This window comes from Streptomyces sp. NPDC047000 (genome assembly GCF_040644295.1).
Taxonomy (GTDB): Bacteria; Actinomycetota; Actinomycetes; order Streptomycetales; family Streptomycetaceae; genus Streptomyces.
Genome location: NZ_JBEYWE010000040.1, coordinates 1 through 57,671 on the forward strand (window position 1 = coordinate 1; position 57,671 = coordinate 57,671).

At 74.0% G+C, this 57,671-nt stretch carries 9 protein-coding genes and 2 pseudogenes (1 of these 11 running past the window's edge); 6 read left to right on the plus strand and 5 right to left on the minus strand.

Annotated features, from left to right (window positions below; genetic code table 11):
* Nucleotides 1-78: 78 nt before the first annotated feature.
* The 3 genes and pseudogenes from ABZ862_RS35590 to ABZ862_RS35600 all read right to left on the minus strand — a co-directional run bounded on the left by ABZ862_RS35590 (nt 79) and on the right by ABZ862_RS35600 (nt 4,407).
* Nucleotides 79-1,123 (minus strand): annotated as a pseudogene (locus ABZ862_RS35590) (Tn3 family transposase).
* A gap of 274 nt (nt 1,124-1,397) precedes the next feature.
* The gene (locus ABZ862_RS35595) at nt 1,398-3,293 is read right to left on the minus strand and encodes a multicopper oxidase domain-containing protein (protein ID WP_360967791.1); all 1,896 of its coding nucleotides are present in this window, start codon (nt 3,291-3,293) and stop codon (nt 1,398-1,400) included.
* Between the two features lie 508 nt (nt 3,294-3,801).
* Nucleotides 3,802-4,407, minus strand: coding sequence for a hypothetical protein (locus tag ABZ862_RS35600; protein WP_360967794.1), 606 nt, complete (start codon nt 4,405-4,407; stop codon nt 3,802-3,804).
* Nucleotides 4,408-5,036: 629 nt separating this feature from the next.
* Between ABZ862_RS35600 and ABZ862_RS35605 the strand changes: the two genes are divergently transcribed.
* The 6 genes from ABZ862_RS35605 to ABZ862_RS35630 all read left to right on the plus strand — a co-directional run bounded on the left by ABZ862_RS35605 (nt 5,037) and on the right by ABZ862_RS35630 (nt 56,230).
* Nucleotides 5,037-5,984 carry a recombinase family protein gene (locus ABZ862_RS35605; protein WP_360967829.1) on the plus strand — a complete coding sequence of 316 codons (948 nt, stop codon included), beginning with the start codon at nt 5,037-5,039 and terminating at the stop codon, nt 5,982-5,984.
* A gap of 560 nt (nt 5,985-6,544) precedes the next feature.
* The gene (locus tag ABZ862_RS35610) at nt 6,545-30,823 is read left to right on the plus strand and encodes a type I polyketide synthase (RefSeq protein WP_360967797.1); all 24,279 of its coding nucleotides are present in this window, start codon (nt 6,545-6,547) and stop codon (nt 30,821-30,823) included.
* Nucleotides 30,816-41,093 (plus strand): type I polyketide synthase, encoded by a 10,278-nt coding sequence (locus ABZ862_RS35615; RefSeq protein WP_360967800.1) that lies wholly within the window; start codon nt 30,816-30,818, stop codon nt 41,091-41,093. Before ABZ862_RS35610 ends, ABZ862_RS35615 begins: the two co-directional genes overlap by 8 nt.
* 57 nt (nt 41,094-41,150) lie before the next feature.
* Entirely contained in the window at nt 41,151-51,962 is a 10,812-nt protein-coding gene (locus ABZ862_RS35620) for a type I polyketide synthase (RefSeq protein ID WP_360967803.1), read from the plus strand.
* A gap of 639 nt (nt 51,963-52,601) precedes the next feature.
* A complete protein-coding gene (locus ABZ862_RS35625) occupies nt 52,602-55,925 on the plus strand; it encodes a DNRLRE domain-containing protein (protein ID WP_360967805.1) in 3,324 nt (1,107 codons plus the stop codon).
* A 14-nt stretch (nt 55,926-55,939) separates the two neighbouring features.
* Nucleotides 55,940-56,230 carry a hypothetical protein gene (locus tag ABZ862_RS35630; RefSeq protein WP_360967808.1) on the plus strand — a complete coding sequence of 97 codons (291 nt, stop codon included), beginning with the start codon at nt 55,940-55,942 and terminating at the stop codon, nt 56,228-56,230.
* Nucleotides 56,231-56,455: 225 nt separating this feature from the next.
* On the opposite strand, the pseudogene ABZ862_RS35635 reads toward ABZ862_RS35630, so the two are convergent.
* Both ABZ862_RS35635 and ABZ862_RS35640 read right to left on the minus strand, forming a co-directional pair.
* Nucleotides 56,456-56,803: pseudogene (locus ABZ862_RS35635) on the minus strand (helix-turn-helix transcriptional regulator); the annotation flags it as partial.
* Nucleotides 56,733-57,671, minus strand: the 3' portion of a protein-coding gene (locus ABZ862_RS35640; RefSeq protein ID WP_360967811.1) for a DMT family transporter. 24 nt of this gene lie beyond the right edge of the window; only the last 939 of its 963 coding nucleotides appear in the window; its start codon lies beyond the right edge, outside the window; its stop codon occupies nt 56,733-56,735. The gene ABZ862_RS35640 and the pseudogene ABZ862_RS35635, both read right to left, overlap by 71 nt.

Here is a 57,671-nt window from a genome sequence, read left to right on the forward strand (position 1 = left end):
CCTACGCCACACCGCCCGCGACCCACACAGACCCCTGACCGCCCTCGGCCTCACCGGATGAACCCGGACAGACCTCAATCATGCAAGGGACCCTGAGTGCACCAAGTTGATCTTCTTGGCCTTCCCTGTATGTCTCCTGAGTTCGCCCTTTTGTTCGTGGAAGATCCGGCGGGTGAGCTGGTGGCGGGACTCCTGCCGGTTGAGCTGTGTGTTGACCCGGCGCCGTAGGAGTTCGTCGGTGAAGTAGGAGGACAGGTAGGCGCTGCGGTCCATGCGGCCGAGCTCCATGACGGCCTTGCCGGTGGGGGTGGGTTTGCCGCCGGGAGCGAGCACACACAGGGCCTCGGAGGCTTTGACGGTGCCCGAGTGCAGGGACCCGGCCAGCCGCAGCATGTCGTCCCAGTACGCGGTGACCTGCTTGAGGTTGATCTTGTCGCGGGTCAGGTCGTTGAGGCGCCCGTGGTCGGCATCGGGGTCCGCGCGGTACAGGATCACGCTGCCTGCGTCGGCCAGGCGCGGGGAGAACTGGTAGCCCATGAGCTTGAACAGGCCGAACACGATTTCGGAGGAGCCGTGTGTGTCCGAGGTGATTTCGACGGGCCGCAGGGCGGTCTCCTGTTCCAGCAGGCCGTCCAGGATGTAGAAGGAGTCGCGCTGGGTGCCGGGGACCAGGATGCCGTGCAGGCCGCTGAACTGGTCCGAGAGGAAGTTGTAGAACGTCACCCCGCGCCGGCGGGTGCCGAAGTACTTCGGGTTGGGCCCGGAGTTCAGGGTGCGGATCGGGGTGACGAAGCGCAGGCCGTCGGCGGAGGCGAGTTCACCGCCGCCCCACGCCTGCACCAGCGGCAGGCGCATGTGGTAGTCGACCAGGCGGGCGTCGGCCAGGCTGAGGGTCTGCGCGCAGGTAGTTCTGCTCGACCCAGAACAGCCGGTCGTGGGAGAGCGCGTCGACACCGTCGTGGACGATGGGCTCCACGCCGACGTTGGTGGCCTCCGCGGTGAGCACGGCGGCGACGGACAGCTCCAGGTCGACCAGGCGGGCGTTGGCCTCGGAGCCGTCGTCGGGCTTCTGTGCGAGTTCCTTGACGACCTGGGCGGCAGCGTGGAAGGGGCCGACGTCCATCGCGTCGAGCGTCGCGCGGATGTCGCCGTCCGGATCGGCGGCGGCGCCGGCCGCCGCGAGCCATGCCGTGCGTAGCAGGATCGCGGCGGCGTCGAGGTCCTTCTGGTATGGAGGCGTCCTGTCCGTGCGGCTTCTACCGCAGCATGGCGTCCACGTCGCCGATGTAGAGACGATGGCGCACTCGCAAGGATCCGGGGAGGGACGGGCCACGGCGTCAGTGCCGGTCCGGGCCCCTTATGGGCGCGGACCGGCACACGCGGGTCGATCGATCCCGTCAGTGGCCGTGGCCGCCGTCATGGTCGCCACCGCTGTGGTCGCCGTGGCCGACGATCGTCCACGGGCGCATCAGATCGTCGTCCTCGTGTTCGAGAATGTGGCAGTGGTGGATGTACGTCGCCGGGAGCTTGGTACCGCTGCCCGGAATCGACGCGATCGTGGCCGTCGGCGGGGTGAATTCCTGAATGATGATTCTGGTCACCGTCTCCGGATAGGATTTGAACGTGTCCTTGCTGGACCGCACTTCGTCAGGGTCCGGCGGTACCGGTGGGCCGGTGAAATATTTCTCCAGCACCGGCAGGTCCTTCGTTTTGCGGCCACCGTCGATCCACTTTTCGTAAGCGGCCTGGTAGGCGGCCGCGTCGATCGGCTGCCTGTCCAGCACCTGGAAGTTGACAAGGTGGACGTGCATCGGGTGGGCGTCGTGGTTGGGATTGATGTACTCCCAGATCTCGGTCGAGCCCTCCTCGATGAAGTCCTGGGACGGCGCCTCGAACGGCACCGCGTTGAACGTCATGGTTCTGAACAGCTTGTGCTGGTACACGACCCACTGCCGCCGACGGGTGTGCGGTTTCGGCTTGACCGGTGCGACTGTCGGCAGCCTGAGTTCCTTGGGCGGCCTCGACCTGTCCCCGCCTCCGGACAGTGGTTCGGTGACCTGGAACTCCATGATTTCCCGGATCTCCGGCCCCTCGCCCGGCATGCCGGGGTAGTGGACTGGCGCGTGGTAGTTCACCAGTCTGACCTTCGTGCCCATGCGCACCTGGCTGAAGTCGATGACCAGGTCGTACCGCTCGGCCGGCGAGATCAGGAAGTTCAGCATCTGCAACGGGGTGCGGAAGCCGCTGTCCGTGCCGATCAGCCAGAACGGCAGTTGGGCCTCAGGCACTGCGTCCCTGGGCTGGGTCTCGAACCGCAGCCGCCAGAAACGCTCGTTCGAAGCGTTGAGAAGGCGCAGCCGGTAACGTCGCGGCTCGACGGCCAGGAAGGGGTACGCCTTCCCGTTGACGACCGGGGTGTCCTCGCCTTCCCTCAGGGTCATGGAGTAGGCCAGTGAGCCGTCCGGGTTGAAGGTCCGGTCCTGCAGGATGAGCGGGACCTCGAATTCGCCCCGCGGCAGCCCGAGCCGCTCGTCGGCGGGGTCACCGACGCGCCAGAGACCGGCCAGGCCCGCGTAGACGTTGAGGCTGGTCATCCCCATGCCGTGATCGTGGTACCAGAGCATGCACGAACGGTCGTGGTTGGTGTAGGCGTAGATCGCTTCGTTGCGTTTGACCCGGCCCGGCTCCAGGGTGGTGTAGGACTCGGCGTGGATGCCGTCCGGGCTGAAGGACTGCAGCGGCATGCCGTCGGACTGCGGCGCTGTGAAACCGCCGTGCTGGTGTACGACGTTCCACACGTTGACATTCGGGGGAAACGGCACCATGGACTTGTAGGGAGGCGGAGGGGTCGGTGTCAGCTCGTCGCACCCGCTGCGAATGGCGTCGATCACGAACTGGAACAGGTGGGTGGTCGGCAGTTCGTTGCGGTATTTGACGACCGTCGGGTGGTCGGTGGTCACGCTGATGGTCGGCCCGAGATAGCCCATGCCGGTCGGCTTGTGCGGATCGTGCGGGTTGTTGGCCCAGTAACCCCACACGGTGGCCGGCCCGAGATCCCGGTGGAAGCGCCACGAGCCCTGCCGCATCGTGATCTCGTAGTAGTCGGCGCCCGGATAGGCGGAAGGATCCGGGACGGCCGTCAACGGCATGGGAAGCGGGTCGACATACTTCTTCAGCGGAGGAGTTTGCGGGATCGGGCCGCCCGGACACGTTGCCTCGTGAGCCGCCGCATACGCCCGCGCTCCGACCACACCCTGTGGAAGCACGGTCGCACCCCCCAGGGCGCCGGCCATGAGGAATTTCCTTCGCTCGAAAGCCATCTTCTCCAGCCCTCCATCGCCTCAGGTGACGTTCCAGACAGAGATACAGGGCTGGTTAGGAGCGTGCTGCGGTGCGCCGGTCCGGTCTGCCGAAGAGCACCCGTTCAGCCCTTCCAGCGCTGCCCCTCCAGCGCGAGGACGGCGGCAGACACACCGGATCGACGGACCGTCGGCTGTCCGCCCACCGGGTCGCTGAACCGCGACCAACTGTGACGGCTGCCTGGCCTGGGGCGCGTTCACCGGCAGACTCCGTCCGGCGTGCCGGAAGTTCCACGGTGGCGTCCGCTCCGGCCGGACACCCCTCTGCGACCTCACGGCAGCCCCAGGATGTCCCACGGCGCGGGGGCGTGACACAGCCGCACCTGCTGTGCCGGCTTGATGCCGATCTTCCGGGTGAGGGGTGTACCGGAGTGACTGCCTGTGGCCGCGGAGGATGCGCCCGTGTACCGCCTCCGGTGTTCGCGTGTGCCGTGAGAACGATCTACGCACTCCGGCTGCCCGCGGCCGTACGGCGCCTCAGCCGAGCGCAGCCGAAGGTCCACGCGCCCAGACCCGCCAGCAGGGCCGCCGCGACTCCGTAGACCGGCAGCCACAGGGTGGTCGTGGACGCCAGGCAGTCGGCAATGGCGTCATGGCGGTGGACGACCTGCGCATAGGCCATGGCGGTACGGTCGCGGCCGGCGAGGTTCGCCAACGAGGCCTCCGTGCGGAGGCTTTCGAAGGTGCCCAGCTGATCGCACTGGTTGCGGGTCCCCGGCATCGGAAAGAGCCACGCCCAGCGCTGCATCATCGGAGCCAGCGCGACCGCGACAAACAGGCCCACCACCAGCGAATACGCCGTCAGGTCCTGCACATACGAAAAGCGGAGGTCCGGCATGAACGCCGGCGGTCGGTAGGAGGAGAGGACCACCATGAGAAGCGTCACACCGATGTAGGTGGCGAACCACTGCCAGGACCCCTGCGCGAGGGCAAAGGTGAGTACGGCGGCAAGAGCGATGCCAACGACTCCCAGCTGAATGGGCTCTCGACGGCTGCCTGCCCCGACAGAGGTTGCTTCCAGGGTTCTTTGAGGGCTGGGGTTGTCCATACGCTCTCCCGCCTGCTTCCCGAGACCACCAGTGTTCACGCAGATCGCGCCATCAGCCCGGCACCATGCCGAGCGGCGGCGACCGATCCACCCTTGATCTCACGTACGCCCCGGTGATCTGCACGTACGCCCTGGGCGCCCCCGACTCGCCCGCCGCTAACCGCCAACAGCCGGCGGAATATCTGAATTGATATGTCTTGGCGGCTGCAACAGGTGATCCGTACCGAGGACATCCAGGCTGGAGACTGCGGGAGATGGCCAAACCGACGCGGCGTGACCTGCTCAAGGGGACCGCGGCGCTTGGCGCCGTCACCCTCGCCGACGGAGCGCTGGTGACACCGGCCAAGGCACGTCCACTCGTCCGCACGAGGCCGGAGCAGGCCGTTTCGGCCGCGCATCGGGACGACGTGCTCGACGTCGCGGTCATCGGTGCCGGGGTATCCGGTGCGTACACCGCCTGGCGACTACTCGGCCCGGAGGCCAAACGCAGCCGCGCGCTGAAAGGGCTTCAGCGGCGACACGGCGGTCCTCTCACGGTAGGTCTGTTCGAGGGGAGCGAGCGCGTCGGCGGCCGCCTCTTCTCGGTGACGCCGCCCGGTATGCCACACCTGCACGCCGAGCTGGGCGGGATGCGCTACCTGACCCGACCAGCCGGTCGTGGCCCAACTCGTGGACCATCTCGGGCTGCCGACGACCGGCTTCCCGGTCGACGAGCCGCAGAACCTCGTCTACCTGCGCGGACACCGCTTCACCCAGGCCCAGTGGAACGACCCCACGGTCGTGCCCTACGACCTGCCGGCCGCGATCCGGGGCAAGACGCCGGACGATGCTCTCGTGTCGGTCATCGAACGCTTCGTCCCCGGCGCCGCCACCATGGACCACCAGGCGTGGGACAAGATCAAACCGACGGCGTCGGCCGACTCCTCGCTGCCCCGGCCGAGGAACGCCAGCGCCGAACCCGTCGGGCATGCCCGCCTGGGATACGCCCGTGCAGCCACCGCCCGGCATTCCCTCGACTCGCTCGCCGAAGCTGGGTTACCCGGATCTTCTCCGAGAAGATCTCCACCCGCGCCACCCAGCGCCCCGAACTCGACAAGGCCGTTGCCCTCGCCGGCGAGCTGTGCGCCTCCGGGATGCGCGTCACGCTCGTCGTCCACGAGCACAAGCGGCTCGGCCGCGGCATCGAACTGGCGACCCTGGCCGAGGAACTGAAAGCGAGCGACGTCGGCCTGGAGTTTTTCACCGGTGAGCTTCAGGGCTCGCACGACCCGTCCGGAGTGGTGTTCACGGTGCTGGCCGCCCTGTCCGGTATGGAACGCGAGTACATCCGCGACCGCACTCTGGAAGGCCACGAGTCCGCCCGCAAGCGCGGCAAGACCATCGGCGGCGCGGGCGTCACCGACGACGACATGCTGTCCATGGCCCTCCACCTGCGCGAGCAGGAGATGAGCTTGCGCGACATCGCCAAGCGCCTCGTCATCACCACGGGCAAGAAAAAGGGACAGCACCCCTTGCCCGCGACCGTCATGCGGATGCTGCGCGAACACGACGAACAGACAACCGCAGCAGCGACGTAGAGGCGCGGGGTACGGACACCTCGTCAAAACTTCTGACAGCACCTCCGGTTCTCTGTCCCGTTCCTACTCGGACCCCGGAACCTCTCGGTGAAACGGTAGAAGCCGTCATCCGCCGTCCATCGTCTGCCGGGACGCGGGGGATTCACGGCTCGGCGAATCCGATTCAGGCCGCTGCGGGCCCGTCGTGATCGCAGTGCTCCGTCGCCCGGCCTCGGCTGACGGTCTGAGATCGGCGGGGGACGGCGCCGCCGAGGCGCCGCGACACCGGCTGTGAAGAGGGCGGTCCCATGAGGGGCCGCCCTGTCGCGGGCACCGGTATGCCCTTGCGCGGTGGGTGGAGCCGGGGACGGCGGAGTGCGGGGCGGAGGGCCGGGAGAGACGGCGGCCGTCGCTGTCGCGTCATGGCCCCGCCGCCCCGCGGCAGTTGCCGCGAGCAGCGGATTCAAGGGTTTCCCCAGACAACCCGGCCAGGCCCTCAGAAACGGCCCGTCGCCGGGACATGCTGTGCACGCCGCGTCAGGTGCGGCCGTTCCGTCACCACAACAGCATGGGGGCAGTCCATGTCGAATGAAGCGAGGCTTCGGGACTACCTCAAACGGCTCACCGTCGAGCTGGATGACGCCCGCCGCAAGATCACGCGGCTGGAGTCGAGGGACACCGAACCCATCGCCGTCGTCGGCATGAGCTGCCGCCTGCCCGGCGGTGTCCGCTCACCCGAGGACTTCTGGGACCTGCTGGTCTCCGGGACCGACGCCATCGGCGCGTGGCCCGGTGACCGCGGCTGGGATCTCGTGGCCGAGTCCGCCGAGGAGGCCGGGCGGCGGCGCGGCGGGTTCGTCGCCGACGCCGACCGGTTCGACGCCGCGCTGTTCGGGATCTCGCCCCGTGAGGCCCTCGCCATGGATCCGCAGCAGCGGCTGCTGCTGGAGGCCGTCTGGGAGGCCGTCGAGCGGGCCGGTATCGACCCCGGTGACCTGCGCGGCAGCCGCTCCGGCGTGTTCGTCGGGTGCAGCGACCAGGGGTACACCAGCGGGCTGCGCGAGGTGCCCGACGACGTGCGCGGGCACCTGCTGACCGGTACCTCCATGTCCGTCGTGTCCGGGCGCGTCGCCTACAGCCTCGGGCTCGAAGGCCCCGCGGTGACCGTCGACACGGCCTGCTCGTCGTCGCTCGTCGCGCTGCACCTGGCCGCGCAGTCGCTCCGCTCCGGTGAGTGCTCCCTCGCCCTCGTCGGCGGCGTCACCGTCATGTCCAGCCCCGGCGCCTTCATCGAGTTCGGGCAGCAGGGCGGCCTCGCCTCCGACGGGCGGTGCAAGGCCTTCTCCGACGACGCCGACGGCACCGGCTGGGCCGAGGGCGCCGGTGTCATCGTCGTCGAACGGCTCTCCGACGCACGGCGCAACGGGCATCACGTACTGGCCGTGGTGCGGGGCTCCGCCGTCAACCAGGACGGCGCCTCCAACGGGCTCACCGCCCCCAACGGCCCCTCCCAGCAGCGGGTCATCCTCGCCGCCCTCGCCAACGCCGGTGTTCCCGCCACCGAGATCGACGCCGTCGAGGCGCACGGCACCGGCACCGCCCTCGGCGACCCCATCGAGGCCCAGGCGCTGCTCGCCACCTACGGCCAAGGACGCGACGCCGAGCGGCCGTTGTGGCTCGGCTCCGCCAAGTCCAACATCGGGCACACCCAGGCCGCCGCCGGTGTCGTCGGTGTCATCAAGACCGTCCTCGCCCTGCGGCACGGTGTGCTGCCGCCCACCCTGCACGCCGAGCGGCCCTCCTCCCACGTCGACTGGGACGCGGGCGACGTCCGCCTCCTCACCGAGTCCGTCGCCTGGCCCGAGACCGACCGTCCGCGCCGCGCCGCCGTCTCCGCCTTCGGCGTCTCCGGCACCAACGCCCACGCCGTCATCGAGCAGGCTCCGGTGACCGAGCCCGCGGACATGCCGGTCCGTGCCGACGCGCCGCCGATCCCCTGGGTGCTGTCCGGCAACGACGAGTCCACCCTGCGCGAGCAGGCCGCCCGCCTCGCCGCCCACCTCGCCGACCACACCGACGCCGATGCCTACGACGTGGCGTGGTCCCTCGGCAGCGGGCGCGCGGCGCTCCCGTACCGGGCCGCCGTGGTCGGCGGCGGGCGCACCGAGCTGCTGAGCGGGCTCGCCGCGCTCGCGGAGGGGCGGGCCTCCGACCGCGTCGTCACCGGGACCGCCAAGGGAGAAGGCAAGGTCGCCTTCCTGTTCTCGGGGCAGGGGGCTCAGCGGCCCGGCATGGGAAGGGAGCTGTACGACACCCATCCCGTGTTCGCCGAAGCCTTCGACGCCGTGTGCGCCCACCTCGGCAGTGAGCTGCGCGAGGTCGTGTTCGGCGCGGACGCCGAGGAGTTGAACCGGACGGGGTGGACGCAGCCCGCGCTGTTCGCGGTCGAGGTCGCGCTGTTCCGGCTCGTGGAGTCGTGGGGTGTGCGGCCGGACTTCCTCGTCGGGCACTCGGTGGGTGAGCTGGCCGCCGCGCACGTCGCCGGGGTGCTGTCCCTGGAGGACGCCTGCCGACTGGTCGCCGCCCGCGGGCGGCTCATGCAGCAACTGCCGGACGGCGGAGCCATGTTCGCCGTCGAGGCCACCGAGGACGAGGTCACCCCGCTGCTGACGGCGGACGTCTCGGTCGCCGCCGTCAACGGGCCCCGCTCCGTGGTCGTCTCCGGTACCGAGGCGGCGGCCTCCGCCGTGGCGGCACAGCTCGCCGAGCTCGGGCGCCGCACCTCCCGGCTGCGGGTGTCCCACGCCTTCCACTCCCCGCTCATGGAACCGATGCTCGACGCGTTCCGCGCCGTCGCGGAGAGCGTCCAGTACGGCGAGCTGGGCATCCCCGTCGTGTCCAACGTGACCGGACAGGTCGCCGAGGAAGGGGAGTTGGCGTCCCCCGAGTACTGGGTGCGGCACGTCCGAGAGGCCGTCCGCTTCGCCGACGGGGTGCGCGCGCTCGCCGAGCAGGGCGTGACCCGGTTCGTCGAGATCGGACCCGACGGCACCCTCACCGCCCTCGCCGCGTCCTGCCTCACCGAGCGGGACGACGCCCTCTTCGTCCCGGCCCTGCGCAAGGACCGCCCCGAGGCCGAGAACCTCACCGCCGCCCTCGGCCGGCTGTACGTGCACGGCCGCGGCCCCGACTGGCAGGCCCTTCTGCCCGGCGCCCGCCGCGTCGACCTCCCGACCTACGCCTTCCGCCGCGACCGCTACTGGATCGAGCGCTCCTACGGCCCCGAGACCGCCGCCGGCACCACCCCCGCCGAGCGCGGCGGCCACCGCCACCGGGTGACCTGGACCCCCGTGACCGGCCTGCCCGGCGAGATACGGCTGACCGGGCGCTGGCTGCTGGTCACCCCCGCCGCCCTCGGCGACGACGGCTGGCACGGCGCCCTCACCCAGGCGCTCACCGCCCGCGCCACCGACGTCGTCACCGTGCCCTGCCCCGCCGACGCCGACCGCGCCACGCTCACCGCGCTGCTGGCGGAGGCGGCCGGGGACGCCCCCGTCGGGGGAGTGGTCTCGGCCCTCGCCCTCACCCCCGCAGAACGCGCCGGAACCCCGGCCGGCGTCCTCGCCACCGCCCTCCTCGTCCAGGCCCTCGGCGACGCCGCCGTCACCGCGCCCCTGTGGATTCTCACCCGGAACGCCGTCACCACCGGACGCGACGACCTGCCGCCCGACCTCGGCCAGGCCGGTGTCTGGGGCCTCGGCCGGGTGGCCGCCCTGGAACACCCCGACCGCTGGGGCGGCCTCCTCGACCTCCCCGCCGCCCTCGACCGCCGTACCGCGGCCCGGCTGGCCGCGCTGCTCTCCGGCACCGTCTCCGGTGAGGACCAGATCGCCCTGCGGCCGGGCGGCGCGGTCCTGGCCCGCCGCCTGACCCTGCCCCCCGTCACCGGCACACCCGCCGAGCCCTGGACGCCCACCGGAACGGTCCTGGTCACCGGCGGTACGGGAGCCCTCGGCGCCCGCGTCGCCCGCTGGGCCGCCGAACGGGGCGCCGAGCGCCTCGTCCTCACCAGCCGCCGGGGCCCGGAAGCGCCCGGAGCGGCCGAACTGGAGGCCGAGATCGCGGCCCTCGGCGCCCATGTGGTGCTCGCCGCCTGCGACATGACGGACCGTGAGGCCGTCCGGCGGCTGCTCGCCGCCTACCCCGTGGACGCCGTGGTGCACACCGCCGGTGTCCTCGAGGACGGCGTCCTCGACACCCTCACCGCCGAACAGTTCGACACCGTCGTACGGTCCAAGGTCGACGCCGCCCGCCACCTGGACGAGCTGACCCGCGACCGCGACCTCACGGCCTTCGTGCTCTTCTCCTCCTTCGCCGGCACCGTCGGCTCCGCGGGCCAGGCCGACTACGCCGCCGCCAACGCCATGCTCGACGCCCTCGCCGAGCGCCGCCGCGCCGAGGGACTGCCGGGCACCTCCCTCGCCTGGGGGCCGTGGGCGGGCGGTGGCATGGCCGCCGACTCCGCCTCCGAGAACCGCCAGCGCCGCGGCGGGATCAACCTCCTCGACCCGGCCACCGGCCTCGACCTGCTCGCCGCCGGCGTGGCCGCGCCCGACGCCGTCGCGTTCGTCGCCGACATCGACTGGCGCCGGTTCGGCCCCGCCTTCACCGCCGTACGTCCGAGCCCGCTGCTCGCCGAGCTGTACACCGCTCCGGCCGGGGCGACCGCTGCGGTGGGTGCGGCGGGCACGCTGGGGGACCGCCTCGCCGGTCTCACCGCCGAGGCCCGGCGCGCCGAACTGCTCGACACCGTGCGGGCGCGGGCGGCGGCGGTGCTGGGGTATGCGGGTGCGGAGTCGGTGCCCGCGGATCGGGCGTTCCGTGAGTTGGGTGTGGATTCGCTGATCGCGGTGGAGTTGCGGAACGTGCTGGGGGCCGAGTGCGGGGTGCGGTTGCCGGCGACGGTGGTGTTCGACCACCCGACACCCGCGGCGCTCGCGGCCTTCCTGGACACCGAGCTGGGTGGCGCGGTCGCGGAGACGGCCGCGGCGCCTGCGGTGCGTGCCCTCGACTCCGATCCGGTGGTGATCGTGGGGATGGCGTGCCGCTTCCCGGGTGGGGTGGAGTCCCCGGAGGGGCTGTGGGGGCTGCTGTCCGAGGGCCGCGACGGGATCGTCGGCTTCCCGACCGACCGCGGGTGGGACCTCGACCTGCTCAGCACGCCGGACGGCCCCTACACCAGTCACACCCGGGTGGGTGGGTTCCTGTCGGGTGTGGGGTCGTTCGATGCGGGGTTCTTCGGGGTGTCGCCGCGGGAGGCTTTGGCGATGGATCCGCAGCAGCGGTTGTTGCTGGAGGCGTCGTGGGAGGCGGTGGAGCGGGCGGGGGTGGATCCGCGGGTGTTGCGGGGGTCGCGGACGGGGGTGTTCGCGGGGACGAACGGTCAGGACTATCCGGCGTTGCTGTCGCTCGCGGAGGGTGACTTCGGGGGGTATGTGGGGACGGGGAACGCGGCGAGTGTGTTCTCGGGGCGGGTGTCGTACGTGCTGGGCCTGGAGGGTCCGGCGGTGACGGTGGACACGGCCTGCTCGTCGTCGCTCGTCGCGCTGCATCTGGCGGTGCAGTCGCTGCGTTCGGGGGAGTGTGATCTGGCGCTGGCGGGTGGTGTGACGGTGATGTCGACGCCGGGTGCGTTCGTGGAGTTCAGCAGGCAGGGGGGTCTTGCGGGGGACGGGCGGTGCAAGGCGTTCGCGGAGGGTGCGGACGGGACGGGGTGGGGTGAGGGTGTCGGGGTGCTGCTGGTGGAGCGGCTCTCGGATGCGCGGGCGAACGGTCACCCGGTGCTGGCGGTGGTGGCGGGGTCGGCGGTCAATCAGGACGGTGCGTCGAACGGTCTGACGGCGCCGAACGGTCCGTCGCAGCAGCGGGTGATCCGGGCTGCGTTGGCCAATGCGGGGCTCGCCCCGGGTGATGTGGATGTGGTGGAGGCGCACGGTACGGGGACGGCGTTGGGCGATCCGATCGAGGCGCAGGCGCTGCTGGCGACGTACGGGCAGGGGCGTGATGCGGACCGTCCGTTGTGGCTGGGGTCGGTGAAGTCGAACATCGGGCACACGCAGGCCGCCGCCGGTGTGGCGGGTGTGATCAAGATGGTGGAGGCGCTGCGCCACGGGGTCCTGCCCGCGACCCTGCATGTGGACGAGCCGTCGTCGCACGTGGACTGGGACGCGGGTGAGGTCCGGCTGCTGACGGGGGCGGTGGAGTGGCCCGACACCGGCGGGCGTCCGCGCCGCGCGGGGGTGTCCTCGTTCGGCCTGAGCGGGACGAACGCCCATGTCGTGCTGGAACAGGTGCCCGAGGAGACCTCGCCGGCGGAGTCTGCTGGGGTGCTGCCGGTGATCCCGTGGGTGGTGTCGGGCCAGGGGCCGGACGCCCTCCGTGCTCAGGCCGCACGCCTGCTCACCCACCTCCAGGACCACCCCCACCTCGACCCGGTGGCCGTCGGCCTGTCTCTGGCCACGAGCCGCACCGCCTTCGAGAACCGCACCGTGGTGCGCGGCACCGACCATGCGGAGCTGCTCGCCGGCCTGGCCGCCGTGGCCCGGGGCGAGACCCCGGCCGTCACTGCCGGCGAGGGCAGGCTGGCGTTCCTCTTCTCCGGTCAGGGTTCGCAGCGGCTGGGTATGGGGCGGGAGTTGTACGAGGCGTATCCGGTGTTCGCGGACGCCTTCGACGAGGTCTGCGCCCACCTCGACGCCGATCTGAAGGCGGTCGTCTTCGGCACGGACGCCGAGGAGTTGAACCGGACCGGGTGGACGCAGCCCGCGTTGTTCGCGATCGAGGTCGCGCTGTTCCGCCTCCTCGACTCATGGGGTGTGCGACCGGACTTCCTCGTCGGGCACAGCGTCGGCGAGCTGGCGGCGGCCCATGTCGCCGGGGTCCTCACCCTGCGGGATGCGTGCCGTCTCGTCTCGGCCCGTGGCCGTCTGATGCAGGAACTGCCGTCCGGTGGCGCGATGTTCGCTCTGGAGGCGACGGAGGAGGAGGTGGCGCCTCTCCTGACGGACGAGGTGTCGATCGCGGCGGTCAACGGCCCGCGTGCGGTGGTGGTGTCCGGCGTCGAGGCCGCGGCGGAGGCTGTCGCGGCGGAGATCGCCGTCCTCGGCCGCCGCACCACCCGCCTCCGCGTTTCCCACGCCTTCCACTCGCCGCTCATGGAGCCGATGCTCGCGGAGTTCCGGACGGTCGCCGAGAGCATCACCTACGACGAACCGCGCCTCCCGGTGATCTCGAACGTCACCGGACAGGTCGCCACCGCAGGCGAGTTGGCCTCACCGGACTACTGGGTCCGCCACGTCCGCGAGGCCGTCCGCTTCGCCGACGGAGTCAAGACGCTGGAGGAGCGCGGGGTCCGCCGCTTCCTGGAGCTCGGCCCCGACGGCACCCTCACCGCCCTCGCCGCCTCCACCGTCACCGACGCCGAGAACACCCTCCTCGCCCCCACCCTCCGCAAGGACCGCCCCGAACCCGAGGCCCTGCTCACCGCCCTCGCCAGGGCCTACACGCACGGCGTGGCCGTCGACTGGTCCGCTCTCTTCGCCGGCGCCGGCGCCGCCACCCGAATCGTCCAGCTGCCCACCTACGCCTTCCAACGCGAGCGCTACTGGCCCGAGATCGCACAGACCACCGCAACCACCGCCACCGCAACCACCGCCGCCAACCCCCTGGAAGCCGGTTTCTGGGAGGCCGTGGAGAGCGGTGACGCCCGTGACCTCGCCGAGGTCCTCGGCGTGGACGAGCGGGAACTCGACTCCGTCGTCCCGGCGTTGTCCGCCTGGCGGCGTGGCGCGGCCGAACGCACCCGCGTCGACGGCTGGCGTTACCGGGTCACCTGGGAGCCGGTCACCGTCCCGGCCGTCACCGGCGCTGACACCGACACCGCCCGCCGCCTGCTGCTCCAGCCCGATGGCAGCGACGAACTGCTCCCCGGTGTCGAGGAGTTCCTGCCGGGCATCGAGCGTGTCGCCTACGACCCGCAGGCCGACCGGGCCGCCCTGAACAGCGCCCTGTCCGCCGCGATCGGTGACGGCCCCGTCGCCGCCGTGCTCGCGCGTCCCGCCGACACGGCCACGGCCCTCACCCTCGTCCAGGCCCACGCCGACACCGGCCTCGCGGCCCCCCTCTGGCTGCTCACCCAGGGTGCTGTGGCCGCCGGAACGGCCACGGAAACCGTCGTGGACCCTGCCCAGGCGGCCGTCTGGGGCTTCGGACGCGTCGCCGCCCTGGAGCACCCCGATCGCTTCGGCGGCCTCCTCGACCTCCCCGCCCGCCCCGACCGCCGCGCCCTGACCACCCTCGCCGCGCTCGTCACCGACGGTTCGGAGGATCAGGTGGCGGTCCGTGGTGCCGATGCCTACGCCCGCCGTCTCGTCCACGCCACCCCGCCCGCCCCGACCGCCGCCACCGCGACCGGTGAGTGGCGGGCGCCGGCCCGGGTTCTGATCACCGGGGGTACCGGCGGCCTGGGCGGGCATCTGGCGCGCTGGCTGGTGGCCCGGGGTGCCACGCACCTGACCCTGACCAGCCGCCGTGGCCCGGCCGCCCCCGGCGCCGCCGACCTGGCCGCCGAGCTGGAGGCGCTGGGTGCCGAGGTCACGGTGGTGGCCTGTGACATGGCCGACCGTGACGCCGTGGCCGCCCTCCTCACCGTCCATCCCGCCGATGCGGTCTTCCACGCGGCGGGTGTCCTGGACGACGACCTGATCGGCAGCCTCACCCCGGCCCGTACCGCCGCCGTCCTGGCGGCGAAGGCGACGGCCGCCGACCACCTCGACGCCCTCACCCGGGACAGCGACCTGACCGCGTTCGTGGTCTTCTCCTCCATCGCCGGTGTCTGGGGCAGCGGGGGCCAGTCCGCCTACGCCGCCGCCAACGCCCACCTCGACGCCCTCGCCGAACGCCGCCGCGCCCGGGGCCGGGCCGCCACCGCCGTCGCCTGGGGACCCTGGGGCGAGAGCGGGATGGCCGCCGACGCGGACGCGCAGGCGTTGCTGCGCCGCCGTGGGCTGCGCCCGCTGGAGTCCCGGGCGGCGCTGACCGCCCTGGGCCGGGCCCTCGAACTGGACGACGCCGCAGTGGTCGTGGCCGATGTGGAGTGGGAGCGGTTCGCACCGGCCTTCACCACCGGGCGGCCCAGCCCCCTGCTGTCGGGCCTCCCGGAGGCCGCCGAGGCACTGAGCGGTGCCGGTATCGCCGAGGCCGGTGCCACGCGGGTCGCCTCCGCCCTGCACGACCGGCTCGCCGGGCTGCCGGCCGACGAACGCGACGCCGAACTCGTCGCCCTGGTCCGGCAGCACGCCGCCGCCGTCCTCGGGCACGCCGGTGCATCGGACGTCGCCGCCGGACGCACCTTCCGCGAGCTGGGCTTCGACTCCCTCACCGCCGTGGAACTGCGTGACGCGCTCACCGGCGCCACCGGCGTCCCGCTGCCCTCCACGCTCGTCTTCGACCACCCCACCCCGCAGGCCGTCGCCACCCGCCTGCGCGAGGAACTCTTCGGCACCGCGGAAGCCGTGCACGACACGGTCGGCACCGCCACCGTCACCGGCACCGACCCCGTCGTCATCGTCGGCATGGGCTGCCGGCTTCCCGGCGGGGTCGCCGGGCCCGAGGACCTGTGGCGGGTCGTCGCCGAGGGGCTCGACACCGTGTCCGGGTTCCCCGAGGACCGCGGCTGGGACCTCGACACCCTGCTCGCCGCCAGCGACACCCGCTCCGGCGGGTTCCTGCCGGAGGCGTCCGGCTTCGACGCGGCCTTCTTCGGGATCAGCCCCCGTGAGGCCCTCGCCATCGACCCGCAGCAGCGGCTGGTCCTGGAGACCTCCTGGGAGGCCCTGGAGCAGGGTGGCATCGACCCGACCGGCCTGAAGGGCACCCGTACCGGCGTCTTCGTCGGCGCCGGTGCCTCCGGCTACGGCTCCGGTCTGACCGAGGTGCCGGAAGGGCTCGGCGGGCATCTGCTGACGGGTGGCGCCGGAAGCGTCGTCTCCGGGCGGGTCTCGTACGCCCTCGGTCTGGAGGGCCCGGCGGTCACCGTCGACACCGCGTGCTCCTCCTCCCTCGTCGCCCTGCACCTCGCCGTGCAGTCGCTGCGCTCCGGGGAGTGCGATCTGGCGCTCGCCGGCGGTGTGACGGTCATGGCGAACCCCGGTGCGTTCGTCGAGTTCAGTCTCCAGGGCGGCCTCGCGCCCGACGGCCGCTGCAAGGCGTTCGGCGACGGTGCCGACGGGACCGGCTGGTCGGAGGGCGTCGGCGTGCTCGTCGTGGAGCGGCTGTCCGACGCGCGTCGGCACGGGCACCGGGTGCTCGCCGTCGTCCGCGGAACGGCCGTCAACCAGGACGGTGCCTCCAACGGGCTCACCGCGCCCAACGGACCCTCCCAGCAGCGGGTGATCCGGCAGGCCCTCGCCGCCGCCGGGCTCACCCCGGGCGACGTCGACGCCGTAGAGGCGCACGGCACCGGGACCGTCCTCGGCGACCCCATCGAGGCGCAGGCCGTCCTCGCGACCTACGGGCAGGACCGGCCCGACGGACGGCCGCTGTGGCTCGGCTCGGTCAAGTCGAACATCGGGCACACCCAGGCCGCCGCCGGTGCCGCCGGGATCATCAAGATGGTCCTCGCCCTCGAGGCCGGCGTCCTGCCCCGCACCCTGCACGCCGACACGCCCACCTCGCGCGTCGACTGGGACGCGGGCGGCGTACGGCTGCTCACCGAGCAGCGGGAGTGGCCGGACAGCGGCCGTCCGCGCCGCGCCGGTGTCTCCGCCTTCGGCGTCAGCGGCACCAACGCCCACGTCGTCATCGAGCAGGCACCGGCCACTGAAGCGCCCGCGCCCGCGACCGCACCCGTGCCCGTGACCGCGCCCGTCACGCCGTGGGTCCTCTCCGCCCGCAGCGCCGCCGCCCTGCGGGGCCAGGCCGCCCGCCTCCTCGCCCACGCCGAGGCGCACCCGGACCTCGCCCCCGCCGATGTCGCCCGTGCCCTCGTCACCACCCGCCCGGCGACCTTCGAGCACCGGGCCGTCGTGACCGGCACCGACCGGGCGGACCTCCTCCGCGCCCTGGCCGCCACCGCCGCCGGGGAGACCGGCGCCGGGAGCGTCACCGGCGACGCCCTCACCGAGGGCACCACCGCGTTCCTCTTCGCCGGTCAGGGCACCCAGCGCGCGGGCATGGGACGTGAGCTGTACGAGGCCTTCCCGGTCTACGCCGACGCCCTCGACGCCGTGTGCGCCCACTTCGACGGCCAGTTGGACCACCCGCTCCGCGCACTCCTCCTGAGCGAGAGCGAGGACGAGGACGGGAACGGTCTCCTCGACCGCACCGAGTACGCCCAGCCCGCCCTCTTCGCCCTCGAAGTCGCCCTGTACCGGCTCGTCGAGTCCTGGGGCCTGCGGCCCGACCACCTCCTCGGGCACTCCGTCGGTGAACTGGCCGCGGCACACGTGGCGGGCGTGTTCTCCCTCCCCGACGCCTGCCGTCTGGTCGCCGCCCGCGGCCGTCTGATGCAGCAACTCCCGCCCGGCGGGGCCATGGTGGCGCTCCAGGCCACCGAGGACGAGGTCCTGCCCCTGCTCGCCGGACGCGACGAGGAGATCGGCCTGGCCGCCCTCAACGGCCCCCGTTCCGTGGTGGTCGCGGGCGACGAGGACGCCGTGCTCTCCGTCGCCGCGTACTTCGCCGCCCAGGGCCGCAGGACGACCCGGCTGCGTGTCAGCCACGCCTTCCACTCGCCCCGTATGGAGCCGATGCTGGACGCCTTCCGGGCCGTCGCCGAGAGCGTCGTCTACGGCGAGCCGCGCATCCCTGTCGTCTCCGACATCACCGGCGAGCCCGCCACGGCCGCCGAACTCACCTCGCCCGCCTACTGGGTCCGCCATGTCCGGCAGGCGGTCCGTTTCGCCGACGGAGTCAGGACGCTGGAGGCCGCCGGCGTCACCCGCTACCTCGAACTCGGCCCGGACACCACCCTCACCGCCCTCACCCGGGGCTGCTGGGAGTCGTACGGCCACCTCGCCGTGTCCGCGCTGCCCGACCACCGCGACGAGCGTGACGGCCGGACCGAGCCCGCCGCCCTGGTCGCCGCCGTCGGCGCCCTGTTCACGCGCGGCGCCCCGGTCGACTGGCCGGCGCTCCTGGACTCGACCGGCCCCGGCGGAGACCGGGTCCCGCTCCCCACCTACGCGTTCCAGCACCGCTCCTACTGGCTCGAGACGCCCGCCACGGGCGCCCGCTCCGGCGACCCGGCCTCCGCCGGGCTCGTCGACGCCGGCCACCCCCTCCTCGCGGCGGTCGTCCCGCCCGCCGAGGGCGGCGAACTCGTCCTCACCGGACGGTTGTCGGCGCACGCCCAGCCCTGGCTCGACGGTCACCGCATCGCCGGCTCGGCCGTCGTACCGAGCACCGCGTTCCTCGAACTCGCCCTGCGTGCCGGGGAGTACGCGGGCTGCGCGTACGTCCGTGAACTCGTCCTGGAAGCCCCGCTGGTGCTGCCCGAGCGCGGCGGCGTCCACCTCCAGCTCAGGGTCGCGGAACCCGACGCGCTCGGCTCGCGCACCTTCGGGGTGTACGGCCGCGACGGCGACGCCGGCACCGGCGCCGCCTGGACCCGGCACGCCGGAGGCATCCTCAGCACCCGCGAACCCGCCTCCGCGGCAGCGGAGCCGGACTTCGGCACCTGGCCGCCACCGGGCGCCGAACCCCTCGGCACCGACGGCCTCTACGACCGTCTCGCCGCCGCAGGTCTCGACTACGGGCCCGTCTTCCGCGGCCTGCGCGCCGCCTGGCAGGCCCAGGAGCCGGACGGCACCGCCGCCGTCTACGCCGAGGTCGCCCTGCCCGAGGACGCCGCCGCCGACGCCGGACGTTTCGACCTGCACCCGGCGCTCCTCGACGCCGCCCTGCACCCGCTCGGCCTCGGTGCCCTCGACGGCTTCGGCGACGGACGCGTCCTGTTCTCCGTCACCGACGCCTCCCTCCACGCGACCGGCGCCACCACCCTCCGCGTCCGCCTCGCCCGCAGCGGCCCCGACACCCTCACCCTCCGGGCCGCCGACGCCGTCGGCGAGCCGGTTCTCACCGTCGGCGCCCTGCTGATGCGCCCGGTCGGCCCGGCACAGACGGCACCCCCGTCACCCGCCGAGCCCGCCACCGCCCCGGAGCCCGCCCGGGCCCCCGCCCGCCGTACCGCCGCCCGCACCCAGCCCCCCGGCAGCCTCCTCGAACGCCTCGCCCCCCGCCCCGCCGCCGACCGCACCCGCACCCTGCTCGCCACGGTGCGCGCCGAGGTCGCCGCCGTCCTCGGCCACGACGGCCCCGCCGACGTCGAACCGGCCCGCTCCTTCTCCGACCTGGGCTTCACCTCCCTCACCTCCGTCGAACTGCGCGACCGCCTCGGCACCGCCCTCGGTGTGGCCCTCCCGGCCACCCTGGTCTTCGACCACCCCACCCCGAACGCTCTCGCCCAGCACCTCGACGCCGACCTCTTCGGTACCGGCCCCTCCGGCACCGCGGCCGATCCCGCCGGCGCCCTCCCGCGCCCGGTGTCCACCGACGACGACCCGATCGTCATCGTCGGCATGGCCTGCCGCTACCCCGGCGGGGTCCGCACCCCCGAGGACCTGTGGGACCTCGTCGTCGCCGGAGCCGACGGCGTCTCCCCGCTGCCCACCGACCGCGACTGGCACCCCGAGACGCTGTACCACCCCGACCCCGACCACCCCGGCACCGTCTACACCCGCGAGGGCGGTTTCCTGCACGACGCCAGCCGCTTCGACCCGGCGTTCTTCACCATCTCGCCCCGCGAGGCCCTCGCCATGGACCCCCAGCAGCGGCTCCTCCTGGAGACGTCCTGGGAGGCCCTGGAGCGGGCCGGAGTCGACCCGGCCGCCGCCCGCGGCAGCCGTACCGGCGTCTTCGCGGGCGTCACCTACCAGGACTACGTCACGATCCTGGCCGCCGCCGAGGACAACGTCGAAGGCTACGTCGGCACCGGCAACTCGCCCAGCGTCCTGTCCGGCCGCATCTCCTACGCCCTCGGCCTCGAGGGACCGGCGGTCTCCGTGGACACCGCCTGCTCCTCCTCCCTCGTCGCCCTGCACCTCGCCGCCCAGGCACTGCGCCAGGGCGAGTGCTCGCTCGCCCTGGCGGGCGGTGTCACCGTGATGTCGACGCCGGGTTCGCTCATCGAGTTCAGCCGGCAGCGCGCTCTCGCCCCCGACGGCCGCTGCAAGCCGTTCTCCGCGGACGCCGACGGTGCCAGCTGGGCCGAGGGCGTCGGCATGCTCGTCCTCGAACGGCTCTCCGACGCCCGCCGCAACGGCCACCCCGTGCTGTCCGTGCTGCGCGCCAGCGCCCTCAACCAGGACGGCGCCTCCAACGGCCTCACCGCCCCCAGCGGACCCTCCCAGCAGCGGGTCATCCGGCAGGCCCTCGCCGCCGCCGGACTCACCCCGGCCGAGGTGGACGCCGTGGAGGCGCACGGCACCGGCACCACGCTCGGCGACCCCATCGAGGCGCAGGCCCTCATCGCCGTCTACGGCCAGGACCGGCCCGCGGACCGGCCGCTGTGGCTCGGCTCCCTGAAGTCCAACATCGGCCACAGCCAGGCCGCCGCGGGCGTCGGCGGCATCATCAAGATGGTCATGGCGATCCGCGAGGGCGTCCTGCCGCGCACCCTCCACGCCGACACGCCCACCCCGCACGTCGACTGGAGCGCGGGCGACGTCAGGCTGCTGACCGAGCAGCGGGAGTGGCCCGAGACCGGCCGCCCGCGCCGCGCCGGTGTCTCCTCGTTCGGCATGAGCGGCACCAACGCCCACGTCATCGTCGAGCAGGCACCCGAGACCACCGCCGCCGCCGCGGAGACCCCGGCGGACGGACCGGTCTTCGCCACCGGACTCCCCGTGGCGCCGACCCTCCTGTCCGGCCGTACCGAGGCCGCCCTGCGCGACCAGGCCGCCCGGCTGCGCGCCCACCTCCTCACCCACCCGGACACCGCGCTCACCGCCGTCGCCCACGCCCAGGCCACCACCCGCCCCGCGTTCGAGTACCGTGCCGCCGTCCTCGCCGACGGCCGGGAGACCCTGGACGAGGCGCTCGCCGCGCTGGCCGCCGACGGCCGGGACACCGTCCTCCCCGCAGTGATCACCGCGGTCACCGCCGCCACCCCCGCCGAACCCGTCCTGGTCTTCCCCGGCCAGGGCGCCCAGTGGACCGGCATGGCCCGCGAACTCCTCGCCCAGTCACCGGTGTTCGCCGCACTCGTCGCCGACTGCGAACACGCCCTCGCACCCTGGGTGGACTGGTCGCTGATCGCCGTCCTGCGCGGCGACGAGGACGCCGCCGACCTCGGCCGGGTCGACGTCGTCCAGCCCGCACTGTGGGCGGTCATGATCGCCCTCGCCGGACTGTGGCGCTCCCTCGGCGTCGTCCCGGCGGCCGTCGTCGGGCACTCCCAGGGCGAGATCGCCGCCGCCTGCGTCGCCGGGGCACTGTCCCTCGACGACGGCGCCCGCGTCGTCGCCCTGCGCAGCCGCGCCATCACCCGGATCGCCGGGACCGGCGGCATGATGTCCGTGCCGCTCACCGCCGACGAGACCCGCGCCCGGATGGCCCCGTGGGACGACCGGCTCGCGATCGCCGCCGTCAACGGGCCCGCCTCCGTGGTCGTCTCGGGCGACGCCGACGCCCTCGACGAACTGTTCACCGTCCTCACCGGGGACGGCGTCCGCGCCCGCAAGGTCGCCGTCGACTACGGCTCCCACTCCCCGCAGGTCGAGCCCCTCCGCGCCACCGTCCTCGACGCCCTCGCCGGCATCGCACCGCGCGCCGCCGAGATCCCGTTCCGCTCCTCCCTCACCGGCGACTGGCAGGACACCACCGGCCTCGACCCCGAGTACTGGTACACCAACCTCCGTGAGACCGTCCGCTTCGAGGAGGCCGTACGCGGGCTCGTCGCCGAGGGACACCGCACGTTCATCGAGGTCGGCCCGCACCCCGTGCTCGCCGTCGGCCTGCGCGAGACCCTCGACGCCACCCGCGGCGACGGCGTCGTCCTCGGCTCGCTGCGCCGCGACAAGGGCGGCCTCGACCAGTTCCTCACCTCCGTCGCCGAGGCCCACGTCCAGGGCGTCGCCGTCGACTGGGCGGCCGTCTTCGCCGGGACCGGCTCCCGGCCCGCCGACGTGCCGACCTACCCGTTCCAGGAGCAGCGGTACTGGCCGAACGTACGGCAGCCGGGGGACACCGGGGCCGACACCGCCGCCGACCCCGCCGAGGCCCGCTTCTGGGAGACCGTCGAGCAGGGCGACCCGGGCGCCCTCGCCGACGCCCTCGACCTGAGCGCCGACGCCCCGCTGAGCGCCGTACTCCCGGCACTGGCCGACTGGCGGCGCGCGAGCCGGGCCCGCTCCGTCACCGAGTCCTGGCGCTACGGCGTCGGCTGGACCGCGCTCACCGGCAGCGCCGCGGGCACCCTGTCCGGCACCTGGCTCCTCGTCGCGCCCGCCGGCGACGCGTACGACGCCGCCGTGACCGCCGTACGGCAGGCCCTGACCGGCGGCGGCGCCCGCGACGTACGGCTGGTCACCGTCCCCGACGGGACCGCCGACCGCGCCACGCTCGCCGGACTGCTGACGGCGGACACCGGCGAGGTGACCGGGATCCTCTCCCTCCTCGCCCTCGACGAGCGCCCCCACCCCGGCCACCCCGCCCTCCCGCAGGGCCTCGCCGGCACCCTCGCCCTTGTCCAGGCCCTCGGCGACGTGGCACTCGACGCCCCGCTGTGGTGCGCCACGCGCGGCGCGGTCGCCGTCACCGCATCGGAGACCGTCACCGCGCCCGAGCAGGCGCTGACCTGGGGATTCGGCCGGGTCGCCGCCCTCGAACACGCCGAACGCTGGGGCGGCCTCATCGACCTCCCCGCCGACCTCGACACCTGGGGCGACACCCGAACAGGCACCCGCACCGGCATCCGTACCGCCACCCGCCTGGCCGCCGTGCTCGGCGACCCGGACGGCGAGGACCAGATCGCGCTGCGCCCCTCCGGCGCCTACGCCCGCCGCCTCGTCCACGCCCCCGCACCCCTGACCGCAGGCACCACCGGCACGGCCGGATGGCGGCCGCGCGGCACCGTCCTCGTCACCGGCGGCACCGGCGCCCTCGGCGCCCATGTCGCCCGCTGGCTGGTCGGCCGCGGCGCCACCCACCTCGTACTCGCCGGACGCCGCGGCGCCGACGCACCCGGCGCCACCGACCTGCGCGACGAACTCACCGCACTCGGCGCCCACGTCACCCTCGCCGCCTGCGACGTCGCCGACCGGGACGCGCTCGCGGACCTTCTCGCCGCGATACCCGACGACCACCCCGGCCACCCCCTGGACGCCGTGTTCCACGCCGCGGGCTCCCTCGACGACGGGGTGATCGACTCCCTCACCGCCGACCGCATGGCCCCCGTCCTGCACGGCAAGGCCACCGCCGCCCGCCACCTCCACGACCTCACCCGCGGCCTCGACCTGTCGGCGTTCGTCCTGTTCTCCTCCACGGCGGGCGTCCTCGGCGGCGCCGGCCTCGGCAACTACGCCCCCGGCAACGCCTACCTGGACGCCCTCGCCCACCACCGGCGCGCCCAGGGCCTGCCCGCCACCGCCGTCTCCTGGGGCCTGTGGGCCGACGGCGGCATGGTCGGCGACGCCGCCGGGGACCGTATGCGCCGCTACGGCGTCCACCCCATGGACACCGCGTCCGCCTGTGAGGCCCTCGGCCGCGCCCTCGACGCCGACGACACCGCCGTCACCGTCACCGACCTGCGCTGGGACACCTACGCCCTGGCCTTCACCGGGCCCCGCCCAAGCCGCCTCCTCGACGAACTCCCCGAAGCCCGCCGCGCCTTGGACGCCGTCCGCGCCCAGCGGACCGACACGGCGGGCACCGACACCGACGCGTCCGCCCTGCCCGCCCGGCTCGCGCAGCTCCCCGAGTACGAGCGCGCGGACGCCGTCCTCGACGTCGTCCGCTCCTACGTCGCGAAGGTCCTCGGCTACCCGTCGCCCGCGGACGTCGAACCGGGCCGCCCCTTCACCGACCTGGGCATCGACTCGCTCAGCGCCGTCGAACTGCGCAACGGCATGAACCGCGTCACCGGCCTCAGACTGCCCGCCACCCTGGTCTTCGACCACCCGACCTGCGACGCCCTCGCCGCCCACCTGCTCACCGAGCTCGCGGGGGTACCGCAGCCGGCCGCCGGGACGCCCGTGCCCGTCGCCGCGCCGCGCGACGACGAGCCGATCGCCGTCGTCGCCATGGGCTGCCGCTTCCCCGGCGAGGTCCGGACCCCCGAACAGCTGTGGACCATGCTGCTCGACGGCGCCGAAGGACTCGTCCCGTTCCCCGAGGACCGCGGCTGGGACCTCGACGCGCTCCACGACCCCGGACCCGGCCGATCCGGCCGCGTCTCCACCCGCACCGGCGGCTTCATCGGTGATGCCAGCGCCTTCGACCCGGCGTTCTTCAACATCTCACCGCGCGAGGCCGTCGCCATGGACCCGCAGCAGCGGCTGCTGCTGGAGATGTCCTGGGAGGCGTTCGAGCGGGCCGGTATCGACCCGAAGACCCTGAAGGGCAGCCGCACCGGCGTGTTCGCGGGCACCAACGGCCAGGACTACACCGGCATGCTGGCCGCCTCCGGCGAGGACTTCGAGGGCTACATGCTCACCGGCAACGCCGCCAGCGTCGTCTCCGGCCGCCTCTCCTACACCTTCGGCCTGGAGGGCCCGGCGGTCACGGTCGACACGGCCTGCTCGGCGTCCCTCGTGGCACTGCACCTGGCGGTACGGTCGCTGCGCTCGGGCGAGTGCGACCTGGCGCTGGCCGGCGGCGTGACCGTCATGGCCTCGCCCGGCCTGTTCGTCGACTTCAGCCGCCAGGGCGGCCTGTCGGGCGACGGCCGCTGCAAGGCGTTCGCCGACGCGGCCGACGGCACCGGCTTCTCGGAGGGCGGCGGCATCCTGCTCGTCGAGCGGCTCTCCGACGCCCGCCGCAACGGGCACCCGGTGCTGGCCGTGGTCCGCGGCTCGGCCGTCAACCAGGACGGTGCCTCCAACGGCCTCAGCGCCCCCAGCGGACCCGCACAGCAGCGCGTCATCCGCGCCGCGCTGGCCGACGCCGGGCTCTCCGCGCGGGACGTGGACGCCGTCGAGGCACACGGCACCGGTACGACGCTCGGCGACCCGATCGAGGCACAGGCGGTCCTCGCGACCTACGGCCGGGAGCGCCCCGCCGACCGGCCGCTGTGGCTCGGCTCCGTGAAGTCCAACATCGGCCACACCCAGGCCGGTGCGGGTGTCGCGGGCGTGATCAAGATGGTCCTGGCGCTGCGCAACGGGATCCTGCCCAGGACCCTGCACGTCGACCGGCCCTCCACCCACGTCGACTGGGAGGCGGGCGAGGTACGGCTGCTCACCGACGCCGTCGACTGGCCCGCCGGCGGCGACCACCTCCGCCGCGCCGGCATCTCGTCCTTCGGCATCAGCGGCACCAACGCGCACATCATCGTCGAGGCGGCGGAGGAACCCGCCGGAGCGACCGGCGAACCCATGGACGCACCCGCCCTTCCCACGGGCCCGCTGCCCTACGTGGTCACCGCCCGCAGCCGGGCCGCCCTCGCCGCACAGGCGACCGCCCTGCTCGCCCACCTCGACCGGCAGCCGCAGGACGACCGCAACCCCGCCGACCTGGCCCTCTCCCTCGCCGCGCACCGCGCCGTCTTCGAGCACCGCGCGGTCGTCCTCGCCGACGACCACGACACCCTCGTACAGGGCCTGCGTGCCCTGGCCGACGACCGGCCGGACCCCGCCACCGTCCCCACCGGCTCCGCCCGGGGCGAGGGCAGGCTGGCGTTCCTCTTCTCGGGGCAGGGTTCGCAGCGGCTGGGTATGGGGCGGGAGTTGTACGAGGCGTATCCGGTGTTCGCGGACGCCTTCGACGAGGTCTGCGCCCGCCTGGACGGAGACCTGAAGTCGGTCGTCTTCGGCACGGACGCCGAGGAGCTGAACCGGACCGGGTGGACGCAGCCCGCGCTGTTCGCGATCGAGGTCGCGCTGTTCCGGCTCGTCGAGTCGTGGGGTGTGCGGCCGGACTTCCTCGTCGGGCACTCGGTGGGCGAGCTGGCCGCCGCGCACGTGGCCGGGGTGTTGTCCCTGGACGACGCCTGCCGTCTCGTCTCCGCCCGTGGCCGTCTGATGCAGGAACTCCCGTCCGGCGGAGCGATGTTCGCCCTGGAGGCCACCGAGGACGAGGTGAAGCCTCTCCTCACGGACGACGTGTCGGTCGCGGCGGTCAACGGTCCGCGCGCCGTGGTCGTCTCCGGTACCGAGGCCGCCGCGGAGGCGGTTGCGGCGGAGATCGCCGCCCTCGGGCGCCGCACCACCCGCCTCCGCGTCTCGCACGCCTTCCACTCCCCGCTCATGGAACCGATGCTCGCCGACTTCCGCACCGTCGCCGAGAGCATCACTTACGGCAGGCCCCGTATGGCGGTCGTCTCCAACGTCTCCGGACAGGTCGCCGCCGCAGGGGAACTGGAGTCCCCCGAGTACTGGGTCCGCCACGTCCGCGAGGCCGTCCGGTTCGCCGACGGGATCCGGGCGCTGGAGGAGCGCGGTGTCCGCCGCTTCCTGGAGCTCGGCCCCGACGGCACCCTCACCGCCCTCGCCGCCTCCGTGGTGGCCGACGGCGAGAACGCGACGCTCGTCCCCGTCCTCCGCAAGGACCGCCCCGAGCCCGAGGCCCTGCTCGGCGGACTCGCCCAGGCGTTCGTGAAGGGCGTCGACATCGACTGGGCCCGCCTCTTCGACGGCACCGGGGCCCGCACCACCGAGCTGCCGACGTACCCCTTCCAGCGGCAGCGCTTCTGGCCCCGGCCGCCCCGGCTGCTCGGCGACGTCGGCTCGGCCGGGCTCGGCAGCGCCGCGCACCCGCTGCTCGGTGCCGAGATCGCGCCCGCCGGGACCGACCAGCGGCTCTTCACCGGCCGCCTCTCGCTGCGCGGCCAGGCCTGGCTCGCCGACCACGCGCTCACCAGCACCGCCCTCTTCCCGGCCACCGGCTTCCTCGACCTGGCCCTGCACGTCGCCGACCAGGTCGGCTGCGACCGGGTGGAGGAGCTGACCATCCTCAGCCCGCTCCCGCTGCCCGGACACGGCGCCGTACAGCTCCAGTTGCACGTGGCGGAGCCCGACGCGACCGGCGCCCGCCCGCTCTCCGTGCACGCCCGTCCCGAGCCCGCCGACGACAGCGACGCCGACAGCCGGCCGTGGGTCCTGCACGCGTCCGGTCTGCTCACCAGCGGTGGCGAGGCGCCGCAGGAGTCCTACGACTTCGCCGTCTGGCCCCCGGACGGCGCCGCCGAGGTGCCGCTCGACGGCTTCTACGACCGTTTCGCCGAGCGCGGCCACCTCTACGGACCGCTCTTCCAGGGCCTGAAGTCGGTGTGGACGCGAGGCGAGGAGGTGTTCGCCGAGGTCGCGCTGCCCGAGGACGCCGACCCGGCCGCCGGTGCCTTCGACCTGCACCCCGCGCTGCTGGACGCCGCCCTGCACGCGGTGATGTTCGTGCCGATGAAGGACGCGGGACGGCTGCCGTTCTCCTGGAACGGCGTCCACCTCACCGCGTCCGGCGCCGACACCCTGCGGGTGCGGATGGTCCAGGAGGGCGAGGAGTCGGTGAGCCTGGCGCTAGCCGACCCGTCCGGCCGGACCGTCGCCACCGTCGGCTCGCTCACCTTCCGCGAACTCACCGGCGACGTCGCCGGATCGACGATCGGCGCCGCCCGCCAGGAGGGCCTGTACGAGCTGGACTGGACGCCGGTCACGGTGGACACGTCCAGGGCCGCCGCCCAGGACGTGTGCCTGATCGGCGGTGCCGAGGCCGACCGGCTGGCGGCCCAGTGGGAGCGCGCGGGTGTGAAGGCGACGGTGCACGCCGACCTGGCCGCCCTCGCCGCCTCCGGGGCCGGGATCCCGGAGACCGTGCTCCTGGCCCTGCCGGTCACGGAGGCCGGAGCCGACCTGGCGGAGGCGGCCCGCCGCACCGCCCACACCACCCTGGCCCTCGTCCAGGAATGGCTCGACGAGCCTCTCTTCGCGCACGCCCGGCTGGCCGTCGTCACCCGGGACGCCATGCGGGTCTCGGTCCGTCCCGCCGACCCGGCGCAGGCCACCGTCTGGGGCCTGGTCCGCGCGGCCCGCTCCGAGAACCCCGGCCGGTTCCTCCTCGCCGACCTCGACACCGACCCGGCCTCCGCCGCCGTACTGCCCGCCGCGCTCGCCACCGGCAGTCTCGAACTCGCCGTCAGGGAAGGCGCGGTGACCGCCCCGCGGATCGTGCCGCTCGACCCGCGGCGGGCACTCGCCGAACCCGCGGGGACGGCGGCCTGGCGGCTCGGGGTCGAGGAGCGCGGCACGCTGGAGAGCCTGCGGCTGGCCGAGTGCCCCGACGCCACCGCGCCGCTCGCGCCCCGCGAGGTCCGTATCTCGATGCGCGCCGCGGGCGTCAACTTCCGCGACGTGCTCACCGCGCTCGGCATGTACCCGGGCGACGCCACCGCGATCGGCCTCGAAGGCGCCGGCGTCATCACCGAAGTCGGATCCGAGGTGTGTGAGTTCACGCCCGGTGACCGGGTGACGGGCATGTTCGCCGGGGCGTTCGGCCCGCTCGCCGTCGCCGACGAGCGGATGGTCGTCCGCATCCCGCGCGGCTGGAGCTTCGCCCAGGCCGCCACCGTGCCCATCGCCTACCTCACCGCCTACTACGGCCTCGTCGACCTCGGCGGGCTGCACCCCGGCCAGTCCGTGCTGGTGCACGCCGCCGCCGGCGGGGTCGGCACCGCCGCCCTGCACCTCGCCCGCCACCTCGGCGCCGAGGTCTACGGCACCGCGAGCCCCGGCAAGTGGGACGCGCTGCGCGCGGCGGGCCTCGACGACGCCCACCTCGCCTCGTCCCGCGACCTCGGCTTCGGGAAACTGTTCCTGGAGGCCACCGGCGGACGCGGCGTGGACGTCGTACTCGACTCGCTGGCCCGGGAGTTCGTGGACGCCTCGCTGCGGCTGCTGCCGCGCGGCGGACGCTTCCTGGAGATGGGCAAGACCGACGTCCGCGACCCCGCACAGGTCGCCGCCGACCACCCGGGCGTCGCCTACCAGGCGTTCGACCTCGTCGAGGCCGGCCCCGACCGCATCGGCGCGATCCTGCGCGAGCTGCTCGCCCTGTTCGAGGCGGGCGCGCTGCCGCCGCTGCCGCTGACCGTGTTCGACGTGCGGCGCGCGCCCGACGCGTTCCGCCACCTCAGCCAGGCCCGCCACATCGGCAAGGTCGTCCTCACGATGCCGGTCGCCGTCGACCCCGACGGCACCGTCCTGATCACCGGCGGCACCGGCGGCCTCGGCCGCATCACCGCCCGCCACCTGGTCGCCGAGCACGGCGTACGCCACCTGGTGCTCGCGGGCCGCAAGGGACCGGACGCGCCCGGCGCCGCCGAACTCCAGGCGGAGCTGACCGGGCTGGGCGCCGAGGTCACCGTCGCCGCCTGCGACGTCGCCGACCGGGACGCGCTCGCCGCGCTGCTCGCCGCCGTACCCGACGCGCATCCGCTGACCGCCGTCATCCACACGGCGGGTGTCCTCGCGGACGGCGTGATCTCCTCCATGACCCCCGAACGCGTCGACGCCTCCCTGCGGCCCAAGGCCGACGCCGTGACCGCCCTGCACGAGCTGACCCGCGACCTGGACCTCGCCCGGTTCGTGGTGTTCTCCTCCGTCGCCGGCACCTTCGGCGGCGCCGGACAGGCCAACTACTCGGCCGCCAACGCCTTCCTGGACGCCTTCGCCCACCACCGCCGCGACCTCGGCCTGCCCGCCACCACGCTCGCCTGGGGCACCTGGCTGCCCGAGGCGGGCATGACCGGCGAACTCGGCCAGGCCGACCGCGACCGGCACGCCAGGACCGGCATGGTCCCGCTCGACGCCGCCCTCGGCATGCGGCTGCTCGACACGGGCCCGGCCACCGACCGCGCCGTACTGCTGCCCATGGACCTCGACCACACCGCCCTGCGCGAGCACGCCGACGTCCTGCCGCCGCTGCTGCGCGGCATGGTCAAGGCCCCCGCCCGCCGCCGCGCCGAGACCACCACCACCGCCACCGGCGGCGCCGGCGCGATGCAGACCCTCGCCGAGCGGCTGGCCCCGCTGGCCGCCGCCGACCGCGAACTGCTGCTGCTCGACGCGGTCGCCGAACAGGCCGCGGCCGTCCTCGGCCACGCCTCCGCCGACCTCGTCGAGCCCGACCAGACCTTCAAGGAACTCGGCTTCGACTCGCTCACCGCGGTCGAACTCCGCAACCGTCTCGGCGCCGTCACCGCACTGCGGCTCCCGGCGACCCTCGTCTTCGACTACCCGACGCCCACCGCCCTGGTCCGCCATCTGCTCACCGGCCTCGACCTGCCCGACGCCCCCGGCGGCGCCCAGGCCCTGCTGGCCGAGCTGGACCGGCTGGACGCCGCCCTCGGCGGCACGGACCTCACCACCGGCGTCGACGCCGACGACCACGCCCGCGTCACCGAACGGCTGCGGGACCTGCTGACCCGCTGGTCGGGCGAGCAGGTCACCGTCACCGCGGCGGCCGAGGCCGCCGCCGAGGGCGACGACGGAGAACTGGACGCGGTGGAGACCGCCGACGAGCTGTTCGACCTCATCGACAGGGAGCTGGGCACGCTGCCCGGCCCGGGTCAAGGAAGTGACACACGTGGCTGACGCCGGCAACGACAGCAAGTACGTCGAATACCTCAAGCGGGTGACGGCGGAGCTGCGGCAGACCCGCCGCCAGCTCCAGGACGTCGAGGACCGGCAGCGCGAACCCATCGCCGTCGTCGCGATGAGCTGCCGCTTCCCCGGCTCGGTCGGCACCCCCGAAGACCTGTGGCGCCTCGTCGACGAGGGCGGCGACGCCATCGGACCGCTGCCCGACGACCGCGGCTGGGACATCGAGGACCGCTTCGACCCCGACCCGGACAAGCCCGGCACCTTCTCCACCCGCGAGGGCGGCTATCTGCGCGAGGCCGCCGCCTTCGACGCCGCCTTCTTCGGGATGAGCCCCCGCGAGGCCCTCGCCACCGACCCCCAGCAGCGGCTGCTCCTGGAGGCGTCCTGGGAGCTGCTGGAGCGGGCCGGCATCCCGCCCGCCGCACTGCGCGGCAGCGCCACCGGCGTCTTCGTCGGCGCCGCCGGCTCCGGCTACGGCCAGGGACCGGTCGAGGTGCCCGAGGACGTGCACGGGCTGATGCTCGCGGGCAACGCCACCTCCGTCGCCTCCGGCCGCATCTCCTACGTCCTCGGCCTCGAAGGCCCCACCGTCACCGTCGACACCGCCTGCTCCTCCAGCCTCGTCGCCCTGCACTGGGCCGTACAGGCCCTGAGGTCCGGCGAGTGCGACCTCGCGATGGCGGGCGGCGTCGCCGTCATGGCCACCCCCGGGCTGCTCTTCGAGTTCAGCCGGCAGCGCGGCCTCGCCCCCGACGGCCGCTGCAAGGCGTTCTCCGACGACGCCGACGGCACCGGCTGGTCCGAGGGCGTCGGCATGCTGCTCGTCGAGCGGCTCTCCGACGCCCGGCGCAACGGCCACCCCGTCCTCGCCGTCGTACGCGGCTCCGCCGTCAACTCCGACGGCGCCTCCAACGGCCTCACCGCGCCCAACGGCCCCGCCCAGCAGCGCGTCATCGAACAGGCCCTCGCGAGCGCCGGGCTCACCGCCGCCGACGTCGACGCCGTCGACGCCCACGGCACCGGCACCTCCCTCGGCGACCCCATCGAGGCCCAGGCCCTCCTCGCCACCTACGGCCAGGCCCACACCGCCGACAACCCGCTGCTGCTCGGCTCCCTGAAGTCCAACCTCGGCCACACCCAGGCGGCGGCCGGTGTCGCCAGCGTCATCAAGACGGTCATGGCGCTGCGGCACGGCCGGCTGCCCCGCACCCTGCACGTCAGCGAACCGTCCACCCACGTCGACTGGTCGGCGGGCCACGTCCGGCTGCTCACCGAGCCCGCCGAGTGGCCCGCGACGGGCGACCGCCCCCGCCGGGCCGCCGTCTCGTCGTTCGGCATCAGCGGCACCAACGCCCATACGATCCTGGAGTCGGCGCCCGCCGAAGAGCCGGTCGGCACGGCTCCGGAGGCGCCGGAGGAGGCACCCGCCGCCGCACCGGCGACCGCCCCCGGGACAGTCCCCTGGATCGTCTCCGCCCGCAGCGCCGCCGCCCTGCGCGGCCAGGCCGCCCGGCTCGCCGCCGACCCCGGCGCCGCGGCGGCCGACCCCGCCGCCGTGGCCCGCGCCCTCCTCACCACCCGCCAGCTGTTCGAGCACCGCGCGGTCGTCCTCGCCGAGGACCGCACGGCCGCGCTGAGCGGACTCGCGGAGGCCGAGGACGGAGCGTCCGTACCGGACGTCGTCACCGGCCGGGCCCTGCGCGGCGCCACCGCCTTCCTGTTCTCCGGCCAGGGCGCCCAACGCCCCGGCATGGGAAGGGAGCTGTACGAGACCTTCCCCGCGTTCGCCGCCGCCTTCGACGAGATCGGCACCCACCTCGACACCGAACTGGGCCGCTCTCTCAAGGACCTGGTGTTCAAGGCGGCCGACCCGGGCGCCCTCGACCGCACCGACCTCACCCAGCCCGCCCTCTTCGCCGTAGAGGTCGCCCTGTACCGCCTGCTGGAGTCGTGGGGCGTCAAGCCCCGCTATCTGGTGGGGCATTCGCTGGGCGAGCTGTCCGCCGCACACGTCGCCGGGGTGTGGTCGCTGAAGGACGCCTGCCGGCTGGTCGCGGCCCGCGGCCGGATCATGCAGGCACTGCCGGCCGGCGGCGCCATGATCTCCGTGGAGGCCACCGAGGACGAGGTGCTGCCCCTCCTGGAGGGCCGCGGCCCCGCCGTCGGCATCGCCGCCGTCAACGGCCCCGCCTCCACCGTGCTCTCGGGCGACGAGACCGCCGTGGAAGAGGTCGCCGAGCAGCTGCGCGCCCGCGGACGGCGCACCAGGCGCCTCGACGTCAGCCACGCGTTCCACAGCGCCCGGATGGACGCCGCGCTCGACGCGTTCCGCGCCGTCGCCGAGTCCGTCACCTGGCACGAGCCGCGCCTCACCGTCGTCTCCAACCTCACCGGCCGCCCCGCCACCCCCGCCGAACTGCGCTCCCCCGACTACTGGGTCCGCCATCTGCGGCAGCCCGTCCGCTTCGCCGACGGCGTCTCCTGGCTCGCCGGGCACGGCGTCAGCCGCTTCCTGGAGATCGGCCCCGACACCACGCTCACCGCGCTGGCCCGCACCTGTCTGCCCGACGACACCACCGAGCGGGTCTGCCTCGCAGCCCTGCGCAAGGACCGGCCCGAGGCGCGGACGCTGCTCACCGCCGTCGCCGGTCTCTTCGCCCACGGCGCCCCCGTCGACTGGCAGCGGCTCACCGGCCCGGCCCCCGCCGGACAGACACGCGTCGAGCTGCCCACGTACGCCTTCCAGCGCGGCACCTACTGGCTGCGGATGAGCGCCCGCGCCGCCGGTGACCTCACCGCCGCCGGGCTCGGCAGCACCGGACACCCCCTGCTGAGCGCCGTCGTCCGGGTCGCCGACGAGGACCGGGTGCTGCTCACCGGGCTCCTCTCCACCCGCACCCAGCCCTGGCTCGCCGACCACACCGTCTCCGGCGCGATCCTGCTGCCCGGCACCGCGTTCGCCGAACTCGCCCTGCACGCGGGCGACACGGCGGGCTGCGACCTGCTGGAGGAACTCACCCTGGAAGCGCCGCTCGTCCTGCCGGAGAAGGGCGCGGTCCAGCTGCAACTGGTCGTCGGCGCCCCGGACTCCACGGGCCGCCGCACCCTGACCGTGCACGGCCGCCCCGAGACCTCCGACGGCACCGGCGGCACCGCGGGCATCGACGGTGAGTGGACGCGGCACGCCTCCGCCGTCCTCGCCGACGGCGCGCCGGGGGAACCGTCCTCCGACCTGGCCGCCTGGCCGCCGCCCGGCGCCACCGCCGTCCCGCTCGACGGCTTCTACGACGCCCTCGCCGCCACCGGCTACCAGTACGGCCCCGTCTTCCAGGGCCTGAAGGCCGCCTGGCGGGCGGGCGGCGCCTGGTACGCCGAGGTCGCCCTGCCCGAGGACCAGCACAAGGAGGCGGCACGCTACGGCCTCCACCCCGCGCTGCTCGACGCGGCCCTGCACGCCCAGCTCGCCGGTCCGGCGGAGGGCGGCGGGAGCGGCCCGGGTACCGGGGTCGGGCTGCCGTTCTCGTGGAGCGGGGTCCGGCTGCACGCCGTCGGCGCCGCCCGGCTGCGGGTACGGATCGAGCCGTCCGGGGCGAGCGGGGTCACCCTGTCCCTCGCCGACTTTGAGGGCCGCCCGGTGGCGAGCGTCGGCACGCTCGTCTCCCGCCCCGTCTCCCCGGACGCCCTGCGGGGAGCCGTACCGCAGGGCGCCGGGGCACTGCACCGGGTGACGTGGAACCCCGTGGAGAGCGGGGGGACTTCCGCGGCGGGCCGGTGGTACGTCGCCGGGGACACCGACGGCCGCCCCGGCATCGACGGCCGCCCCGATCCCGACGCCCGTCTCGACACCGCCTGGCCCCGGGTGGCCGGGCCGGGCGAGCTGCCCGAGGGCGAGGCGGTCGACGCCGTACTGCTGCCCGTGCCCGCCGGAGAGCTCGACACGGTCGCCGTGCACGTCCTGGAGACGGTCCGGACCTGGCTCGCCGCCGACGCCCCGCTCGTCGTCCTCACCGCGGGCGCCGTCGCCGTACGGGACGGGGAGGACGTACCCGACCCGGCCGCCGCCGCTGCCTGGGGCCTGGTCCGCTCCGCGCAGACCGAGAACCCCGGCCGCCTGGTCCTCCTCGACACCGGCACCGAGCCCCTCACCGCTCCGGTCCTGGCCGCCGCCCTCGCCACCGGTGAGACGCAACTCGCGCTCCGTGAAGGCCGGTTGCTCATACCGAGGTTGACCCGCCTCAACCCGCCCCCCGCCGGGGACAGCCCCTGGGACCCCGAGGGCACCGTCCTGATCACCGGCGGCACCGGATTCCTCGGCGCCCTGGTCGCCCGCCACCTCGTCACCCGGCACGGCGTACGCGGCCTCGTCCTCGCCTCCCGGCGGGGCCCCGCCGCCCCCGGCGCCGACGCACTCGTCGCCGAACTCGGCGCGCTCGGCGCCGAAGCGACCGTGGCGGCCTGCGACACCGCCGACCCCGAGGCGCTCGCCGCGCTGCTCGCCGGCATCCCCACCGACCGCCCGCTGCGCGGCGTCGTCCACACCGCCGGACTCCTCGACGACGGCGTGTTCGCCTCCCTCACCCCCGAACGCCTGACCGCCGTGCTGCGCGCCAAGGCGGCCTCCGCGCTCGCCCTGCACCACGCCACCCGGGACGCCGGTCTGACGGCGTTCGTGCTGTTCTCCTCCGCCTCCGGACTCCTCGGCGGCGCCGGACAGGCCAACTACGCCGCCGCCAACACCGTCCTCGACGCCCTCGCCCAGCACCGCCGGGCACACGGACTGCCCGCGACCTCCCTCGCCTGGACCCTGTGGGAGGGCGACGGCGGCATGAGCGGCGGACTCGGCGCCGACGACGTCCAGCGCATCGCCGCCTCCGGACTGCCCGCCCTCACCGCCGAACAGGGCCTCGCCCTCCTCGACGCGGCCCTCGCCACCGACGAGCCGCTGCTCGCCCCGCTCCGGCTCGACACCGCCGCCCTGCGCGGCGCGGCCGGCGCCGGACGGCTCCCCGTCCTGCTGCGCGGCCTGGTCCGCGTCCCCGCCCGCCGCACCGTCGCGGCGGACGCCGGGGACGCCCCGCGCCTCGCCGCCAGACTGACCGGACTCGAACCCGCCGAGCAGGAGCGCCTGCTGCTCGACCTGGTGCGCCGCCACGCGGCCACCGCCCTCGGCCACGGCTCCGCCGGAGCGGTCGGCGCCGACCAGTCCTTCCGCGACCTCGGCTTCGACTCGCTGACCTCCGTCGAACTGCGCAACCGTCTGGGCGCCGAGACGGGCCTCCGGCTGCCCGCCACCCTCGTCTTCGACCACCCCCGCCCCGCCGCCCTCGCCCGCCATCTGCGCGAGGAACTCGGCGGCAGCGCGGTCCGGTCGGAAACCGCCGTGGTCGCGGCCACCGACGACGACCCCGTCGTCGTCATCGGCATGGCCTGCCAGTACCCCGGCGGCGTCAGCTCCCCCGAGGACCTGTGGCGGTTCGTCGCCGAGGGCGGCGACGCCATCTCCGCGTTCCCCACCGACCGCGGCTGGGACCTCGACCGGCTCCCCGGCCTCCAGGCCGGATTCCTCTACGGCGCCACCCACTTCGACGCCGCCCTGTTCGGGATCTCCCCGCGCGAGGCCCTCGCCATGGACCCCCAGCAGCGGCTGCTCCTCGAATCGTCGTGGGAGGTCTTCGAACGGGCCGGGATCGACCCGCTGTCGCTGCGCGGCAGCCGCACCGGCGTCTACGTCGGCGCCATGGGCTCCGGCTACGCCTCCGGCCTCGCCGACATCCCCGAGGGCATGGAGGGCTACATCGGGCTCGGCGTCTCCGGCAGCGTCATCTCCGGCCGCGTCGCCTACACCTTCGGTCTCGAAGGCCCCACGATGACCGTCGACACCGCCTGCTCCTCCGCCCTCGTCGCCCTGCACCTCGCCGCGCACGCCCTGCGCACCGGCGAGTGCGGCATGGCGCTCGCCGGAGGCGTCACCGTGATGGCGACGCCCGGCACCTACACCGAGTTCACCGCCCAGAACGGCCTCGCCGCCGACGGCCGCTGCAAGGCGTTCTCCGACGACGCCGACGGCACCAGCTTCTCCGAGGGCGTCGGCGTGCTGCTCCTGGAGCGCCTCTCCGACGCCCGCCGCCACGGCCACCCCGTGCTGGCGGTGGTCCGCGGCTCCGCGACCAACCAGGACGGCGCCTCCAACGGCCTCACCGCGCCCAACGGCCCCTCCCAGGAACGCGTCATCCGCCAGGCCCTCGGCTCCGGCGGCCTCTCCCCGGCCGACGTCGACGCCGTCGAGGCGCACGGCACCGGCACCTCCCTCGGCGACCCCATCGAGGCCCGCGCCCTGTTCGCCACCTACGGCAGGGAGCGCCCCGAAGGCCGGCCGCTGCTGCTCGGCTCCGCCAAGTCCAACTTCGGCCACACCCAGGCCGCGGCCGGCGCCGCCGGAGTCATCAAGATGATCATGGCGATGCGGCACGGCGAACTGCCCCGCACCCTCCACGTCACCGAGCCCTCCCGGCACGTCGACTGGACCGGCGGCGCCGTCGAACTCCTCACCGAGCCCCGCCCCTGGCCCGCCGACCCCGCCCGGCCGCGCCGCGCCGGCGTGTCCTCCTTCGGCATCAGCGGCAGCAACGCCCACGTCATCCTGGAGGAGCCCCCCGCCGAGGACACCGGGAACGCCGAGAACGCCGGGGATGCCGGGAAGGCCGTGCTCCCGAGGCCCGAACCGGCCGCCGAACCCCGCCTGTTCACCCTCTCCGGCCACACCCCCGACGCCCTCCGCGCCCAGGCCGCCCGCCTCCGCGCCCACCTCCTCGCCCACCCCGCCACCGACCCGCGCGACCTCGCCCGCACCCTCACCGAGGCCCGCCACGCCCTCGACCACCGCGCCGCCACCGTCGCCGCCCACACCACCGAACTGCTCGCCGCACTCGACACCCTCGGCCAGGGCGGCCCGGCCGCCCCCGGCACGGTCACCGCGGGCACGGTCACCGCGGTCACCGGCACCGGCGGCAGGACGGCGTTCCTGTTCTCCGGCCAGGGCGCCCAGCGCCCCGGCATGGGCCGCGGACTGTACGAGACGTACCCGGTGTACGCCGAGACGTTCGACCGGGTCTGCGCCGAACTCGACAAGCACCTCGGCCGGCACCTCGACGGCCCCCCGCTGCGGGAGGTCGTCCTCAGCACCGACGGCACCCCCGAAGCCGAACTCCTCGGCCGCACCGCCTACACCCAGGCCGCCCTGTTCGCCGTGGGCACCGCCGCCCACGCCCTCGTCCACTCCTGGGGCGCCCGCCCCGACGCCCTCGCCGGACACTCCGTCGGCGAACTCACCGCCGCCCACGCCGCGGGCATCCTCACCCTCGAGGACGCCTGCGCCCTCGTCGCGGCACGCGGCCGGCTGATGCAGGCGCTGCCCGAGGGCGGCGCGATGACCGCCGTCGAGGCGACGGAGGACGAGGTACTGCCCCTGCTGGCCGGCGACGGGCCCACCGGCCGCGTCGGCATCGCCGCCGTCAACGGCCCCGCCTCCGTCGTCGTCTCCGGCGACGAGACCGAAGTGGAGCGCGTCGCCGCCGAGTTCACCGCCCGCGGCCGCCGCACCCGGCGCCTCGCCGTCAGCCACGCCTTCCACTCGCCCCGCATGGACGCCATGCTCGACGCGTTCGGACAGATCGCCGCGTCCGTCACCTACGCCGAGCCGGTCACCCCGGTCGTCTCCAACGTCACCGGACGGTTCGCCGAGGGCGACGACCTGCGCACCGCCGCCTACTGGACCCGGCACGTCCGCGAGGCCGTCCGCTTCCGCGACGGAGTGCGCGCCCTGGAGGAGTCCGGCGTCACCACGTACGTCGAACTCGGCCCCGACGCCACCCTCACCACCATGGTCGCCGACAGCGCCGCCGACCCCGCCGCCCTCACCGCGCTGCCGCTGCTGCGCCGCGACGGCGACGACCGCCGCACCGCCCTGCTCGCGGCGGGCCTCCTGTACGCGTGCGGCGCCGGGGCCGACCCGGCCCGGCTGACCGACCCCGCCGCCCGCCGCACCGCCGACCTGCCGACGTACGCCTTCCAGCGCGAGCGCTACTGGCTGGAGTCCTCCGCCAAGGCGGCCGCGAGCGACGACGACGGCTTCTGGGAGCTGGTCGAGCAGGGCGACCCGCAGGACCTGGCCGCCCGCCTCGGCCTCGACCCGGCCGCCTCCCTGGACGCCGTACTGCCCGCGCTGGCGTCCTGGCGCCGCGAGGGCCGGCAGGCCGCCGAGGAGGCGGGCCGCGAGCACCGGGTGGTGTGGAAACCCACCGCCGACGCATCCGCCGCCGCCCTCACCGGCACCTGGCTGCTGCCGGTGCCCGACACCCTGGCCGACGGCCCCTGGGCCGCCTCCGTCGCCGCCGCCCTGCGCGCCCACGGCGCCGAGACGGTACTGCTGCCGGTGGACTGCACCACCGCCGAACGGACCGTGCTCGCAGAGCGGTTGAAGGACATCGACGGGACCGCGGTGACCGGCGTCCTGTCGCTGCTCGCCGCCGACGTACGGCCGCTGCCCGGCCGTCCGGCCACCCCGAGCGGCCTCGCCGCCACCCTCGCCCTCACCCAGGCGCTCGACACCGCCGGCTCCCCGGCACCCCTGTGGTGCCTGACGGCGGGCGCCGTCGGCGTCCACGCCCAGGAGGCACCCGAGTCACCCGAACAGGCCGCCGTCTGGGGCTTCGGCCGCACCGCGGCCCTGGAGTACCCGGTCGGCTGGGGCGGCCTCGTCGACCTGCCCGCCGGCACCGGCGCGCCGGTCGCCGAGGACGTCGCCCGCCGCCTCTGCGCGGTCCTCACGGCCCGCGACGGCGAGGACCAGGTCGCCGTACGCGGCTCCGGGACCTTCCTGCGGCGCCTGGAACGCGTCCCCGCCGACTCCGTCACCCCCGTCACCGACTGGCACGGCACCGTCCTGCTGACCGGCGCCACCGGCGCCCTCGGGATCCGCACCGCCGCCTGGCTGGCGCAGCAGGGCGTCGAGCGGGTGCTGGCGGTCAGCCGGTCCGGCGCCGGATCGGACGGCGCGGCCGCGCTGAAGGCGGCGCTCGACGGCACCGGCACCGACCTGGTGATCGCCGCCTGCGACGTCGCCGACCGCGACGCCCTCGCCGCGCTGCTCGCCGAGCACCCGGTGGACGCCGTGGTGCACACCGCGGGCGTGCTCGACGACCGGCTCGTCGACACGATGACCCCGGACAGCCTGGAGACCGTGCTGCGGCCCAAACCGGCCGCCGCCCGCAACCTGGACGAGCTGACCCGCGACCGCGAGCTGACCGCCTTCGTCCTCTACTCCTCCGTGACCGGCACCCTCGGCACCATCGGCCAGGCCAACTACGCGGCCGCCAACGCCTACCTGGACGCCCTGGCCGAGCGGCGCCGGGCCGCCGGACTGCCCGCCGTGTCGCTGGGCTGGGGCCCGTGGGCCGGAGGCGGCATGGCCGCGCAGTCCGCCGACACCGAGCAGCGGATGCGGCGCGGCGGCATGACCCCGCTCGACCCCGGGCGGGCCCCGCACGCCATCGGCCGCGCCCTGGCCCGCCGCGACGCCGCCGTCGCCGTCGCCGACGTCGACTGGGCCCGGTTCGCCGCGGGCTTCGCCGCCACCCGGCCGAGCGCCCTGCTGTCCGACCTGCCCGAGGTCCGCGCACTGGCCGCCACGCGGACGGCGGACGGCGGCGACGACGGCGCGGACGCGCTGCGCGCCCGGCTCGCCGGGCAGCCGGCGGCCGAGCAGGAGCGCACCCTGCTCACCCTGGTCCGCACCCAGGTCGCCGGGGTCCTCGGCCACGCCACGACCGACAACATCGGCGCCGGCCGGGCCTTCAACGCCCTCGGCTTCGACTCCCTCACCGCCGTAGAGCTGCGCAACCGGCTCGGCGCCGTCACCGGCCTCGCACTGCCCGCCACGCTCCTGTTCGACCAGCCCAACGCCACGGCCCTGGCCGGATATCTGCGCGGCAGGCTCACCGAGGGCACCGACGGCGCCGCCCGGGTCCTCGGTGAACTCGACCGCCTGGAGACGGCGTTGGCGGACCTGCCGGACGACGACGGCAGGCGGGAGCGGATCGGCGCCCGGCTGCGGTCGCTGCTGGCCCGCTGGGACGGCACGGACGGCGGTACGCCCGCCGCCACTGACGCCGGTACCGCCACCGGCGACGTCAGCGAACGGATCAACTCCGCCGGCGCGGACGAGATCTTCGCCTTCATCGAGAACGACCTTGGCATCTCCTGAGCCCGCCGCACGACGACGGGCACACCGACACCGGACCGGGGAACGGGTGAACTGCACATGAGCGATGAGGAGAAGATCCTCGGCTACCTGCGGAAGGTCACGGCCGACCTGGCGCAGACGCGGCAGCGGCTGAGCGAGGCCGAGGCCCGCGGCCGGGAGCCCGTCGCGATCGTCGCCATGGGCTGCCGCTTCCCCGGCGGGGTGTCGGACCCCGACGGCCTGTGGGACCTGCTGCACTCGGGCCGCGACGCCATGACCGAGTGGCCCGGGGACCGCGGCTGGGACACCGACGCCCTCTACGACCCCGAGCCCGGCACCCCCGGCCGCAGCTACACCCGCACCGGCGGCTTCATCGACCGGGTCGCCGACTTCGACGCGGGCTTCTTCGGCATCTCGCCCCGGGAGGCCGTCGGCACCGACCCGCAGCAGCGGCTCCTGCTGGAGGTCTCCTGGGAGGCGCTGGAACGGGCCGGCATCGACCCGCAGACCCTGCGCGGCAGCCGCACCGGCGTCTACGCGGGCACCAACCTCCAGGACTACACCACCCTGCTCGCCCACTCCGACAACGCGGGCGACGACGGCGTCGGCAACGCCGCGAGCGTCCTGTCCGGCCGGATCTCCTACACCCTCGGCCTCGAAGGCCCCTCCGTCTCCCTCGACACCGCCTGCTCCTCCAGCCTCGTCACCCTGCACCTCGCCGTGCAGGCGCTGCGGGCGGGGGAGTGCGACCTCGCGCTCGCGGGCGGCGTCACCGTCATGTCGACGCCGACCGTGTTCCTGGAGTTCAGCCGCCAGCGCGGCCTGTCCGCCGACGGCCGCTGCCGGGCCTTCGCCGAGTCGGCCGACGGCACGGCCTGGGGCGAGGGCGTCGGCGTCCTCGTCGTGGAACGCCTGGCCGACGCCCGCCGCAACGGGCACCCGGTCCTCGCCGTGGTCCGGGGCTCCGCGATCAACCAGGACGGCGCCTCCAACGGCCTCACCGCGCCCAACGGCCCCTCCCAGGAACGGGTCATCTGGCAGGCGCTCACCGCGGCGGGCCTCGCCCCGGCCGACGTGGACGCCGTCGAGGCGCACGGCACCGGCACGACGCTGGGCGACCCGATCGAGGCGCAGGCCCTGCTCGCGACGTACGGCCAGGACCGGCCCGCCGACCGGCCGCTGTGGCTCGGCTCGGTGAAGTCCAACATCGGCCACACCCAGGCCGCGGCGGGCGTCGCGGGCGTGATCAAGATGGTCCTCGCGCTGCGCGAACGGCAGCTGCCCGCCACGCTCCACGTGGACGAGCCGTCGTCGCACGTCGACTGGACCGCCGGACGCGTCGAACTGCTCACCGGCCCCCGCCCCTGGCCGCCCGCCGACCGCCCGCTGCGCTGCGGTGTGTCCTCCTTCGGCGTCAGCGGCACCAACGCCCACGTGATCCTCGAACAGGCCCCGCAGGACGGGGCGGAGGACGACGGGCGGTCCCTGCCCGAAGGCCCCTACGCCTTCCCGGTCTCCGCCCGCACCGGCACCGGCCTCGCCGCCCAGGCCGCCCGCCTCCGCGACCACCTCACCGCGCCCGCCACCCCCGCCCCGCACCCGGCCGACCTCGCCCACGCCCTCACCACCACCCGCTCCGCACTGGAGCACCGGGCCGTGGTGGTGGCCGCGAACACCGGCGAACTCCTCACCGGACTCGACGCGCTGGCGAACGGCACCCCCGCGCCCGGCGTCGTCCGCGGCGTCGCCGACACCGAGGGCGGCCCCGTCTTCCTCTTCCCGGGCCAGGGCCCGCAGTGGGAGGGCATGGCGGTCGAACTCCTCGACTCCGACGAGCGGTTCCGCACCCACTTCACCGAAGCCGCCACCGCGGTCGAGGCGTTCACCGACTACAAGGTGCTCGACGTCCTGCGCCGCACCGAGGGCGCCCCGCCGCTGGAACGCCTCGACGTCGTCCAGCCCACCCTCTTCGTCGTCTGCGTGGCCCTCGCCCGCCTCTGGCAGTCCCACGGAGTCCACCCCGTCGCCGTCGCCGGCCAGAGCCAGGGCGAGGTGGCCGCCGCGCACATCGCGGGCGCCCTCACCCTCGAGGACGCCGCCCGCGTCGTCGTCACCCGCTCCCGCGAACTCGGCCCGCTGTCCGGCCGGGGCGGCATGGTCTCCGTACCGCTGCCGCTCGCGGAGGTGGAACGGCGGCTCGCGCCCTGGGAGGGCCGGATCTCCGTCGGCTCGGTCAACGGGCCGCGCGCCGTCGTCGTCTCCGGCGAGGAGCAGGCGGTGGCCCGGCTGCTGGCCGAACTCACCGAGGAAGGCGTACGCGCCAAACGGGTCCCCGTCGACTACGCGTCCCACTCCGCGCAGGTCGAGGAGGTGCGCGACGCCCTGCTCGCCGGGTTCGCACCCGTGGCCCCGCGCCGGGCGGAGATCGCGCTGTACTCCACGGTCACCGGCGAGCGCATCGAGGACACCACCACGCTGGACGCCGGCCACTGGTACCGCAACATCCGGCAGCCGGTGCTCTTCGAGGACACGGTACGGGCCCTCGCGGCGGCCGGACACCGGGTGTTCGTCGAGGTCAGCCCGCACCCCGTGGTCACCACGGCGGTCGGCGACATCCTGGAGACCGCGGGCGCGACCGGCAGCGCCGCCGCCGGCACCCTGCGCCGCGGCGAGGGCGGCCCCGCCCGCTTCCTGACCTCCGCCGCCGAACTGTACGTACGGGGCTGTCGGGTGGCCCTGGAAGCCGGACGGGAACACGGCACCCGGCCGGTGGACCTGCCGGTCTACGCCTTCCAGCGGCGCCGCTACTGGCCCGCGTTCGACAAGGTGACCGCGGACGCCGCCGCCGCGGCGGCCTCGCCGGGCACGACCGACGCCTCGTTCTGGAACGCCGTCGAGCAAGGGGACCTGGCCGCGCTGACGACCGCCCTCGACCTCGGCGAGCAGGACGTCGCCCGGCTGGTGCCCGCACTGGCGCAGTACCGGCGGCAGAGCGCCGAGACGGCGACGGCGGACGGCTGGCGGTACCGGATCGCCTGGCAGGCGGTGGAGGACACCCCGGCGGCCGGACTGTCCGGCAGATGGCTGATCGTCACCCCGCAGGACGCCCCTGCCGCCGCTGCCGCCGCCGCTCTCGGCGACGCCCTGCGCAGGGCGGGCGCGGAGCCGGTGACCGTAGCGGTCGACGGCGCCTGCGACCGGGCCGCGGTGACCGCCGCGCTGGCCGACGCCGCCACCGGTGTCGCGGGCGTCGTGTCGCTGCTCGCCCTGGACGAGACCCCCACCCCCCGACTCCCCGTACTGCCAAGCGGGTTCGCCGCGACGGTGGCCCTCCTCCAGGCCCTGGACGACCTGCGCGCCCGCATCCCGGTGTGGTTCACCACCCGCGGCGCCGTGGCGACCGGCGCGGAGAAGGCCCCCGACTCCCCGCTCCAGTCCCTCGTCTGGGGCTTCGGCCGGGTCGTCGCCCTCGAACAGGCGGGAAACTGGGGCGGTCTGGCCGACCTGCCCGCCACCCTCGACGACAGGGCCGCCGACCGCTTCGCCGCCCTCCTCGCCCGCACCGACCACGAGGACCAGGTGGCGATCCGCCCCACCGGCATCCTGGGCCGCCGCCTCCTGCGCGCCGCGACCGGCGCCCTCCCGGCCGGCGGCCGCCACTGGACCCCGCGGGGCACCGTCCTGGTCACCGGCGGCACCGGCGCCCTCGGCCGGCACGTCGCCCGCTGGCTCGCCCGCTCCGGCGCCGAGCACCTGCTGCTCGTCAGCCGCTCCGGCCCCGACGCCCCGGGCGCCGCCGAGTTCGTGGCCGAACTGGGGGAGCTGGGCGCCCGCGCCGAACTGGCCGGCTGCGACATCGCCGACCCCGACGACCTGGCCCGCCTGCTGGCCGCCGTACCCGCCGAACGCCCCCTCACCGCCGTCTTCCACACGGCCGCCGTCCTCGACGACGGCGTCATCGGCTCCCTCACCCCCGAGCGCCTCGCCGAGGTGCTGCGCGTGAAGGTCGGCGGCGCCCTCAACCTCGACGCGGCCACCGCCGGGCTCGACCTGTCGGCGTTCGTCCTCTTCTCCTCGTCCTCCGGCGTCTTCGGCAGCCCCGGCCACGGCAACTACGCGCCCGGCAACGCCTTCCTCGACGCCCTGGCCCAGCACCGCCGCGCCCGCGGCCTGCCCGCCACCGCCGTGGCCTGGAGCGGCTGGGCGTCCGGCGGCATGGCCTCCGGCACGGTCGGCGAACGCCTCCAGCGGCACGGCGTCCACCTCATGGACCCCGCCGTCGCCGTCACCGCCCTCCAGCAGGCCCTGGACCACGACGACACCGCGCTCGTCGTCACCGACATCGACTGGGAGGTGTTCGGCGCCGAACTGGCCAAGGGCCGCCCGCGCCGCCTCTACGCCGCCCTGCCCGAGGCCCGCCACAGCCAGACCGAGGCCGCCCGGCGCACGGCGGAACCGGAGTCCGCCGAGGGCCCCGGCCTCGCCGGACAGCTCGCGGCCCTCGGCGACCACGACCGCAGGGACGCCCTGCTGGCCCTGGTCCGCGCCCACATCGCCTACGTCCTCAACCACCCCAGCCCCGACGACGTCGAACCCAGCCGCGCCTTCCGGGAACTGGGCTTCGACTCCCTCACCGCCGTCGAACTGCGCAACCACCTCAACGAGGCCACCGGCCTGCGCCTGCCCGCCACCCTCGTCTACGACTACCCGACCCCGGCGGCCCTGGCGGCACACCTCGACACGGAACTGGCGCCCGCGGGCGCCAGCGCCCCCGCCGAGAAGACGCCGGTCGGCGGCGTCCCCACCGCCTCCGACGACCCGATCGTGATCGTCGGCATGGCCTGCCGCTTCCCCCAGGAGGTCGGCACACCCGAGGAGTTCTGGCAGCTCCTCGCCGACGGCACCGACGCCCTCACCGAGTTCCCGGCGGACCGCGACTGGGACCTGGAGGCACTGCGGGCCGACGGAGCCGGTGGTCTGGTGACCCGGGTCGGCGGATTCCTCTCCGGATTCGCCGACTTCGACGCCGGCTTCTTCACCATCTCGCCCCGCGAGGCCGCCGCGATGGATCCGCAGCAGCGGCTGCTCCTCGAAATGTCCTGGGAGGCGTTCGAGCGGGCCGGCATCGACCCGAAAACCCTGCGCGGCAGCCGCACCGGCGTCTACGCGGGCACCAACTTCCAGGACTACTCCTCCCGCCCGCTGCTCGTCGACGCCGACTCCGGCGCGCACCTGGGCACCGGCAACTCGGCGGCCGTGATGTCCGGCCGCCTCTCCTACACCTTCGGCCTGGAGGGCCCCGCGGTCACCGTCGACACCGCCTGCTCGGCGTCCCTCGTGGCCCTGCACCTGGCGGTACGGTCGCTGCGGTCGGGCGAGACGGACCTGGCCCTCGCGGGCGGTGTGACGGTGATGTCCACACCCGGCCTCTTCATGGACTTCAGCCGCCAGGGCGGCCTCTCCACCGACGGCCGCTGCAAGGCGTTCGCCGACGCGGCCGACGGCACCGGCTTCTCGGAGGGCGGCGGCATGCTGCTCGTCGAGCGGCTGTCCGACGCCCGCCGCAACGGGCACCCGGTGCTGGCGGTGGTCCGGGGCACGGCCGTCAACCAGGACGGCGCGTCGAACGGTCTGACGGCCCCGAACGGCCCCTCGCAGCAGCGGGTGATCCGCGCTGCACTGGCCGACGCGGGCCTGACGGCGGCGGACGTGGACGCCGTGGAGGCCCACGGCACCGGCACGACGCTCGGCGACCCGATCGAGGCGCAGGCCCTGCTGGCGACGTACGGGCAGCACCGGGCGGCCGACCGGCCGCTGTGGCTGGGCTCCGTGAAGTCCAACATCGGCCACACCCAGGCCGGTGCGGGTGTGGCGGGCGTGATCAAGATGGTGCTGGCGCTGCGGCACGGGCTGCTGCCCGCGACCCTGCACGTGGACGAACCGTCGACCCACGTGGACTGGTCGGCGGGCGAGGTGCGCCTGCTGACGGAGCGGACACGGTGGCCGGAGACGGCCGGCCGGCCGCGCCGGGCGGGCGTCTCGTCCTTCGGCATCAGCGGCACGAACGCGCACGTCATCCTGGAGGCGGCGGCCGAGGAGACCGCCGTGGCCGGGACGGCCGCCGACGCCCCGGTGACCGCGTGGCCGCTGACCGCGCGCAACGCCACCGCCCTCCGCGACCAGGCGGCCCGCCTGCTGGACCACCTGGCCGCCCACCCGGAGGCGGAACCCGCCGAGGTGGGCCTGTCCCTGGCGACCACCCGCACCCACTTCGACCACCGCACGGTGCTCCTGGGCTCGGACCGGACCGAACTCATCGACGCGCTCGCCGCGTTGGCGGACGACCGCCCCACCCCCCGCACCCCCATGGGCACCGCGCGCGGCGGCGGCCGTACGGCGTTCCTGTTCACCGGCCAGGGCGCCCAGCGCCTCGGCATGGGCCGCGAACTGTACGACGCGTACCCGGTGTTCGCGGCGGCCTACGACGCGGTGTGCGCGCACATCCCCGGCCTGCGCGAGATCGTCCTCGACGGCACCGACGCCGAGACCCTGAACCGCACGGAACACGCCCAACCCGCCCTGTTCGCCCACGAGGTGGCCCTGTACCGGCTCCTGGAGTCCTGGGGCCTGCTCCCCGACCAGGTGACCGGCCACTCGGTCGGCGAGATAGCGGCGGCACACGTCGCCGGTGTGCTGTCCCTGCCGGACGCCTGCGCCCTGGTCACCGCCCGGGGCCGCCTGATGCAGCAACTGCCGCCCGGCGGAGCGATGTTCTCCCTCCAGGCCGCCGAGTCGGAGGTCCTGCCCCTGCTGGCCGGCCGGGAGACGGAGATCGGCGTGGCCGCGGTGAACGGCCCGCAGGCCACGGTGATCTCGGGCACCGAGGCGGCGGTGACCGAGATCGCCTCGAAGCTGGCGGAGACCGGCCGCAAGACGACCCGCCTGCGCGTCTCGCACGCCTTCCACTCCCCGCTGATGACCCCGGTACTGGACGAATTCCGCGAGGTGGCGGCCGGGTTGACGTACTCCGCGCCCCATCTCACCTATGTGTCCGGCACGACCGGTGAGGTGGCGGACGCCACCGTGCTGACCGACCCCGAGTACTGGGTGAGCCACGTCCGCGAACCCGTCCGCTTCCAGGACGCCGTACGCCGCCTGCGCGACGACCTCAACGCCACCCGCTTCCTGGAGATCGGCCCCGACGCCACCCTGACCGCCCTGGCCCGCACCGCCCTGGACGACCCCGACCGGGCCGAGCCGCTGCTGGTCCCGACGGCCCGCAAGGACGTACCGGAGCCGAAGGCCGTACTCACCGCGCTCGGCACCCTGTTCACCGACGGAGCGACCCCCGACTGGAAGGCGCTCTACCAGGGCGCCCGTTCCGTCCCCCTCCCCACCTACGCCTTCCAGCGGCAGCGCCACTGGCTGCCCAGCGCCACCTCCTGGGGCGTCACCGGCGGCGACGTGACGGGCGCGGGCCTGGAGCGGACGACGCACCCGCTCCTCGGCGCCGCGCTCACCCCGGCCGGTTCCGACACCCTGCTCCTCACCGGCCGCCTCTCCCTGCGCACCCACCCCTGGCTGGCGGACCACGCCGTACTGGGCCGGGTGATCCTGCCCGCGACGGCGTACCTGGACCTGGCGGTCCACGCCGGCGACCGCACCGGCTGCGGCCACGTCGCCGAACTCACCCTGCACAGACCGCTGGTGATCCCGGACGAGGGCGCCGTACAGCTCCAGATGACGGTGGACGCCCCGGACGGCACAGGCCGCCGCACCTTCGGCGTGTACGCCCGCCCGGCCGGCACGGAGACGGCCGCCTGGGAGCCGCACGCGAAGGGCGTCCTGGCCCCCGAGGCACCGGCAACGACCCCCGGCGACCTCTCGGCCTGGCCCCCGCAGGGCGCCCACCTGGTCTCCGACGGCGACCACTACACGGACTTCACGGCGGCCGGATTCACGTACGGCCCGAGCTTCCAGGGCCTGGGCAGGGTCTGGCGGCGCGACGACGAGGTCTACGCGGAGGTGGCCCTCCCGGAGGAGTACCGCAGCGCCGCCGCGGGCTTCGCCCTGCACCCGGCCCTCCTGGACGCGGCCGTCCAGACACTCCTGGTCGAACTCCCCGGCGGGGCGGCGAAGTCGGCGGACCCGATGCTGCCGTTCGTGTGGAGCGGCCTGACGCTCCACGCCGAGGGCGCCACGGAGTTGCGCGTACGGCTGACCCCCGCCGGCCACGACAACGGCTACGCGGTACTGGTCACCGACCCCACCGGCACCCCGGTCGCCTCGGCCGACTCGATCACGCTGCGCGCGGTACCGGCCGAACGTCTGGCGGAAACCCCCGACAGCGCACCGGAGTTGCTCCACCTGTCCTGGACCCCGGCGGTGCCCGCCCCGGCCGCGCCCCGCCCCGGGTCGGTGCGGTGGATCATCCTCGGCGAGGGCGACGACCGGGTGGCGCGGACCCTGGACGGGGCGGGCGTGCACCTGGAGACGTACGCGGACCTGGAGGCGCTGGCCAAGGCGGTCGACACGGGGATGACGATGCCGGAGGTGGTGCTGGTCGCCCCGGAGTCCCTCCGGACCCCGGCGGACGCGCCGACCGCGACCCGCACCACGCTCACCACGGCCCACGACCGTGTCCTCGCCTGGCTGGCGGACGACCGGTTCGCGGCCGCACGGCTGGTGTTCGTGACGAGGACGGCGACGGCGGACCCGGCGGCCACGGCCCTGTGGGGCATGATCCGCTCGGCGCAGTCGGAACACCCGGGCCGTTTCCAGCTGGTGGACCTGCCGTCCGGCCCGCAGGACGACGCGAGCACGCTCCTGACGGCGGTGTCGTCAGCGGCCCCGCAGACGGCGGTGCGGGACGGGCAGCTCCTCCTCCCCACCCTGACCGAGCCGCCCGTGACGGACGAGGCCGCCCCGGACCTCTCCTCCGGCACGGTCCTGGTGACGGGCGCGACGGGCGCGCTCGGCAAACTGGTGGCCCGCCACCTGGTCGTGGCGCACGGCGTACGGAGCCTGCTGCTGACGAGCCGCAGGGGCCCGGACGCCCCGGGCGCGCCGGAGCTGTGCGACGAGCTGGCGGAACTGGGCGCGGAGGTCACCCTGTCGGCCTGCGACACCGCGAACCGCGCCGACCTGGAGAAACTCCTGAGCACGGTCCCCGCGAACCACCCCCTGACAGCCGTGTTCCACATCGCGGGAGCCGTGTCCGACAAACCGGTCACCGCACTGGAACCGGCCCACTTCGAGGAGGTGCTGCGCCCGAAGGCGGACGGCTCCTGGCACCTGCACGAACTGACCGCCGCAGTCGGCACCCTTCAGGCCTTCGTCCTCTTCTCCTCGGCGGCGGGCACCTTCGGCAGCCCGGGCCAGGCGAACTACGCGGCGGCGAACGCCTTCCTGGACGGCCTGGCGGCCCACCGCCGGTCCCTGGGGCTGCCCGCGACCTCGATCGCATGGGGCCTGTGGGAGAGCGAGAGCGCGATGACCGCGGCCCTCTCACAGACGGACCGCCGCAGGATGGCGCGGGGAGGCATGACCCCGCTGACCCCGGCCGACGGCCTGACCCTGCTGGACAACGCCCTCACGGCGGGAACCCCTTCCTCCCTGATAGCGATGAACACCACCGGGGCGGGAAGGACGGCGCTGCAAGCCCTCCTGCGCCCGGCGGCCCCGCGCCGCCGCACCGCGCAGTCGCGGCCGGACCACGAACCCCTCTCCGCCCGCCTGGCGGGCCTGGCCGCCCCCGACCGCCTCGCGACGCTCACCACCGTGATCAGGGAACTCGCGGCGACGGTCCTGGGCCACGCCTCCCCCGAGGCGATAGAACCCGACCGCTTCTTCACCGAACAGGGCTTCGACTCCCTCACCGCGGTGGAACTCCGCAACCACCTGGCCACGGCCACCGCCCTCACCCTCCCCCCGACCCTCCTCTTCGACCACGCGACGCCGGAACTCCTGGCGGCCCACCTCGACACCCGCCTGGCGGAGGCCCCGTCGGCACCCACCGCCACGGAAACCCGGCCGACCGCCGCCGCGCCCGCCTCCGACACCCTGAGCGGCCTGTTCAAGCGGGCGTGCGAGACGGGCAAGGTGGACGAGGGCTTCGCCCTCCTGAAGGCGGCGGCCGACCTGCGCCCCACCTTCACCGCCCCGGCGGACCTCCCGTCCCTCCCGGACCCGATCCGCCTGGCGAAGGGGGACGCGGCGGCCCCGCTGGTCTGCTTCAGCTCGTACGTCGCCCTGGCCGGCGTCCACCAGTACGCCCGCTTCGCCTCCGCCTTCCGCGGCGAGCGCGACGTATGGGCCCTCCCGACGCAGGGCTTCGGCAAGGACGAGGCACTGCCGGAGTCGTTCGACGCGGTCACGGACCTGCACGCGGAGGTGGTCACCCGCACCACCGGCGACACCCCACCCGTCCTCCTCGGCTCCTCCTCGGGCGGCGTCCTGGCCCTGGCCACGGCCCGCCGCCTCCAGGAGCGCGGCACTCCGGCGGCGGCGGTGGTCCTCCTGGACACGTACATGCCGCGCCCCGACTCCCCGTTCCTGCGCTTCTCGCAGCAGATGCTGGGCGGGATGTTCGACAGGGAGTCGATGTTCGCGCACATGGACAGCGACCGCCTGACCGCGATGAGCTGGTACGTGGCGATGATCGGCGAGTGGGAACCGGACCCCCTGGACACCCCGGTCCTCCTGGTCCGCTCCAGCGAACCCCCGGTCCCCGAGGAGACCACGGGCCCCCTCACCCCCGAGGAATGGCAGGCGTCCTGGCACCGGGCCCACACGGTCCTCGACGTCCCCGGCAACCACTTCACCATGATGGAAACCCACGCCCGCACCACGGCATCCGCCACGGACGAATGGCTGAGAGCACGGGACTGAGCTTGGTGTTCAACCTCGGCCGTTCACCTGACCCGCTGATCTCGGTTTGTTCCCAGGACAGCAGGGCGGCTGTTCTTCACTCTTCGAAGCGTCGAGCAACGTCGAGTGAAGGAACGGCCGCTGGTGAAGGGGTCTCGCCGCTGAACAGTCCGCTGACACCGCTTCAAGTGTTTTGTCGCATTTTCATGTCGAGTCATGCGGGCGTTCGCGGATGGCCGTGGAGCGGTCACCGCATGCGCAGGCGATGGGTGCGGCACTGGGCGGGCTTCGAAACCGATCGCCGGGCCGTCCACCCCACATGCCTGAATGAGAATTTCCTGTGAGTTCCTGTGCGTTGCTGTGAATGATCAACTTCACTTGGTCTTCATGTCCGGCATTCCATATGGTCCGTTCATGTCACACCGAAGATCGTTTTCCGGTACAACCGCACGTCATACAGCCGCCGGACTCTCCCTGCTTCTCCTCGCGACCGCCGCCGTGGTGGTACCCCGCGGTTCCAGCTCCTTCACTGTGGCAGAGCCGGCCCAAACGGCCCAGCGGGCTGTTCAAGGCACCCCTGCGGTCGACGCCGGTGACGAGGGTGCGGCGAAGGCGCTGTCGTTCCTGACCGCAGACCAATTAGCCCGTAGACAGGCAAAGTTGTCGGGCGAGCGGGCAGAGCTGTTCTCGCAGCGCACCTCGGACACCACGACGTACGTCAACCCTGACGGCACCCTCACCACCGAAAGTTATGCAGGCCCCGTCCGGGTCCGGGACGACGACGGGAACTGGGAGCCCATCGACACCGAACTCTCCGACACGGGGGACTCGTTGGAGCCCCAGGCCGCGGCTGCCGACATCACGGTCTCCGACGGCGGGGACACCCACCTCGTCTCCGTTTCGGCGGACGGCAAGTCCTTCGGAATGACCTGGCCCGACGCGCTGCCCGCCCCCTCGGTCGACGGCGACACCGCCTCGTACGACGTCGGCGACGGACAGAAGCTCACGGTCACCGCGCTGCCGCAGGGTTTTTCGGAGAACGTCGTTCTCGACTCCGCCCCCGCCTACGGCAGCGTCTCCTACCGCATCCCCCTGGCCCTGCACGGGCTGACCGTCTCCAAGGCGGCCACAGGCCATCTGCTTCTCACGGATGACGACGGCGACCTGGTCGCCGAGGCGCCCGCGCCGATGATGTGGGACTCCTCCAAGGACCCGGCCTCCGGCGAGTCACGGCACATCGCTGCCGTGGACTACGACATCGAGACCGCAGCTGACGGCACCCAGACCCTGGTCCTCACCCCGGACGCGTCCTACTTCGACCAGGATCTGACCTACCCGGTCACCGTCGACCCGACCAGCACCCTGGCGGTCACGACCGACACCTGGGTCGCCACCAACTACCCCGACTCGCAGCTCTCCTCCGCGGAGCTGAAGTCGGGCACCTACAACGGCGGTGACACGATCGCCCGCTCCTATCTGAAGTTCGACGTCTCGGACTTCGTGGGCACGGACATCATCGACACCAACCTGGCCCTGTACTCGTACTGGTCGTCCTCCTGCTCGACCGACGGCTCGGGCACCCAGGTGCGTCGCATCACCTCGTCCTGGTCCTCGTCGACGATCGCGTGGGGCAGCGAGCCGTCCTCCACCAGCACCGGTGCGGTCACGAGCACTGCCGCCAAGGGCTACTCCGACGACTGCCCGGCTGGCACGGTCAACTTCGACATCGACGACATCGTGCAGGCCTGGGCGGACGGTTCCGCCAACTACGGCCTCAAGATCAAGGGCGTCAGCGAGACCGACAGCCTCACCTGGCGCCGCTGGCGCTCGGCCAACTATGTCTCCGGCGACGGCTCGACCGAACCGCACCTGACGGTGACGTACAACTCGTACCCGGCGACGCCGACCTCGCTGACCCTGTCGCCGAAGACGACGAGCGGCAGCGAGAAGATCGTCACCTCGCTCACGCCTGTGTTCTCCGCCAAGGTCACCGATGCCGACTCCGGCGCCAAGGTCCGCGTCCAGTACGCGGTCGAGCCGGATCCCGACTACGCCGACACCACATACACGCTGTCCAAATCCACCGCCTACGTCGCCTCCGGCAAGGCGGCCGCCCTGACCGTCCCCGCCTCCACGCCCCTGCCCGACGGCACGCACCTGCGCATCCGGGCCCGTGGCTACGACGGCACCGACTACTCCACCGCCTGGACGTCGTGGACGGCCTTCACCGTCGATACCGGCGCCCTCGACATCCCCGATGTGCCGACCGGACTCCAGGCAGGCGCGACCGAGACCACCACACCGCTGCTGACGGGCGTGGTGAACGCCCCTGGCCAGACGAGCATCCAGGCTCAGTACCAGCTGTACGACTCCGCAGGCATCACGGTCGGCAGCAGCCCGCTGGGCACCTCCACCGCTGACAGCGGCGGCCGGGCTGTCCTCCAGGTCCCGGACGGGCTCATGGCTGATGGGAAGACGTACGCCTGGAAGATGCGGGCCTGTGTCGGCACCGTCTGCTCGTCCTACACGGCGAAGCAGTCATTGGCTCTGAGCGTCGTCTCCGACACCGACACCGAAGACGGCACGACGTCCACCGGTACCGCCCCGACGGCCGTCACCGACCTGACGGCCCGCCCGGGCGAGAAGGGCGCGCTGGTCACCTGGAGCCAGCTCGCCACCGGTGCCATCGAGGAGGAGGACGTCACCTACACCGTCACCGCGCAGGTCAAAGGCAGCACCACGGCGACGGCGACCGAAACCACCGGCGGTGCCTCGGCGGTGTTCACCGGGCTGGCCGACGGCACCGCGTACACCTTCACGGTGACACCCGCCAACAGTTATGGCACAGGTCCCGCCACCACCTCGGCGGCGGTCACCCCGGTCGCCGTCACCGGTGGTGCGGCGGCCTACCAGCCCGTGCTCCAGGATTACCTGGAGGCCCAGAACACCCTGCTCACCGGCGATGCCGCCAACGCGTTGGCGGCCGCCGGCATGGCGGACACCGGCGACGGCTTCAGTGGTCTCCTCGAGACCGAGCAAAGCGTCCCGCTCACCGACCGCGCCTCGCTCACCAGCGACGACATGGACACCGAGGCGCCCGCGGTGACCCTGACCGACGTTCTGGCGATGCCGGGCACGGACGGCACAGTCACGCTCCGGGCGTCCTCGACCATCTCGTACACCACCACCGCCGGCATCGACACCGACACGCCCGACGCCACCGACAGCGGGGAAGCCGACACCGGCCTGTACACCTTCACTCCGGGCAGCCCGCCCACCCTCACCGCCCACACCGACGCCGGTGCCGTTGAGACAGTCGTCAGCGCGGGCGACGAGGCGCTGACCGCCTTCGCCGATCAGGCTGCCGCCGACAGCGGTCTCAGCGACGACGGTGCGCCGGACGGAGTTTCCATGGACGCGGACGGCAACCTCGTCGACGACACCGACACGACGTCGAGCACGGCCGCGGCCGCGTCTTTCAAGGCCCAGCAGGCCTCGACCGGCATCTCCTGGAGCGGTGTCCGTACCTACGCCAGGAAGCACTACAACGACTCCGCCGAGTACTCAGAGGACTGCACCAACTTCGCGTCCAAGTCCCTCAACCGCGGCGGCGGCATGGCCATGAAATACGGCCCGGCCTCCAAGCGGTCGAACATCGGGTACTGGTGGCGGCGCAGCAAGTACCTCTACGTGCACCCGCAGTCGTACACCTGGGTGGGAGCTCCCTACCTGGCGAACTTCATCTCCGTGATGGCGACGTGGAAGTGGCACAAGGGTCCGAGCGGCGTCCAGATCGGGGACATCGTCTTCTACAACCAGGACGGCACGAAGTGGTCCGGCATCGACCACACGGCCGTCGTCACCAAGGTCGACTCCAAGGGCAACATCTTCGTCAGCCAGCACGGGAAGAACCGCCGCGACTACCCGCTGAAGAAGCAGAAGACCAAGGCCCTGTGGATCGTCACGGTCTACCCCAACTACTGACAGGAGCTGACCAGATGACCACTCCGATCCTGGCACCGCCCGAGGGCCGAGCCGTCCTGGTGGGAGAAACCCTGCTCACCACGGTCTCCGTCGTGTGGTGGACCTGCCTCATGTGGGCCCACCGCAACGTGCTGTACGCCGTCCCCGCCGCCGTGACGCTTATCCTCGCGGTGGTGCTGTCCCTGGCCGTGACATGGACCCTGTGGCTCCGCACCCGACGCCTCGGAGGCGTCAATCTGGCGCTGATCGTCGTCCGTGGTGTGGCGGTGCTGGCGCTGTCTCTGCTGATCTTCCACGACCTGTAGTCCGGGGTTCGCGGGAAGGAACCTGAAAGCCCGGCGGTCCGGGCAGCGTCGCAGACACCGGGGCCTGGACCGCGGGGAGGATTTCTTCTTCACCGGCCTGTACACCGAGGCATCCCGAGGCACCGGCCGGTGGCGTATGCGGCGGCGATCGCCTGGCAGGTGCTGAAGGCGGGGAGCCGCTCGCTGTCCTGTCGCTGGAGCCCGAACTGTATGTGGGCACCGGCATCACTCCGCTGAACCCCGCCTGACCCGCCCTTCTGCCGACCCGGCATCAGGCGGCCCCTGTGCCTGGACGGCGACCCCGCTGCCGTAGGGACGGAAGACGAACGCCGAACTGTCACCGTCGAGATCGATCGTCAGGGAAGCGTCCAGTGCCCTGGCGAGTCGAGTGAGCAGCGGCAGGGCCGGTACGGAGTCACCGCCCTCGAGGTCGGAAATCCGAGGTCGGATACCTGCCCGCTGAGCCGGCTCTGCCTGCGACAGCCCGAGTTGCTTGCGACGGTCATGGACGGCTTGCCCCAGAGCGAAGGCGTACCCCGCCTCCACATAGGCCTGGGACTCCTCGACCTGCTCGGCCTGGTCGTGGTGGGGTGCGGTGGGCGCGTTCGATGCTCTGGCCCCAGTACGTTCCGGCGACCATGAGCACGGCGCCGAGAAAGACCCCCACGGTGAGCCGTTCGCCGCCGAGAGCGATGCCGGTCGCGACGGCCCAGATCGGTTCGGTTCCCAGCAGCAGACCGGCCCGGCTCGCGGAAGTGCGCTGCACGGCCCACGTCTGCGCCAGGAACGCGAACACGCTGCAGAACAGGGCGAGATAGATCAGCTGCGACCATGTCGCGGCGCTGCTGCGGGCCAGGCCGGGCAGCTGAGTGAGCGCGGGCGGCAGGAACAGCACCGAGCCGACGACGGTCTGGACGGCCGTCAGACGGATCGGGTCCAGGGAGCGGCGGGCGGTGAGCCGTCCGACGAGCGCGACATGCCCGGCCCGTACGACCGCGGCGGCCAGCATCAGGACGTCGCCGAGCCGTAGCGCACGCGGTCCGGTGCCGGAGGTGAGCAGCCCGACGGCCAGTACGCACAGGCCCGCGGCGACGAAGAACCTCCAGGGCAGTCCGCCGCTTCCCGCGGTCCGGTCCAGCAGCGGCGTCAGCACGATGGTCAGGCTGATGATCAACCCGGCGTTCGCGGCGCTGGTGTGGGCGACCCCGTAGGTCTCCAGCGCCAGAACGGCCGCCTGCGTGACGCCCAGCAGCGATCCGGCGCGGACCTCCGCGCGGCTCCAGCGGCCCGCCCGGCGGCGCAGCACGACGAGGGCTCCGCACGCGAGCGCGGAGATCGCGTACCGGGCGAACAGCACGGCGGTGACCGGGAGCGCGCCGGTGACCGTCTTGGCCGCCAGATAACTGGAGCCCCAGACCAGCGCGATCAGGAACAGTACTGC

What these genes read in the sequence shown, in the direction of transcription:
- ABZ862_RS35595 (WP_360967791.1), bottom strand. Translation starts at nt 3,293, where the DNA reads ATGGCCGGCGCCCTGGGGGGTGCGACCGTGCTTCCACAGGGTGTGGTC.
- ABZ862_RS35600 (WP_360967794.1), bottom strand. Translation starts at nt 4,407, where the DNA reads ATGGACAACCCCAGCCCTCAAAGAACCCTGGAAGCAACCTCTGTCGGG.
- ABZ862_RS35605 (WP_360967829.1), top strand. Translation starts at nt 5,037, where the DNA reads ATGCGCTACCTGACCCGACCAGCCGGTCGTGGCCCAACTCGTGGACCA.
- ABZ862_RS35610 (WP_360967797.1), top strand. Translation starts at nt 6,545, where the DNA reads ATGTCGAATGAAGCGAGGCTTCGGGACTACCTCAAACGGCTCACCGTC.
- ABZ862_RS35620 (WP_360967803.1), top strand. Translation starts at nt 41,151, where the DNA reads ATGAGCGATGAGGAGAAGATCCTCGGCTACCTGCGGAAGGTCACGGCC.
- ABZ862_RS35630 (WP_360967808.1), top strand. Translation starts at nt 55,940, where the DNA reads ATGACCACTCCGATCCTGGCACCGCCCGAGGGCCGAGCCGTCCTGGTG.